At 46.1% G+C, this 55837-nt stretch carries 46 protein-coding genes, 1 tRNA gene and 1 pseudogene; 36 read left to right on the forward strand and 12 right to left on the reverse strand.

Translation table 11 applies throughout. The features are described from left to right. Together BHV83_RS14850 and BHV83_RS14855 are read right to left on the reverse strand one after the other, a co-directional pair. Positions 1-186: pseudogene (locus BHV83_RS14850) on the reverse strand (hypothetical protein); the annotation flags it as partial. Beyond that, on the reverse strand, positions 170-685 hold the full coding sequence (locus tag BHV83_RS14855) for a hypothetical protein (protein ID WP_286757666.1): 516 nt from the start codon (positions 683-685) through the stop codon (positions 170-172). The gene BHV83_RS14855 and the pseudogene BHV83_RS14850, both read right to left, overlap by 17 nt. Positions 686-804: 119 nt before the next feature. On the opposite strand from BHV83_RS14855, the gene BHV83_RS14860 reads away from it, so the two are divergent. Beyond that, entirely contained in the window at positions 805-1281 is a 477-nt protein-coding gene (locus BHV83_RS14860; protein WP_286757667.1) for a hypothetical protein, read from the forward strand. A 61-nt stretch (positions 1282-1342) separates the two neighbouring features. Further along, the gene (locus BHV83_RS14865; protein ID WP_286757668.1) at positions 1343-1726 is read left to right on the forward strand and encodes a hypothetical protein; all 384 of its coding nucleotides are present in this window, start codon (positions 1343-1345) and stop codon (positions 1724-1726) included. A 350-nt stretch (positions 1727-2076) separates the two neighbouring features. Here the strand turns inward: BHV83_RS14865 and BHV83_RS14870 are convergent, their stop codons facing one another. After that, positions 2077-2283, reverse strand: a complete 207-nt coding sequence (locus BHV83_RS14870) for a hypothetical protein (RefSeq protein ID WP_286757669.1) — start codon at positions 2281-2283, stop codon at positions 2077-2079. Between the two features lie 796 nt (positions 2284-3079). On the opposite strand from BHV83_RS14870, the gene hisH reads away from it, so the two are divergent. From hisH to BHV83_RS14910, 8 genes are all read left to right on the forward strand, one after another. After that, positions 3080-3670, forward strand: coding sequence for an imidazole glycerol phosphate synthase subunit HisH (hisH, locus tag BHV83_RS14875; protein WP_122205862.1), 591 nt, complete (start codon positions 3080-3082; stop codon positions 3668-3670). 6 nt (positions 3671-3676) lie between these two features. After that, complete coding sequence (gene hisA / locus BHV83_RS14880; protein ID WP_005640799.1) at positions 3677-4396, forward strand: 1-(5-phosphoribosyl)-5-[(5-phosphoribosylamino)methylideneamino]imidazole-4-carboxamide isomerase; 720 nt, start codon at positions 3677-3679, stop codon at positions 4394-4396. An 18-nt stretch (positions 4397-4414) separates the two neighbouring features. Then, positions 4415-5170 carry an imidazole glycerol phosphate synthase subunit HisF gene (hisF, locus tag BHV83_RS14885; protein ID WP_005640798.1) on the forward strand — a complete coding sequence of 252 codons (756 nt, stop codon included), beginning with the start codon at positions 4415-4417 and terminating at the stop codon, positions 5168-5170. A gap of 155 nt (positions 5171-5325) precedes the next feature. Then, positions 5326-5922: a bifunctional phosphoribosyl-AMP cyclohydrolase/phosphoribosyl-ATP diphosphatase HisIE gene (gene hisIE / locus BHV83_RS14890; RefSeq protein WP_046452381.1), complete on the forward strand. Its 597-nt coding sequence runs from the start codon at positions 5326-5328 to the stop codon at positions 5920-5922. Positions 5923-5927: 5 nt separating this feature from the next. After that, positions 5928-6605 (forward strand): cell division ATP-binding protein FtsE, encoded by a 678-nt coding sequence (locus tag BHV83_RS14895; RefSeq protein ID WP_005640796.1) that lies wholly within the window; start codon positions 5928-5930, stop codon positions 6603-6605. A gap of 64 nt (positions 6606-6669) precedes the next feature. Next, positions 6670-7989 (forward strand): aspartate kinase, encoded by a 1320-nt coding sequence (locus BHV83_RS14900; RefSeq protein ID WP_005640795.1) that lies wholly within the window; start codon positions 6670-6672, stop codon positions 7987-7989. Between the two features lie 176 nt (positions 7990-8165). Next, complete coding sequence (lysA, locus tag BHV83_RS14905) at positions 8166-9326, forward strand: diaminopimelate decarboxylase (RefSeq protein WP_005650907.1); 1161 nt, start codon at positions 8166-8168, stop codon at positions 9324-9326. Positions 9327-9505: 179 nt separating this feature from the next. Then, entirely contained in the window at positions 9506-10684 is a 1179-nt protein-coding gene (locus tag BHV83_RS14910) for a glycosyltransferase (protein WP_005640792.1), read from the forward strand. Between the two features lie 32 nt (positions 10685-10716). Here the strand turns inward: BHV83_RS14910 and BHV83_RS14915 are convergent, their stop codons facing one another. From BHV83_RS14915 to BHV83_RS14945, 7 genes are all read right to left on the reverse strand, one after another. Next, positions 10717-11961, reverse strand: a complete 1245-nt coding sequence (locus BHV83_RS14915) for an ABC transporter permease (RefSeq protein ID WP_005640790.1) — start codon at positions 11959-11961, stop codon at positions 10717-10719. A gap of 65 nt (positions 11962-12026) precedes the next feature. Continuing rightward, positions 12027-13226, reverse strand: a complete 1200-nt coding sequence (locus BHV83_RS14920; protein WP_005646142.1) for a pyridoxal phosphate-dependent aminotransferase — start codon at positions 13224-13226, stop codon at positions 12027-12029. Positions 13227-13349: 123 nt separating this feature from the next. Further along, the gene (locus tag BHV83_RS14925) at positions 13350-14249 is read right to left on the reverse strand and encodes a YitT family protein (RefSeq protein ID WP_022322411.1); all 900 of its coding nucleotides are present in this window, start codon (positions 14247-14249) and stop codon (positions 13350-13352) included. Positions 14250-14387: 138 nt separating this feature from the next. Then, positions 14388-14744, reverse strand: a complete 357-nt coding sequence (locus tag BHV83_RS14930) for a hypothetical protein (protein ID WP_005640785.1) — start codon at positions 14742-14744, stop codon at positions 14388-14390. A gap of 310 nt (positions 14745-15054) precedes the next feature. After that, on the reverse strand, positions 15055-15585 hold the full coding sequence (locus BHV83_RS14935; protein ID WP_005640781.1) for a methylated-DNA--[protein]-cysteine S-methyltransferase: 531 nt from the start codon (positions 15583-15585) through the stop codon (positions 15055-15057). 7 nt (positions 15586-15592) lie between these two features. After that, on the reverse strand, positions 15593-16768 hold the full coding sequence (locus BHV83_RS14940; RefSeq protein WP_022322410.1) for an MFS transporter: 1176 nt from the start codon (positions 16766-16768) through the stop codon (positions 15593-15595). Positions 16769-16773: 5 nt separating this feature from the next. Next, positions 16774-18657, reverse strand: a complete 1884-nt coding sequence (locus BHV83_RS14945; protein WP_022322409.1) for an ABC-F family ATP-binding cassette domain-containing protein — start codon at positions 18655-18657, stop codon at positions 16774-16776. Between the two features lie 283 nt (positions 18658-18940). On the opposite strand from BHV83_RS14945, the gene nhaD reads away from it, so the two are divergent. Genes nhaD through BHV83_RS14965 form a run of 4 tightly spaced genes read left to right on the forward strand, consistent with a single transcriptional unit; the run spans position 18941 to position 22014 of the window. Next, positions 18941-20371: a sodium:proton antiporter NhaD gene (gene nhaD, locus BHV83_RS14950; protein ID WP_286757670.1), complete on the forward strand. Its 1431-nt coding sequence runs from the start codon at positions 18941-18943 to the stop codon at positions 20369-20371. Positions 20372-20416: 45 nt separating this feature from the next. Further along, positions 20417-21052, forward strand: a complete 636-nt coding sequence (locus BHV83_RS14955; protein WP_005640770.1) for a DUF8491 family protein — start codon at positions 20417-20419, stop codon at positions 21050-21052. Positions 21053-21064: 12 nt separating this feature from the next. Next, positions 21065-21421 carry an arsenate reductase family protein gene (locus tag BHV83_RS14960; protein ID WP_005640769.1) on the forward strand — a complete coding sequence of 119 codons (357 nt, stop codon included), beginning with the start codon at positions 21065-21067 and terminating at the stop codon, positions 21419-21421. Further along, a complete protein-coding gene (locus BHV83_RS14965) occupies positions 21421-22014 on the forward strand; it encodes a uracil-DNA glycosylase family protein (protein WP_005646132.1) in 594 nt (197 codons plus the stop codon). The genes BHV83_RS14960 and BHV83_RS14965 overlap by 1 nt, the downstream gene beginning before the upstream one ends. Before the next feature lie 34 nt (positions 22015-22048). Here the strand turns inward: BHV83_RS14965 and BHV83_RS14970 are convergent, their stop codons facing one another. Beyond that, complete coding sequence (locus BHV83_RS14970; RefSeq protein ID WP_195489478.1) at positions 22049-23551, reverse strand: glutamine synthetase family protein; 1503 nt, start codon at positions 23549-23551, stop codon at positions 22049-22051. Positions 23552-23726: 175 nt separating this feature from the next. On the opposite strand from BHV83_RS14970, the gene BHV83_RS14975 reads away from it, so the two are divergent. Then, positions 23727-23802, forward strand: a tRNA-Trp gene (locus BHV83_RS14975). 8 nt (positions 23803-23810) lie between these two features. On the opposite strand, the gene BHV83_RS14980 is transcribed toward BHV83_RS14975, so the two are convergent. Then, positions 23811-24146 (reverse strand): helix-turn-helix domain-containing protein, encoded by a 336-nt coding sequence (locus BHV83_RS14980; protein ID WP_005640764.1) that lies wholly within the window; start codon positions 24144-24146, stop codon positions 23811-23813. A 335-nt stretch (positions 24147-24481) separates the two neighbouring features. Between BHV83_RS14980 and BHV83_RS14985 the strand changes: the two genes are divergently transcribed. The 21 genes from BHV83_RS14985 to BHV83_RS15080 all read left to right on the forward strand — a co-directional run bounded on the left by BHV83_RS14985 (position 24482) and on the right by BHV83_RS15080 (position 55653). After that, positions 24482-27565, forward strand: a complete 3084-nt coding sequence (locus BHV83_RS14985; RefSeq protein WP_005650890.1) for a SusC/RagA family TonB-linked outer membrane protein — start codon at positions 24482-24484, stop codon at positions 27563-27565. 12 nt (positions 27566-27577) lie between these two features. Beyond that, positions 27578-29512 carry a RagB/SusD family nutrient uptake outer membrane protein gene (locus BHV83_RS14990; RefSeq protein ID WP_122205863.1) on the forward strand — a complete coding sequence of 645 codons (1935 nt, stop codon included), beginning with the start codon at positions 27578-27580 and terminating at the stop codon, positions 29510-29512. A gap of 445 nt (positions 29513-29957) precedes the next feature. Then, the gene (locus BHV83_RS14995) at positions 29958-30341 is read left to right on the forward strand and encodes an HU family DNA-binding protein (protein ID WP_022322405.1); all 384 of its coding nucleotides are present in this window, start codon (positions 29958-29960) and stop codon (positions 30339-30341) included. Between the two features lie 37 nt (positions 30342-30378). Then, a complete protein-coding gene (locus BHV83_RS15000) occupies positions 30379-32466 on the forward strand; it encodes a BT4734/BF3469 family protein (RefSeq protein ID WP_195565061.1) in 2088 nt (695 codons plus the stop codon). A 274-nt stretch (positions 32467-32740) separates the two neighbouring features. Further along, positions 32741-33907 carry a Gfo/Idh/MocA family protein gene (locus tag BHV83_RS15005; protein ID WP_286757673.1) on the forward strand — a complete coding sequence of 389 codons (1167 nt, stop codon included), beginning with the start codon at positions 32741-32743 and terminating at the stop codon, positions 33905-33907. 32 nt (positions 33908-33939) lie between these two features. Beyond that, on the forward strand, positions 33940-37038 hold the full coding sequence (gene lacZ, locus BHV83_RS15010; protein ID WP_005640749.1) for a beta-galactosidase, LacZ type: 3099 nt from the start codon (positions 33940-33942) through the stop codon (positions 37036-37038). 216 nt (positions 37039-37254) lie between these two features. Beyond that, positions 37255-38835, forward strand: coding sequence for an SUMF1/EgtB/PvdO family nonheme iron enzyme (locus BHV83_RS15015; RefSeq protein WP_046452387.1), 1581 nt, complete (start codon positions 37255-37257; stop codon positions 38833-38835). 35 nt (positions 38836-38870) lie between these two features. Further along, entirely contained in the window at positions 38871-40256 is a 1386-nt protein-coding gene (locus BHV83_RS15020; protein ID WP_005640744.1) for a Gfo/Idh/MocA family oxidoreductase, read from the forward strand. A 3-nt stretch (positions 40257-40259) separates the two neighbouring features. Then, positions 40260-41201 carry a sugar phosphate isomerase/epimerase family protein gene (locus BHV83_RS15025; protein WP_005640742.1) on the forward strand — a complete coding sequence of 314 codons (942 nt, stop codon included), beginning with the start codon at positions 40260-40262 and terminating at the stop codon, positions 41199-41201. A 24-nt stretch (positions 41202-41225) separates the two neighbouring features. Continuing rightward, positions 41226-41915, forward strand: a complete 690-nt coding sequence (locus BHV83_RS15030) for a hypothetical protein (protein ID WP_005640741.1) — start codon at positions 41226-41228, stop codon at positions 41913-41915. Positions 41916-41926: 11 nt separating this feature from the next. Then, a complete protein-coding gene (locus tag BHV83_RS15035) occupies positions 41927-42505 on the forward strand; it encodes a LuxR C-terminal-related transcriptional regulator (RefSeq protein WP_122205885.1) in 579 nt (192 codons plus the stop codon). Between the two features lie 84 nt (positions 42506-42589). Next, on the forward strand, positions 42590-44914 hold the full coding sequence (locus BHV83_RS15040; protein ID WP_122205866.1) for a TonB-dependent receptor: 2325 nt from the start codon (positions 42590-42592) through the stop codon (positions 44912-44914). A 3-nt stretch (positions 44915-44917) separates the two neighbouring features. Further along, positions 44918-46999: a TonB-dependent receptor gene (locus BHV83_RS15045; RefSeq protein WP_122205867.1), complete on the forward strand. Its 2082-nt coding sequence runs from the start codon at positions 44918-44920 to the stop codon at positions 46997-46999. Between the two features lie 245 nt (positions 47000-47244). Continuing rightward, a complete protein-coding gene (locus BHV83_RS15050; RefSeq protein WP_122205868.1) occupies positions 47245-48450 on the forward strand; it encodes an MFS transporter in 1206 nt (401 codons plus the stop codon). Continuing rightward, complete coding sequence (gene hemN / locus BHV83_RS15055) at positions 48447-49814, forward strand: oxygen-independent coproporphyrinogen III oxidase (RefSeq protein WP_286757674.1); 1368 nt, start codon at positions 48447-48449, stop codon at positions 49812-49814. Before BHV83_RS15050 ends, hemN begins: the two co-directional genes overlap by 4 nt. Positions 49815-49818: 4 nt before the next feature. Further along, positions 49819-51195 (forward strand): protoporphyrinogen oxidase, encoded by a 1377-nt coding sequence (gene hemG / locus BHV83_RS15060; protein WP_286757675.1) that lies wholly within the window; start codon positions 49819-49821, stop codon positions 51193-51195. A 32-nt stretch (positions 51196-51227) separates the two neighbouring features. After that, a complete protein-coding gene (locus BHV83_RS15065; protein WP_122115513.1) occupies positions 51228-51617 on the forward strand; it encodes a putative signal transducing protein in 390 nt (129 codons plus the stop codon). A gap of 13 nt (positions 51618-51630) precedes the next feature. Next, the gene (locus BHV83_RS21785; RefSeq protein ID WP_005640727.1) at positions 51631-51813 is read left to right on the forward strand and encodes a hypothetical protein; all 183 of its coding nucleotides are present in this window, start codon (positions 51631-51633) and stop codon (positions 51811-51813) included. 172 nt (positions 51814-51985) lie between these two features. Beyond that, a complete protein-coding gene (locus tag BHV83_RS15070; protein WP_005640725.1) occupies positions 51986-53320 on the forward strand; it encodes an NADP-specific glutamate dehydrogenase in 1335 nt (444 codons plus the stop codon). A 165-nt stretch (positions 53321-53485) separates the two neighbouring features. Then, the gene (locus BHV83_RS15075; protein WP_005646110.1) at positions 53486-54916 is read left to right on the forward strand and encodes a RapZ C-terminal domain-containing protein; all 1431 of its coding nucleotides are present in this window, start codon (positions 53486-53488) and stop codon (positions 54914-54916) included. Further along, positions 54913-55653, forward strand: a complete 741-nt coding sequence (locus BHV83_RS15080; protein WP_122205870.1) for a nucleotidyltransferase family protein — start codon at positions 54913-54915, stop codon at positions 55651-55653. The genes BHV83_RS15075 and BHV83_RS15080 overlap by 4 nt, the downstream gene beginning before the upstream one ends. Positions 55654-55837 lie beyond the last annotated feature (184 nt).

Below are 55837 nucleotides of genomic sequence, written 5' to 3' on the forward strand. Positions count from 1 at the left end.
ACGAGACATCGGTTTCTCCTCCATTAGGATTCCACCCCGTTCCAAAGCCATCGTCCGTGCTTTTTGGGCCGATGGGCTATTACGTTTGAAACTGAGTGCTAACGAAAGGAGCGTTTTCGAAATTCCCAACACCCGGCAAATCTCAGCGCGGGCAGCCATATTGGCCAACTCAATCTTTTTTCTCATGATGCGTGTTGATTAGTTTATTTACGATAGATAATCTCAGTTCCTTATCGTCGATCTTAGCGACATCAGCCAGCAGGTCAACCAAGCGTTCTTGGGTCAGCCGGTTATGTTTCCGCTTCTCCGGTTCCGGCCAAATGGATAGCTGCTGCGCCTTATCCGCCTGTTCGCTCACGAAGATCACCAAGTCTTCCGCCCAGTCGCGGAACAGTTTTGCACGCTCCGACTTGATGAAGAAGCCGAGGCGGATGATGCCACGCTTGGTCCAAAAGGTTGCAATCGACTTATTTCCAAATGCATTTGTTTTTCCAACGCTGGTGATAAAGTGTTTACCTTCGATTAGTTCATTCCTGTGTTCATGTTTGTGACCTCTTAAAGTGTTGACGTTTATTCCATACCCTTTTGCCACTTCTGCTGTGGACATAAGAAACTCATGTTCCTTGTTTGGCTCAACCGTCACTACTAGGTTCTCAGCCACCGTGAATTGTTTTCCTGTATTCATATTGTGTAATATTTGAAAATTGTCTACTTTTATGGCCGTGTAAACCTGTTACACGGTGCAATATTAGTAGTAAATCTTCTAATATCAAAATATTTACGAGTAAATTTTCTAATAAAATTATGGGGATTGTTCAGAGATTGCGGCAATTTATTGAAACAAAAGGGATTAGTAAATATAAATTTTACCAATCAACGAAGTTGTCTAATGGTTCTTTAGACAAGGGGGATAACTTAGGTTCTGATAAATGCGAGAAAATTCTCTATGCTTTTCCTGAGCTTAATCCCGATTGGCTTCTTACCGGTCGAGGTTCTATGCTAAAATCCGAATCTACATCGCCCACGGGCGAGTACGTTTCAGATTCACTTCCACAGCCGATGGAAGAATCTTTATTATATACAATGTACAAAGAAGAAAAGGCTGAAAACAAGGATTTGATAGAGCAAATCGGTGCCCTGAAACAGCAAATAAAGACATTGGAGGAAAAGATAGCGGAGTTACAACTATCCCCTCTTCCAAATGTTGCCTCCGTTGGATCAACCCAGATCCGCAAAAGCGATGCTGTGGACTTGGGGGATGTCCAGTTTGTGGGACAGTAATAATATATGGCAATAATTAAAATTCAAAACATTAAATATCAACAATTAAACTATTTTTATTATGGAATTGATAACATCAATCATTATTATTGTTTTTGCAGTATTGCAAATTATATTATTTTTTAAGGTTTGGGGAATGACAAATGATGTAAAGGATTTGAAAAACAAACTGGAATCAAAAAAAGGGAATGCGAGCAATTGGAGTAAAGATTTTGCTCTCAAAATGACTATCAACCAAAAGGAACAAGCTAAGGAAATTCTTTATAAAGAAATTCTATCCTCAAAAGCGTTTGCAGAATTAATACGTTCTAACACTGCTGCCGAGGCATATAAGCTTAATATGATCGAAAAGATAAATAATGAGTATGATATTTATTTGAGAGCTATCGGGGAGTCTTCTTTTACTATTGATTGTGATAATAGGATTTACAACGTATTTAGGTAAAAAGATATCTCAAAAGCAATCATTTTAGTATATTTAGACAACATCTACTAGGCTAACTATTTAATAGTCAATAAAAAGTATCAATATGGATACACGGTAAACACAAAATAAGGGGTAACGAAAACGGCATTTAACATGCTTTTTTGCAATAATTAACCACTTATGTAGTATCGAAAGAGTTCAAAAAACAAAGCCAGATGTCCCCCTAAGTGTCCCCCTAAGTGTCCCCCTAAGTTGAAATAACGCCATTTTAAGTCACAAAAAGGGCGATGTCTCAATCTGTTAATGATCGGGACACCGCCTAAAATGATTTAAGCCTTTAAAGTATGACTTAAGTACAAGTAAAACAGTTATTTACTACATCTTATCAAATGCGATTGTATAATCATGGCTCGTTTGGTCATTTTACAGCATCCATCGGTCATACCGGCATGCAATAAACTACTTTTGGTAATTCCTATTTCCTCTTCACTGAGCACGTCAAATATCGCCGAAATCGAGCCAAAATAATAATTCTTTTTCTCAAATATCAAATGTACATGTATTACTTTCGTCATAATCATTTTGAATAATTAGAGCTACAAATATACCAAATAGTAAGTATATGGAATAATTTTATTAATATCTATTTTGTGTCACCAACAAAAAAGAGACCGTATAAAGCCTCTTTTATCACACACTGGACTCATGAATATGCTATCCACAAATCAGCCCTTCAATAGGCAGAATCAGCCCAATTCATGTGATCATACATTCTTAATTAACATCGAATTCAAATACCATTTCAAAACCTCCCAAATTCACTCACATATTTAACATAAACATCAACTCAATTAAACCTACTTGTACTTTTCGTATTGAATCATGCTGTTTATTGATTTATCATAACTGTCTGACATCCTTTTATCTACGTGCTATTTTATATTTACTGAACTTTTACTTTTCGTATTGCCCCTTATACTTATTATGTTATTGAAAATAAGTAATGTGAAAAAAATTATCAGACAGGTGGTTAGTGATAGTATGATAGATGGAATAGGCATCCATCATACCTACTATCATTGCTTGTGTCTATTGATATTCAATTGATAAAAGGAAATTAGTGATAGGTATGACAGTTGTTTTTCAAAATATATAAAAGAACAAAGCTGGCCGATGAAGACCATATTTTGCAGTATCCTTACAAGACAAAGTTACTATTTCTGGGCCAACGGGGATTTGAGAAAACCATACAATAAACCAGCCAGTTTATCACAAATAACATCTATTCTGCAACTTTTCATAAAGCAGACATCTATATGTCATGATAATTTGTTAGTTTTGCAGCTCAACATAAAAAAGGAAGCAACAACAATGGATGTCGCCATTATCAAATACAATGCCGGAAATATTTATTCTGTGAGTTACGCACTGAAAAGACTGGGAGTCGAAGCTACAATCACAGCAGACTCGGAACTGTTATGTAAAGCAGACAAAGTAATCTTTCCAGGTGTCGGTGAAGCACATACCACAATGGAGCACTTGAAAGAGCATAACTTAGATACAATTATAAAAGGATTGAAGCAGCCTGTTTTAGGAATTTGCCTCGGCATGCAGTTGATGTGCCGCCATTCGGAAGAAGGAGATGCGAATTGTTTAGGCATTTTCGATACAGAAGTAAAACGTTTCATCCCGCAGCAACACATGGATAAAGTTCCGCACATGGGATGGAACACGATTACGAACGTTAAAGGCGGGCTGTTCAACAAACAATTAGAGAACAAGTTTGTTTATTTCGTACATAGTTATTATGTACCCGTAAACGAATACACCGCCGCGACAACCGAATATATCCTTCCGTTCAGTGCTTCCCTGCATAAAGACAATTTCTATGCGACCCAGTTCCACCCAGAAAAAAGCGGTTCGGTCGGCGAGGTTATATTAAGTAACTTTTTAAAACTATAATGTAATATGATAGAGTTGATTCCGGCAATAGATATGATCGACGGGAAATGCGTACGCCTCACCCAGGGTGATTACAACACCAAGAAAGTGTACAACGAAGATCCTCTGGAAGTAGCCAAGATGTTTGAAGATCATGGCATCAGACGTCTGCATGTGGTAGACCTAGACGGAGCGCGACAAGGGCGGATCATCAACTATCGTATGTTGGAACGGTTGGCGACACGTACTTCGCTGATAATTGATTTTGGAGGCGGACTGAAACAGGAAGGAGACCTGGAAATTGCTTTCGAAAGTGGTGCGCAGATGGTTACGGGCGGAAGCATCGCTGTGAAGAATCCGGAAATATTCACTTCCTGGATCACCAAGTTCGGTCCGGAAAAAATCATCCTCGGAGCAGACGTCAAAGATAAAAAAATCGCGATAAGCGGATGGGAAGAGACGACAGACAAAGAACTGATCCCTTTCATCCATGATTATTACGACAATGGTATCACGAAGACAATCTGTACGGACATCAATCGCGACGGTATGCTGCAAGGACCTGCCATCGAATTATATAAAGAGATACAGGAACAAATACCTCTGCTTTATCTGATAGCCAGTGGAGGTATCAGTTCTATACAAGATATTGAGAAACTGGCTGAAGCGGGTATTCCGGCTGTCATCTTCGGTAAAGCGATTTACGAGGGAAAGATACAGCTGAAAGACTTGATCCGTTTCACCTGATAAAAATAATGATTATATATGCTTGCCAAGAGAATAGTACCCTGTTTGGACATAAAAGATGGAAAAACCGTTAAGGGAATCAATTTCGTAAACTTCCGCGATGCCGGCGACCCGGTCGAACTGGGTGCACAATACAGCCGGGAGGGAGCAGACGAATTGGTATATCTGGATATAACTGCTTCGCACGAAGGGCGTAAGACATTTACGGAACTGGTAAAGAAGGTTGCGGCCAATATCAGCATCCCTTTCACAGTTGGCGGCGGCATCAACGAGCTGAAAGATGTGGACCGCCTGTTGAGTGCCGGAGCCGATAAGGTTTCCATCAACTCGGCAGCCCTGCGCAATCCGAAACTGATCGAAGAGATTGCTAAGAACTTCGGCAGCCAGGTATGTGTGGTCGCCATCGACGCCAATTTCGAAATGGGCGACTGGATATGCTACTTGAACGGCGGACGTATTCCGACGGAAAAACATCTCTTCCAGTGGGCGGCAGAAGCTGAAAGCCTGGGAGCCGGAGAAATCCTGTTTACCAGCATGACACACGACGGCGTGAAAGACGGTTACGCCAATGAGGCGTTAGCTATGCTGGCCGACAACCTGCACATTCCAGTCATCGCATCGGGAGGAGCCGGAAAAATGGAACACTTCCGCGACACATTCGCCCAAGGGAAGGCGGATGCGGCGTTAGCGGCAAGCGTATTCCATTTCGGGGAAATCGGCATTGGAGCTTTGAAACAGTATCTCCACGAAGAAGGGATCAACGTCCGCCTCTGATGGCCACGGCAGAGAGTAACCGTTCCCTATAGAAGGAAACTCTCGTTCCAGGCAAGTGAAACTGTAGTTCCATGCCTATAAAACCAGAAACGAATGCCGAAGAACAAAAAGTTGCATACGGATGAATTAAGAACAATATAATAGTCAGATAAAAAATGAAATTAGATTTTGAAAAAATGGGCGGCCTGATTCCCGCCATCGTTCAGGACTACAACACAAACAAGGTATTGATGTTGGGCTTTATGAACGAAGAAGCTTACGAAGAAACAAAAGCTACCGGTAAAGTGACATTTTTCAGCCGTACGAAAAACCGTATCTGGATGAAAGGTGAAACCAGCGGAAACACTCTGCAGGTAGTCACCATTGCTGCCGATTGCGACAACGACACACTGTTGATCAAGGCTATTCCCGCCGGTCCCGTATGCCACACTGGCGCTGATACTTGTTTCGGCGAAAAGAATGTGGAAGACATCATGTTCCTTAAATATTTGCAGAACTTCATCGAACAGCGCCGCCAGGAAATGCCGGAAGGTTCCTACACCACTACCCTGTTTCAGAAAGGCATCAACCGTATGGCACAGAAGGTAGGCGAAGAAGCCGTCGAAACAGTTATCGAAGCCACTAACGGGACAGACGACCGTCTCGTTTACGAAGCAGCCGACATGCTCTACCACCTGATCGTATTATTGACAAGCAAAGGACTTCGCATCGAAGACCTCGCACGCGAATTAAAAAGCAGACATAAAGGATAATAACAATGGAAGAGACAACCCTGCTCAAACTGGATAAAGTAGATATCTGCCGTGAAGAGAATGTGATCCTTCACAGGGCATCCTTTACACTCCACAATGGAGAATTCGTGTATGTGATCGGAAAAGTCGGTTCTGGCAAGAGCAGCCTGTTGAAATCCTTGTATTGCGAAATTCCCATCAATCAAGGGGACGCATGGTTGTTGGACTATAATCTCTGCAAGATGAGACGGAAAGACATTCCTTACCTGCGCAGGAAATTAGGGATCGTCTTTCAAGATTTCCAGCTTCTTACCGATCGTTCGGTACACAAAAATCTCGAATTCGTCCTAAAAGCGACCGGATGGAAAAAGAAAAGCGAGATAAACGAGCGCATCAACAACGTGCTTTTTCAAGTCGGGATGCAAGATAAAGGGTATAAGATGCCGCACGAGCTTTCGGGTGGCGAGCAACAGCGTATCGTGATCGCCCGCGCATTACTGAACGATCCGGTTTTGATCCTTGCAGACGAACCTACCGGAAACCTGGACCCGGAGACAAGCGGACAAATCGTACAGCTGCTACACGACATTTGCCGCAAGGGAACGGCTGTCATCATGACGACTCACAACTACACACTGGTACATAACTATCCCGCGCGTATAGTAAAATGTGAGAATGCCTGCCTAAGTGATGTTGGAGAATAATTTTTTATGTAACTTTGCACACGCATTTAAAGTGAAGAAGAACAAATTAATATAGTAAAAGAAAATGAAAGTTTTAAAGTTTGGCGGTACTTCTGTGGGATCTGCACAGAGAATGAAAGATGTAGCAAAACTGATTACGGGAGAACGTAACATTGTAGTCTTGTCTGCCATGTCCGGTACGACCAACTCATTGGTTGAAATCTCGGATTACTTGTACAAGAAAAACCCTGACGGAGCAAACGAGGTCATCAATAAACTGGCTCAGAAATATTATGGCCATATCGAAGAACTCTACAGCACTGACGAATATAAGCAGAAAGCCAAAGAACTGATAAAACATCATTTCGACCATATCCGCACGTTTACAAAGGATCTTTTCACGTTGTTCGAAGAAAAAGTTGTCCTGGCCCAAGGCGAACTGATCTCTACCGGTATGATGAACCTCTATCTGAACGAATGCGGCATAAACTCCGTTCTGATTCCGGCACTGGATTATATGCGTACAGACAAGAACGCGGAACCGGATCCTGTGTACATTAAAGAAAAGCTTATCAAGCTATTAGACGGACACAAGGATGCAGACCTCTTCATAACACAAGGCTATATTTGCCGAAATGCTTACGGCGAGATCGACAACTTGCAACGTGGTGGCAGCGACTACAGCGCCTCTCTGATCGGCGCGGCTATCGGTGCAGAAGAAATCCAGATATGGACAGACATAGACGGCATGCACAACAACGATCCGCGTATTGTTGAAAAGACATCGCCAGTCCGCCATCTGCATTTTGAAGAAGCAGCCGAACTAGCTTATTTCGGTGCCAAGATCCTGCATCCGACCTGCATCCTGCCGGCCAAGCTGAACAATATTCCTGTTCGTTTGTTAAACACGATGCAGCCGGAAGCTCCGGGCACCATGATCTCCAACATGACGGAAAAAGGGAAAATCAAAGCTGTCGCCGCAAAAGACAATATCACTTCCATCAAGATCAAGAGTGGCCGTATGTTGTTGGCTACTGGATTCCTACGAAAAGTATTCGAAATATTCGAAAACTACCAGACTCCTATCGACATGGTAACGACTTCCGAAGTAGGTGTTTCCGTTACGATCGACAACCGCAAGCATCTGGAAGAGATCGTGGACGACCTGAAAAAGTATGGAACGGTCACGGTAGACGAAGATATGGTTATCGTTTGTGTGGTAGGTGACTTGGAATGGGATAATGTTGGTTTCGAAGCTCGGATTGTCCAAGCGATGAAGGACGTCCCGGTACGAATGATCTCGTACGGAGGCAGCAACTACAACGTCTCGCTCCTCATTAAAGCCTCCGACAAAACAAGGGCATTGCAAGCATTAAGCGATCATTTATTCAACAATAAAGCATAAACAAAAAGGATGGCGTATCGAATCAATCAATACGCCATCCTTTTTCATAAGAAAATAAAAAAAGAAAGGGCCGTCTTCACAGATGACCCTTTCCAACCAAAACCTTAACTATGAAAAAATTTACGTGCTACAAATATAGATATACTTTTTTAATTACCAAAAGAAATTCGAAAAAAATGATATTAAAAGGTACATTTCCTACAGAAAAGTTCAAATCACTGGCAACTCCGTTCTATTTTTACGATATAACGTTGTTGAAAGAAACACTTAATACGGTAAAAACGGAAGCCGGAAAGTATGGCTATCATGTCCACTATGCAGTCAAGGCAAACGCCAATCCCCGCATCTTGTCTATTATTGCAGAATATGGCTTGGGAGCCGACTGTGTGAGTGGCGGTGAAATACAGGCGGCACTCGATGCAGGTTTCCCTGCCAGAAAAATCGTTTATGCCGGTGTCGGCAAAGCAGACTGGGAGATCAATTTAGGACTGGACAACGATATTTTCTGCTTCAACGTAGAATCGGCTGCCGAACTGGAAATCTTGGAAGAATTGGCTGCCGCCAAAAACAAAGTGGCCTCGATCGCCCTTCGTATCAACCCGGAAGTAGACGCTCATACACATGCCAAGATCACGACTGGTATGAAGGAAAACAAATTCGGTATCAATTTGAGCCAGCTCGGACAGGTGTTAGATTTAGTCTGCCGTCTGGAACATATCAAATTGATCGGCATCCATTGCCATATCGGCTCACAAATTACAGATATGGCTGCTTTCCGTGGCCTGGTAATCCGTGTCAATGAAATTCAGGAAGAGCTGGAGGCGCGTGGAATAAAAGTTGAGAATCTGAACTTCGGTGGCGGTCTCGGTATCGATTATTATCACCCGAATCATTTGCCTATCCCGGCATTCGACAACTATTTTGCCGTGTTCAACAAACTATTGCAACTTCGTCCGGGACAGCAGGTTCATTTCGAGCCGGGACGTTCCATCGTCGCACAATGCGGTTCGCTGATTTCTAAAGTACTATATGTAAAAGTCGGCGAGACAAAGAAATTCTGTATTTTAGATGCCGGCTTCACCGAACTGATCCGCCCGGCCATGTACGATGCATACCACCGCATGGAGAATATCACCAGCGACGAAGAAGTTGAAGTTTATGACGTTGTCGGTCCGATCTGTGAATCGTCCGACGTGTTCGGTAAAGATGTCGAACTGAACCGCGCCCACCGTGGCGACCTGATCGCCCTCCGCTCTGCAGGTGCTTACGGCGAGGTAATGGCCTCACAATATAACTGTCGGAAATTACCGACAGCTCATTACTCGGATACGATGTAAACCCTATTTCAACATTATAGAATGGTCCATGCAAAAATCTTTTCCATACAAGCTTTTGCATGGACCATTATTTTATCAAACCGTCTTTTGAAGTGGTATCCGTGGTCCGGGTGATGTATTTGTTATAAATATCCAAAAATCCTCCGTACATTTGTATCAGCAAAGACAATTTAATATCGATGAGCGAAAATTTACTTACATTCTCCGACCTGGAATTACTCCTAATCGGGATTACTGGCGTGTTGTTTATCATACAAATACTCTATTATCTGATCACATATTCACGCCCTTTACGTGCTGCAACAGCCAAAAGCACGGAACGTGTCACGGCAGACAAGGATGCCCAACCTGTCTCCGTCATTGTCTATGCCCACGGCGAACCGGAAGATTTACGCAATAATCTACCGGTATTGCTGAACCAGGATTATCCGGATTATGAGATTATTGTTGTCAACGACGGTTCCGATGCCAATAGCGAAGACGTTCTGAAACTTTTTTCAAATGAATACAAAAACCTCTATTACACATATGTGCCTGTAGACACTCAATACCTGAGCCATAAAAAACTTGCACTCACTATGGGAATCAAGGCTGCCCGGCATGACATCCTCCTTTTCACCGAAGCGGACTGCCGCCCGATCGGTCCGAAATGGATCAAAGCAATGGCCGGTTCCTACAATCCCGAAACGGACATTATTTTAGGTTTCTGTGCGTATCGGCATACAAAAGGGTTCCTGCACAAGCTCATTGCCTATGATAACCTGACAAATGGGTTGCAAATGATATCTTCAGCCCTCTCCCACCATCCTTTCACGGGAAACGGCCGGAACCTATCCTATCGTAAGAAACTGTTCTTTGCCCACAAAGGTTACGCCAGATCCCTCAACCTTCACGCCGGAGCAGACGATCTGTTCATCAATGAAGTTTCGAATCCCGCCAATACACAGGTACAACTCTCGTCCGATTCCATCATTAAGATGAACAAAGTAGGAGATTCCGAAACCTGGAGAGAGATAAAAACCTCCCATGCCGCCACCAAACGTTTTTACAAAGGAGGTTCCTTAACTTTTTACCGAATGGAAACCATCGGTTATCTGTTCTTCTGGATTGCGGGAATCGCCACTTTCATCGTCGGGCTTTCAGGAAACTGGCTGCTCTCGATATTGGCCGGATTACTCTTATTCCTCCGCTTCACAGTCAAAGCACTCGTTTATAAAAAATCCGCCTTACTCCTGCAACAAAAGCCATTAACCGCCTGGCTTCCTTTGTTGGAAATCGCTCAACCGGTCTATGACATATATATCCACATTTACAGGATGTTCAACGGGAAAAAAGATTTTACAAATAATGTGGCATGAAATAATATGCCAATGTGCTAATTGGCATATTATTATTCAAATCGAATACTTTTTGCCGGATGGATTTTGGTTATCAGGTAGGAAGGCCCAAGCATCATTAACATAGCAGCGGCCAATGTACCGATGTTCAGCAAAACAATGGAAAAGACGGTCAGGTCGATAGGAACCGCATCCAAATAATAAACGGACGGATCAAGCTTTACGACACGGAAATAAGATTGAACAAGACAAAGTACGATCCCGATTACATTGCCCCATATCATCCCTTTGCCAATCAAGAAAAAGGATATATAGAGGAATATCTTGCGGATACTGGTGTTATTTTCACCCAAGGCCTTCAAAATACCGATCATGTTCGTCCGCTCCAAGATAATAATCAACAGTCCCGAAATCATGGTGAAGCCAGCAACAGCAAGGATCAGTATCAGAATCACCACCACATTAATATCCTGCACCTCCAGCCAGTCGAATATCATCGGATTCAGTTCTTTGATGGAGCGGGTATAGTATGTGTTACCATTCCGGTCTTGCTTCTCAGCAATATCAAAATACAAATCTTCAGCAACCCTGTCCAGGTGGTCATAATCATCCACTTGCAATTCCAAACCGCTCACCTCGTCAGGCGCCCAACCATTCAGGCGGCGTATCTGGCGGATATCAGCTATCACAAACAACTTGTCATAATCAACAAAACCCGTCTCATAAATACCCGTTATACGGAATTTACGAGCACGCACTTCGTCCTGCACAAAATAAGTCAAAAAGGAATCTCCAACTTTCAGCCCCAACAGATTAGCCAGATAACGGGAGAGCAACACATCCGTAGACACCTTATCGGTAGGAAGGATAAACAGCTCACCCTCTTTCAGATTATTACGAAAGAAAGTCCAGTCATAGTCCCGGCCTACACCTTTCAGCACGATCCCCTGGAAATCACTGTCGGTTTTCAAGATTCCCGGCTTCGTGGCAAAACCTTCCACATGCGTAATGCCGGGAAAGGTTTTCAGATGCTCCAGGAGCGTATCGCTCACTGCAATTGGAGTCGATTCGTAAGAAGCATTATTATCAAAGTTCGTGATTTGGATATGTGAGCCGAAACCGATCACTTTATTCCGAATTTCCTTCTTAAAACCAATGACTATAGCCACCGAAAGGATCATAACAGCCAGTCCTAAGGCTATTCCAATCATAGCAATACGAACAACAGGAGGAGTAGCCTGCCGGTCCCCCTCTTTGCTGAAATAGATGCGTTTTGCTATAAAATATTCTAGGCTCAAAGCTATTGAGAATTGAGGATTTTGGATTGACTAGTTTTAATTGTCAATTGTTCATTGTAATTCATTTATACTGTTTTTCCCGGATATGCCTCCAGCGCCTTCTGAAGCACCACGAGTGCCTTCGCCAGATCTTCTTTTTTCAGAACATAAGCCATACGGACTTCATTCTTCCCCAACCCCGGAGTCGTATAGAAACCAGAAGCCGGAGCCATCATGACCGTTTGCCCTTCATATTCGAAGTCACTCAAGCACCAAGCACAGAACTTATCAGCATCATCCACCGGCAACTTTGCCACCGTATAGAAAGCTCCCATCGGAATCGGGGAATATACCCCCGGAATACGATTTAAGCCGTCGATCAAACATTTACGCCGTTCGACATATTCATCATACGTCTCACGGGCATATTCTTCGGAAGCATCCAGAGAAGCCTCAGCAGCAATCTGGCCGATCAGAGGCGGACTCAGACGAGCCTGGCAAAACTTCATAACGGCATTGCGGACCTCTGCATTCTTCGTGATCAACGCACCAATACGGATACCACACTCCGAATAGCGCTTGGAAACTGAATCGATCAGTACAACATTTTGCTCAATCCCTTCCAAATGACAAGCCGAGATATAAGGCGAACCAGTATAAATGAACTCACGGTACACCTCATCCGAGAAAAGATAAAGATCATATTTCTTTACAATATCTCGTATCTGGTTCATTTCACGGCGGGAATATAAATACCCGGTCGGATTATTAGGGTTACAGATCAGGATCGCTTTAGTACGCTCATTGATCAGCTCTTCGAACTTCTCCACTTTTGGTAGGGAAAAACCTTCCTCGATCGTTGTCGTCACCGTACGGATCACCGCCCCCGCCGAAATGGCAAAAGCCATATAGTTGGCATATGCAGGCTCTGGCACGATAATCTCATCACCAGGATTCAGACAACTCAGGAAAGCGAACAATACGGCTTCCGAACCACCTGTTGTAATGATAATATCATCCGCCACGAGATTTATATCATACTTCTTATAATATCCTACTAATTTTTCACGATAACTACGATATCCCTGACTAGGGCTGTATTCCAACACCGATCGATCGATCGTCCGGATCGCATCCAATGCCGCTTGCGGGGTAGGCAGGTCAGGCTGACCGATATTCAAGTGATAGACATGAACACCTCTCTGTTTGGCAGCATCAGCCAACGGGGCAAGTTTACGAATTGGGGAAGCCGGCATATCGACTCCTCGTTGTGAAATATTAGGCATTACTATTACGGTTTGTTTTTAGAATGAGACAAAGGTATACATTTTAGTTGAAAGTTGAAAGTTGAGAGTTGAAAGTTGAGAGCGAAAATAACTTTCAACTTTCAACTCTCAACTTTCAACTCTTTACATTCCCGGACGCGGCGAATCCTTACTTGCATGCATAGTCGAGATAAAGGCATTCGGATCGATTTCCTTCACTTCATCTTTCAAACGGGGCAGGTCTTTACGCTCGGCAATGGTAAAGATGATCTCTTTTTCCTTTCCTTCATACATACCGCGACCATGCAAGAAAGTACCTCGCATCCCCATCTTTCCTACAATCAGTTCTTTTACCTCCTGCGTTTTCTGCGATACGATAAACACCGCCCGGTTTGGATTCTCGGTCTGGAACATTTCCACCACCTTTCCGAATACGAAGATAGCAAACCAAGAGTACAGAGGCACCGCCCAATCTTGGAATACAAGTAACCCCAACATCACCACGGTCGAATCTATGACAATAATCATATTGCTTACCTTCAAATTTGAATTTAGGGCGATCACACGGGCCAACACATCCGTACCGGCGCTCGTACTTTGCGCACGGAACACACAAGTCACTCCAAGTCCCAAAATTGCACCACCGTAAAAGCAAGCAATAAAACTGTCATTCTCAACCAATGGCTGATTAGCAAACAGATATGAAAAACTATCTGTAAAAATGGATATCAAGACAAAAGTCACAATTGTTTTCGGCCCTGACGCCAAACCGAGTTTTTTCATGGCCAAAAGCAACAAAGGCACATTAAAACAAAGAGCAGTCGCACCCATCGGCAATCCTTCGGGCATAAAAGAGAAAAGCCCCTGCGTCACGTGGTGCAAAACAATCGATATACCATACACCCCTCCCGGTACGATTTTATAAGGTGCAAGAAATAAGCTGTAACTAAGTGCCTGCAAAAAAGCACCGATAACGATCAAAGTGTAGTCTGCTACATTTTTTTTCAGCGTGGCATTAGAAACCAGATTAAACGGTTGTTCCATGTTTGCGTTGTTGTTCGATTTTTTGTATTGTTCATTATTTGTTAAAACAGCGCAAAGATATATAAAAAAGGAGAGATTGTACACATAAAGCATACAATCTCTCCTGCTATCAAAAATAACCTAGCCCAGATTGAATTATCAGAAATTCAAAGTGCGGTTATTATTATTTGTCACATTCAACAGAACCACATATTTGCGATACTGTTCAGGTGTAAGAACCTTCTTCATCAACTTCAAATTTCCATAAACAGCCTGACGCATCTTTTTGTCACGCATTTTTTCACTTGCCCGGAGACTTTCCCCTTGCATATCCAGAAAATACTCATTGATATTTGCTACTTCATTGGCCTGATAAGAGGACAACTGCAAATAGTTGCTCAATTTTTCAAAGTTAATAGCAAACGGTTCTTTACTCACATTGTTACGGTTCTCGCGTGCAAAACCCATTGTTGCACATAATAAAACGGCTGCAACAGCCATACCTAAACGTCTCATAATACCTAAACATTAAATTGTTAAACCTAAACACAGGGGCCATTTGCCCCTTTTCTTTTTACCTTTTATCTTTTCGTTACTGCAAATATAACAATGTGTTTTATAATATTGTTCTTGAACATATTCAAATATTGTTAACGATTAGCAAATTGGATACTATTTAACAATTAAGAAATCTTTTTGAAGCTCAAATGAAACATTTACTACAAATAAGACACCATACTCCCTATCAAACAACCGAATCGATAGTGCACAGATATTAACATCAGAAATTTCGTCATGACTACTTACAAATCGGACGACCTTTGATTTACAAAGCCAGTCTGGGTTGGGATTCCAATTCAAGCAAGAACTTTTTAGCCGGAAGCCCGCCGCCGTAACCTGTCAACGAACGGTCACTACCGATCACCCGATGGCAAGGAGCGAATATCGATATGGAGTTTGCACCATTGGCATTGGCAACCGCACGGACTGCTTTGGACATACCGATACGCTGGGCCATTTCACCATAAGAAACTGTCTTTCCAAAAGGTATTTCCAGCAATTCGTTCCATACTGTTTTTTGAAAGTCCGTACCAACAAAGAGAAGCGGCACATCAAACTCTTTACGCTTTCCGGCAAAAAACTCGTCGAGTTGCCTTGCTGCTTTCTCAATTACTTCCGATGTACCTACCTCAAATTCGGAACACAGCATCCGTTTCAATCTCCGGTCTACATGATCACGATGTTTTTCTACCTGCCAGTCACATAAACAAAGTTTGTCACCAAACGAACCGAGTAGCAACAGGCCGCAGGGCGATTCGTAACGCTGTACTTTGATAATATTTTTCTCTTTCTTCATAATAAACTTATACTAATAATTTATGCTTCTCATACGATGGCCTCACCCAACGCAGATAAACACCAAGCGAAGCCAGACAACAACCGGCTCCCACTCCATAGGCCACAGCCAATCCGGCACAGGAAGCGATAAAACCGGCCGAAAGCATCCCGATACCGACACCCAAATCAAAAGAGGTCAGATAAGTAGAAGTCGCCGTTCCACGCATATTATGTGGAGCGACATTGACAAAGAGGCATTGGAAAGCCGGAACCCCTACTCCATACCCGATACCGATCATCAAGGCGCAGACAAAGAAAACCCAAGACTGGTGGACAGTTGCAAACACGGTAAACGTCACCAACAAGCAGACCGCAGAACAGACCGATACCCAATGAATCTTCCCATGATCGACCAGCCTACCGGAGACCAGCCGCGACGTCCCCACTCCTACCGCCATATAAATAAAGAAATAGCCAGGATTGGCCACTTCTATTTCCTTTCCGTACAAAACGACAAAAGAAGTAATCATCCCATAAGGAATTGCAACCAGGATATAAGCGAGCGCAGCCGGCAACGCCTTCACCAGGATAAAACGGTCGAGGGAAAAATGCGGCCGCGGAACCTTTTCTCGCTTCGGATAGCGGATCAGGCAGACAGAACCGACCCCGATAAAAGCAGCCATCCAACCAATAAAGACAACCAGATTAAACCCACCTTTCCCATAGATGGCAACAGCTGCCAACGGAGCCAACGACATCGCCAAATTGATTGTCAGACCGTAAAATCCCATTCCTTCACCACGCCGGGAGGAAGGGATCACATCAATCGCAATCGTATTGCCGGCAACCGAAGTCAACCCCATAAAACCACCCTGAACGAAACGGACAGCCATAATAGTCAACATAGTCGTGGCAATCAGATACCCGCCGAACATGAAAGCAAAAACGAAGAAGGCGAAAAGATATAAAGGCTTACGCGAAAAGCAATCCACCAAAAAACCCGAAAAAGGCCGGACACAGAGCAGACCGATTGTATAACTGGACAACGCGATCCCCACATTTGCCGTACTGATCCCCAAAACTTCCACCAGATAGACCGGCATCGTCGGCATCAGCATATAGAAAGAGAAGTTCATCAGGAAATAAGAAATGCAACATTGCACAAAATTCCGATTCCATAATATGGGTTTACAATCTTTCATTTTATTCACGCCAGTTCACTCAATTCCAGCCAGCGCATTGTTTTTTCATCTATTTCTTCTATCACTTTTGCGATACGTTCGGATTTAGCCAACAGTTCGTCATTGCTCAACGTACCGCTGCTCATGGCCGTTTCCAACTCTGCTTTTTCGGCTTCAAGCAGAGGAATCTCGACCTCGAGCGCTTCAAACTCCTTGCGTTCCTTGAAAGTCAGTTTCTTTTTCTGCACCTTTTCAAGACGCGACGTTTTCTCCACAGTGGGGGCCATTCTTGCCTGTCGTGCAGCTTCAGTCTCTTTTTCCAACTGATCCTGCACCTCTTTCCACTCGCGATATTGCGTGTAGTTGCCCGGAAAATCCTTTATATCGGCATTTCCCCGAAACACCAACAGATGATCGACCACCTTATCCATAAAATAGCGGTCGTGCGACACGACGATCGCACATCCTTTGAAGTTCCGCAGATATTCCTCCAACACATTCAGCGTGACGATATCCAGGTCGTTCGTCGGTTCGTCGAGCACAAGAAAGTTCGGGCTACGCATCAAGACCGTGCAGAGATATAAACGGCGTTTTTCTCCCCCACTCAGCTTGTAAACGTAATTATGCTGTTTTTCCGGAGCGAAAAGGAAATAGTTCAGGAACTGTGAAACACCCATCTTCTTCCCGTCACCGAGGTCAACATATTCCGCGATATTCTGGACCACATCGATCACCTTCATCTGCTCGTCGAACTGGAGGCCGTCTTGGCTGTAATAACCGAACCGGACCGTTTCTCCTACGTCAAAACGACCGCTGTCAGGCTCCACTTCCCCCATCAGCATCTTGATGAAAGTAGATTTTCCCGTTCCGTTATTCCCGACAATCCCCATCTTTTCATAACGGGCGAATATATAGTTAAAATCTTCCACGATCTTCAGATCGCCGAAACGTTTCGAAACATGTTCCGCCTCGAAAATCTTCGATCCGATATACGACGCCTTCACATCCAAGTTGACATTACCGGCCTCATGCTGCTGTTTGGCTTTCTTTTCAAGCTCGTAGAAAGCATCGATCCGGTACTTCGCCTTTGTCCCACGCGCCTGCGGCTGACGGCGCATCCAGTCGAGCTCCTTGCGAAGCAAGTTACTGGCCCGGTCCACCTCGGCATTCAACGCGTCCATTCGTTCTTGTCGTTTTTCCAGATAATAGCTGTAATTTCCTTTATACTGATAAATCTGTTTCCGGTCTATCTCGATAATCTCACTACAGACACGATCCAGAAAATAACGGTCGTGCGTCACCATCAAAATACTAATGTTCGCGCGAGAAAGATATCCTTCCAGCCATTCGGTCATTTCCAAGTCCAGGTGGTTGGTTGGCTCGTCAAGGATGATCAATTCGGGATCGGTGATCAACACGTTTGCCAAAGCCACCCTTTTCAACTGCCCGCCGGAAAGCGTTTCCATCTTCTGGTCGAAGTTATGGATTTTCAGCTGTCCCAAAATCTGCTTGGTACGCTGTTCATAATCCCAGGCTTTCAAGTTATCCATCCTAAGCAGGATATCTTCGAGATTGGAATGATCGCCGCTTGCCATCGCCTGCTCATATTCGGCGATCAAACGCACCGTCTCGTTCGGAGAGTAGAAACACGCTTGCAAAACAGTCAGGCCGTCCGGATAATGCGGCATCTGTTCCAGGTAGCCAACCCGCAGATCATTTCGGAACACAACCGCCCCGCTGTCATAATCCTCCTTTCCGGCTATAATATTTAGCAAAGTCGTTTTCCCCGTACCATTCTTAGCTATCAGCCCGACCTTCTGCCCTTGCGCGATTCCGAAAGTGATATCTTCGAATAAAACCAAATCGCCGAAGCTTTTAGTCAACTTATCTATTTGTAAATAACTTATCATATATTCATATCTGCTTTAAATGCAGGACAAAGATACAAAAAGATCAAGCACGATGGATGGGATTATTTCGTATATTCATGCCGAAACAGTTGCCTGCTGACAATTGTCGGCAAACAACAACTACGGCGGAAAAATCCAATTATCAGAAGGGAAAACCAGATTATCCGGCAGACGATTCAACAATATATGCCAAGCTGTTTTAAACAATCCTCTTAACAAATATGTTCCCTTTTATAATAAATTATTATTTTTGCCGCTTTAGATAAATTTTAACAGATACACTATGTTGACAACAATGATCATCGTGTTCCTGATAGGATATTTACTTATCGCTCTGGAACATCCGCTAAAAATCAATAAAGCGGGAACAGCACTCCTGACTGGAACAATCCTTTGGGTTTTATATACATTGGGGGCCCCTCAATTTATTCCGACCGCTTCAGCCGAAGAATTTAAACTTTTTTTAGACGCATTCCCATTCATAAAGGATCTGCCCTATGCAGACCAGTGCATCCGTTTCGTCATCGACCATCAGATACTGGATAGTATCGGTGAGATCGCAGAGACTTTGATCTTCCTGATCGGGGCGATGATCACCGTAGAACTCGTCGATTCTCACGAAGGGTTTATGTTCATCACCAACCGCATCACCACCAACAGCAAGCGGAAGTTATTGTTCGTCATTGCTACGATCACCTTTTTCATGTCGGCAGTCCTGGACAACCTGACTACTTCCATCGTCATGGTCATGCTGATCCGGAAATTAATCGGCAATTATAAAGAGCGTTGGATTTTCGGTAGCATCATCGTGATTGCCGCCAACAGTGGCGGGGCCTGGTCACCCATCGGCGACGTGACAACGATCATGTTGTGGGTAAGAGGAAATATCTCGACTTCGGCAACGATCCCGCATCTATTTTTACCGAGCCTCGTATCGGCATTAGTCCCGGTATTGATCATATCCCGCTATTTGCACGGCAAAGTTACGCCTCCCAACGCTTTTGAGGAAAACCGTGACAACCTTCTATTAAAAGTATTGAAAGCGAACGAAAAACTAGCGATCCTCTGCATCGGCGTGTTCTGTCTGCTGTTCGTCCCGGTGTTTAAAACGATCACGCACCTGCCCCCTTTCATGGGGATTTTGATGGGAGTCGGTATCCTGTGGATATTCACTGAATTGATGTACCGGAAAACTCCGATCAACGAGGACCTGAAACTCCGTTTATCGAAAGTAGTGAGCCGTATAGACGGAGCTACTCTGATGTTCTTCCTCGGTATCTTACTGGCTGTGGACGCACTGCGTTGCAGTGGTGTTTTAGGCAGTTTTTCCCTCTGGTTGGACGATACGATCGGCAATGTATATGCCGTCAACCTGATTATCGGAACGCTCTCCGCCATCGTCGATAACGTTCCGCTCGTCGCCGGTGCTATCGGAATGTACCCCGTTGCCTCGGATGCGATGGTCGCTACGGCTGCTGATCCGGCTTATATAGCCAATTTCGTACAAGACGGCGTGTTCTGGCAATTCCTAGCCTATTGTGCCGGCGTGGGTGGCAGCATGCTGATCATCGGTTCTGCTGCCGGAGTTGTCGTTATGGGACTGGAAGGGATCAATTTCATCTGGTATCTAAAAAGAATCTCGTTGCTCGCACTGGCCGGCTATCTGTCGGGAGCCGCTGTTTACATCCTACAAAATGTACTATTAGGCATATAAAAAGATTCTTATTATATTTGTCGGCAATAAATATAAATATACACAATGAATTTCATTTCCAAACTATTCAAGAAGAAAGAAGAAGAAACAGAAGTCGTATCGAAAGGCTCCGTAGAGGAGTTCGTTACGCTGATCCGCGTGTATTACCAGGCGGTAATGGCTGTGCAGTTAGGTATCACCAACCTCAATATATTGAACGATATGGCGTTGTTCAAACGGATGCTTAAGATCCCGACTCAGAACAACAAGTTGGGCATAGCCGAGAAATCCCGTTCCCGCAAAATCCTAATGCAGGAATACGGGCTGAACGAAAACTTCTTCAAGGAAATCGATGCCTCCATCAAAAAGAACTGCAAGACGCAGAACGACATCAAATCCTATTTCATCATGTATCAGGGATTCAACAACGACCTGTTCTCCCTGCTCGACAACCTGATGCAATGGAAATTCCGCTTCTCCATGCTAGTGAAGAAACTGTTATATTCGCAGACACAAAAGACCATCCATGAGATTGTAACCCGTTCGGAATGGAAAGATGTCAGTGTTCAGAAAGTCGCCTGGAGAATACGGAAATACAAAGAAACGCTCGGCTATTCGGAAGAATGGATGACCGACTTCGTGTACAATGTCGTGCTGATGGCCAAAGAAGATGCCAAAAGACAGAAGAAAGAAGACAAATAACACCGTGACTATATGAGCTACCTGTTCTTAGAATACCCGAAATGCAACACCTGCCGAAATGCAAAAAAATGGCTGGATGAGCATAAAATAACGTACGAGGATCGTCATATCATCGATCGCAATCCTTCTGTCGAAGAACTGACAGAATGGATCAAACGCAGCAAGCTTCCTTTGAAAAACTTTTTCAACACCAGCGGACTGGTTTATAAGGAGATGAAATTGAAGGACAAGCTGCCTGCGATGAGCGAAGCGGAACAGATCGCTTTGCTGGCTTCGGACGGCAAATTGATCAAGCGCCCTTTGCTGATCAGTGAAAATCAAGTTTTGGTCGGTTTCAAAGCGGACGAATGGAACAACCTGGTAAAATAATGAAAACGCCAGCCACTCAGCCGATAGAGCAACATCCGTTAGGGTTCTTCCTCCCGGAAAACACGAAATTATTGATGCTGGGCAGTTTCCCACCTCCGCGTGCACGCTGGTCGATGAATTTCTACTATCCGAATATCCAAAACGACATGTGGCGGATACTCGGACTGGTTTTCTATAACGATAAAGAATATTTCTTAGAAACCAAAAAAGCTTTCAGTGAAGAGAAAGCAAAAGCCTTCTGCCGGGAAAAAGGGATCGGAATCGGTGATACGGCTATGGAAATCATCCGTTTAAAGAATAATGCTTCCGACAACTTCCTGCAAGTGGTCACACCGTTGAACCCGGTTGAGGTTCTGGCCAAAATACCAGAATGCGAAGCAATCGTCGTAACAGGTCAAAAGGCAATGGACACGCTTATCGCCACGCTGCCTCCGGTTGAAGAACCCAAAGTCGGCTCCTACTCCCGTTTCACCCTGTCGAGCCGCATTTTCCATCTCTACCGCATGCCTTCTTCCTCCCGGGCTTACCCCAAGCCGTTAGAGGAAAAGGCCGCAGTATATAAACAGATGTTCGAGGATTTAAAGATGATATAAATCAGTCACTTTCGGCTTGATCCTAAAGTAACCATCATCCGCAATGAAAATACCGGTTTACCAGTTCAAGCATTCCTTCCGGATCATTTTTCAGGTCTTCACGTAATGTCGTGTCGTCATAACTTTCCAGTTTTTTTATGATACCGTCAATCATGCTCGGACTAAAGACATTATGCTGTTCGAATACCCTCCTCTGCTGTTGCAGGCGTTTGGCAGAGGCGGCACAGCTATCCGGCAATTGGTCCAATGTTTCCAAACGAGCCTTGTTTTCTTCCTGATGAATATTCACGTTCACATAAGTCTTTTCTGCAATATCCAACGCATCCGGGATCTCAAACCCGTAGCGGCAAGCGACCGCCAATCCCGCCAACAACTGATATAAATCGGCCGATCCGTCCGGCGAACGCATTTCGACCGTCTGCTTCTGCGTCGTGTCATAATGACTATCTGCCTCCAACGGGTTTGCCAGCGAACACATATCCTTCTTGGCAGCCCACCCCAACGGAACACGCACTAAAACAGAGCGGTTACGGTCGCCCCAGCAAATATTCGTCGGAGCCTCCTGGTGAGGAACCAGACGGAAATAAGAAGTCGGATTCGTATTGCCGAAAGCCGTAATGGACGGAGCTAACTTCATCATGCCGGCAATTGCCTTACGAGCCGTTTCCGACAAAACGCCATCCTGCAACATCTGATTCTTGCCATCCTTCATAATACGCATATGTATATGCAAGCCGGAACCCGCTTTTCCAGCCGTAATCTTCGGAGCAAACGTAATGTTCAACCCGTACTCGTATGCCAAATTACGGATCACCCATTTGGCGATCATCAACTGGTCGGCGGCATCTTCCACCCGCGTAGGCAGGAATTCAATCTCATTCTGTTCATATATTTTACCATTCAAGGTAAAATTACCAACTTCCGAATGCCCGTATTTTATCTGTCCTCCCGCTTGTGCAATATATTGCATACATTGCGTACGGAACTGGTTGAACTTCGCATAAGGCCCCGATTCATGATATCCGCGTTGATCAGTTGCCGGGAACAAATCTTCCTCATCCGCAATCACATAATACTCCAGCTCTCCCATCGCCTCGAACTGCATACCTGTCACATCCGAAAACGCCTTGCTTGCCTTGTGCAGCGTATATTCAGGCGAGCTTTCCAACGGTTCGCCATCCTTATTAAAGAACGAGCACAGCATGCTCAACGTCGGCAATTCGGAAAAAGGATCGATAAACGCCGTACGGAAACGCGGAATCACATACAAGTCGCTGCTACCCGCCTCGATAAACGAAAACAGGCTGGAACCGTCCACACGCTCCCCGCAGGTCAGGATTGCATCCAGATATGCAGCATTGTTAATAACAAAATTCAATGTTTTCAAGCGCCCGTCACCTGCAGGATACATAAAGTTCACCATCCGGATATTCTTCTCCTTAATGTACGATACGATATCCGCCTTTGTAAATTCGGCAGATGGCTTCTGAAGGAACTCAACCAAAAGGTTGGCATTCATGTCTAATTCGTCTTTCATGTCTTTGTCGATTGTTTGTATAATTATATACCCGATTAACAACTCTATTACACCAAAGATAGGAAAGAAATTCCGGGAATCACCAAAGAATCGAGAAAATAAGTGGTTTCATCAACTATTTTTCGTACATATAGTTGGAATTATAGAATATTCTCTTACCTTTGCACTCGCAAACACGGAAGTAGCTCAGTTGGTAGAGCACTGGTCTCCAAAACCAGGTGTCGGGAGTTCGAGCCTCTCCTTCCGTGCCAAAAGGAAATCATTTCGATTTCAACAATTCCGCAATCTGTTCCCCAAACACAATATTCAATATCTGATCTTTTTTATCGCTGTCCAATTTTATTTGCAGAACAGCTTCGGTCGATGTTCCATTCCCTTTCGCCATAACATATTTATCGGGAAATGTAATAACATCTATTACAGACATCTGCAAAGCATTTGCAATTTGCAATAGCGTATTATATTTCAATTCGCGTTCACCCGACATGATCAAGCTAAATCCAGCCTGCTTCATACCAATCTGCATAGCAAGATATTCCTGCGAATAGCCTCTATTTCTTCGAATTGTATCTATATTCTCCAATATACTGTTCATACTTTCAAATTAACAATTGTCTAAGAAGAAAATAAGCATACATCGTAATATTTTATTGCGATTATTTTTACATATATAACATTTTGCAATATCTTTGCTGCTGATACAATTTAAAACTATTAACGAGGATTGTGTTTACAAAACTCATTCTTAAATCAATCAAGAGAGTTGTTAACCTATAAAGATATAATCAAATGTGTAAATTTTTATCTAAAATATATGTTCCACCTAATACATGTTGCCTATGATCTATCATCTCTAAATTCCGTTTTTTTAGCTGGATAGCAATATCCATATTAGTTTTTTAACCTTATATTCATTTAATATCCAAACACATGGAAAGATATTCTTTAAACCATTTATTCAGGATGCTCGGCTGTTTTATGCTTTGCATCATGTTTACAGCAACGGCATTCGCACAACAAAAGACTATAAAAGGAACTGTTGTGGATGCGACCGGTGAGCCCTTAATCGGTGTCAACGTATCAGTAAAAGGGACAACAATCGGTATAATCACCGATATTGACGGCAATTACACATTGGAAGTTCCCTCCAAATCAACTATCGTCTTTTCTTACATCGGCTATCAAACTCAAGAGGTTGCAGTAAGTAACCAATCAACGATCAATGTAACTTTAAAAGAAGACACTCAAAAACTGGAAGAAGTCGTAGTAGTCGGCTACGGCACACAAAAGAAAGTGACTGTAACCGGTTCTGTTGCCAGTGTATCCGGCGAAGAACTGAAAGCCTCACCGACAACCAACCTTACCAACGGCATGGTAGGCCGTATGCCAGGTGTTATCGGTTTTCAGACAGCTGATGAACCGGGTGGTGGCGGTACCACAATTCGTATACGTGGTACAAATTCTTTAGGCAGTAATGACCCATTGGTTGTAATCGATGGTGTGCCCGACCGTGATGGTGGTATGAACCGATTGAACCCGACTGAAATTGAATCAATCTCCGTATTGAAAGACGCATCTGCCGCCATCTATGGTGCACGTGCAGCGAACGGTGTAATTTTAATTACAACAAAACGCGGAAAAGAAGGTAAACCAGTTGTTTCATTTAACGCAAGTGCAGGTTTCTCACAACCAACCCGTTTACCCAAAATGACTAATTCATACGAATATGCAACCATGTTGAACGAAGTTCTTCCGGGTTCTTTCTCTGACGAACAACTCGAAGGTTTCCGCACACACGCTAATCCGTGGAAATATCCAGATACTGACTGGTTTGATGAAATCGTAAAAGGCGCCTCTCCGCTATATCGTGCAGACATCGGCGTATCTGGTGGTACAGAAAAAGTAAAATATTACGCAAACTTCGGAGCTAATGGTGAAGACGGTTTGTACAGAAATTCCGCCAATCGATACGATCAGTACAGTCTGCGTACGAACTTGGATGTCAAGACCAGTAAGTATGTTGATTTCCAATTAGGTGTAACAGCCCGCTTGGAGGACACTAAATATCCGGCTAAAGGAGCAGGTGATATTTTTGGTGCAGCCCGTCGTTCTCGTCCCGACCAGGTAGCATGGTGGCCTTCAGGCGAACCGGGACCTGCAGTTGAACGCGGTGACAACCCGGCTGTAACCAGCACTGACTTGGCAGGTTTCGACCACTATAAGAACCAGTACATCCAAAACAATTTGTCAGTCAATATAAAAGTACCTTGGATCGAAGGTCTAACTTTACGCGGAAACGGTTCTTACGACATCCACTTCCAAAACCGCCGTTTGATGAAAAAACCGGTGTACTTGTACACATGGGATGGAACAACTGAAGGGAGCGAAGGATTGAGTGCATCCAAACAATGGTTGGACACTCCACAATTGGAACGTAAACACAGTGAGCAAATCGGTTGGATGCTAAACGGATTAATCGACTACAATCGTACATTCGGACAACACACTATAGGTGTTACTTTCGGTATGGAAGGACAGAAAAAGCAATACGAAGAAACATGGGCATTCCGTCAAGGTTTCATCTCCGATTCCAAACCGGAATTGAGTTTAGGGGGTGAAGAAGGACAGTCTGCAAGAGGTTATTCTTGGAAAGAAACCCGATTGAACTATTTCGGACGTGCTTCTTATAACTACTTGGAACGCTACTTATTCGAATTTGTTTGGCGTGTAGATGGTTCTTACCGTTTCCCGAAAGAGAGCCGCTATGGATTCTTCCCCGGCGTTTCTTTAGCTTGGCGTGCTTCTGAAGAAAATTGGTGGAAAGATAATATCCGCTTTATCGATTACTTCAAACTGCGTGGTTCAGTTTCTCAGACAGGTAACGATGCATTGGTAGATGGAGATGGCAACTATGACCACTCCATCCAATATCTGACTACTTACGCATTCAACAATGCCGGTACTGTATTCGGTGGCCAGGAAAACAAACGTCTCTATCCGAGCCGTACTCCCAACCCGAATATCACTTGGGAAGTAGGTACAACTTACAATGTCGGCTTGGACTTCAAATTCTTGCAGAATCGCCTGAGTTGGGAAACAGACGTTTTCTATCACAAACGAACCAACATGCTGATCTCCCGTAATGCTTCTCTGCCTGAAATCACCGGTATCACATTACCTCGTGAAAACCTGGGAGAAATGAAGAATAGAGGCTTCGAATCATTGGTCAGCTGGCAGGATAAGATCGGAGAAGTCGAATACGGAGCATCTCTGAACATGACGTATGCACGCAACGAAATCACTTTTTGGGATGAAGTACAAAATGTGCCCGAATACCAATTCTCTACCGGTAGACCGGTAGGTAGCCGCAATATGTTACTCTATGTCGCAGACGGTATTTTCCACACACAAGCAGAAATTGATGAAGCACGCGCAAAAGGGTTATTATATTCAGACAACACCGTTCCGGGTGACATTCGTTTTAAAGATATGAATGGTGACGGTAAAATAGATGGTTTGGATCGTATCCGTCCGGAAAAGAACCAGGAACCTCGTTTTGTTGCCGGTCTGACCCTGACAGCCAAGTGGAAAGGCTTCGATTTGATGATGTTATGGCAGGGAGCAACCGGGGCTGAAGTGTATATCGAAACATGGTCAGGCTTAGTTGGTAACTTCTTGAAGAGCGACTACGACAAACGTTGGACACCGGAAAATCCGTATTCGGAAGGACCGCGTACATGGGACCGTGAAAACCAGTATTGGATCAACAACGACAATACCTATTTCATGAGAAATGCCAACTACCTGCGTCTGAAAAATATTGAATTGGGTTACACATTCAATTTCGAAGGATTGAAAAAAGCGGGTATTTCCAATTTGCGTCTTTACACCAACGGAACCAACTTGATTACCATCGACGGTGTCAAAGATGCAGACCCAGAACAGCGTGACGCCAGTTTAGGAGGCTATCCTTTGAGAAAAATCATCAACTTCGGAGTTCAAGCAACATTTTAAAAGATAATTATTATGAAAACAAAATTGAAATATATCTGCCTTTCGGCAGCAGCGGGACTGACACTTTCACTTAGTTCTTGTTCCGACTTCATGGACCTCACACCTGAAGACCAGTATGACGAAGCAACAGTCTGGTCAGATGCAGATTTAGCAAAAACGGTTGTCAACGATGTCTATTCGTACGTATGCGACATAGCACAAGAAGTAAATCCAGACGCCTGGACAGATGATGCTTTCTTTACGCACGTATACGGATGCCGTGATATCAACGAAGCGACCGTCTCACCGAGCAACTTGGGCGCTTACGACCGTGACGACTGCCCGTTCAAATGGAGCAAGCAATACAAAGGGATCTATCGTGCCAATCTGGTTTTGGCAAATATCGACAACGTTCCTGAAAAGACCGGTGTAGACTTGAATATATTGAAAGGAGAAACTTATTTCCTTCGGGCATATATCTACACTGAGTTGCTCCGTGGTTTCGGTGGCGTACCCATCGTAGACAAAGTGTATAGCATTGAAGAAGCTTCGGCCTTAAATTTACCACGTGCCAATGTTGCGGATGTAATGGATTTTATTCTGAAAGACATCGAACAAGCTACCAACCTATTACCTGAACAACAAACCGGTGTCAATTTAGGTCGTGCTACCAAAGGAGCAGCTAAAGCATTAAAAGCACGTCTGTTACTGCATGTAGCCAGCCCATTGTTTGCTGATCGTACCGTCAATAAATTAGAGTGTAACCAATATACAGGTGACCGTCAAGCATTATATCAACAAGCATTAGATGCCGCTAAAGATGTTATCAATGACAGCAATTACTCTTTGATTGACTGTAATGCCGGTACCATCAAGGAAATTGCAGAAAAATTCCATAACATCATTATCACGAACAACGAAGAGACTATCTGGTCGAAACAGTATGTAAACAAAGATTTGAATGCCGACAACTGGGTTCGTAACCGTGTAGCCCTATTGCATGGGCCGAACGGTTATCACAACTGGGCCGGAACAGCTCCGACACATGACTTGGTGATGGCTTTCGAAACAGAAGAAGGTAAAATCCCGAATACGCTATTGAAACCGGGTGAATCAACCACCGAAAATCCGTATATGAACCGTGAACCACGTTTCTATGCAACTATCGGTTATGATGGTGCAGAGTGGGGACGCCCCAGAGCTTCCGATGGAGCCGTGTTCGATGCGACTCCACTGGGTAACCTGCAATTCGGTTATTATGAATTAAGTGAAGGCGGCAATAACGTCAATGCCATATATTCAGTTGATGACGATAACAATCCCATCAAGCAGGAAAAATTCAATGGTATGGTCGGCGTTGATACCCGTATGGGACAGATCGAAAACTGGAATGGTACTTACACCGGCTATTTGGAAAAGAAATTGATCGACGGTTCTGTAGCAGCCAACGAACACAACTTCCAAACTTGTCCGATGCCTTACATCCGCTTAGCCGAAATGTATTTGATTGCAGCCGAAGCCTGTATCGAATTAAACAAATTGGATGAAGCAGTCATTTATATAGACGCTATCCGTGGACGTATCGGTCGGCCGGATACCAAAGCCACATTGGCTGTTCGCGGACAAACATTCAACCAAAGTGATCTGCGTGAATTCCTGCGCCATGAACGTCGTGTCGAATTAACTTATGAACATTCACGTTATTATGACATACGTCGCTGGATGATTGCACCGGAAATCGGAAACAAGAAATTAACCGGTGTATCAATTGTCGGCCGTTTAAAACCGGGCAAGACAGCATCTTTACCGTATGTTCATGACGAAGAAGTCTATAATTACACCTGGACAGTTCTCAATCTGAACTATATTGAGAAACGCAAATGGGACAACAAGATGTATTTCGCCCCTATCAAGTTAGAAGAAACATTACGTAATCCGGCGATCATACAGAATCCGTATTACGAATAATACCTGTTTCCAAACAAATCAGAATAGGGAGGAAGTTTTTTACTTCCTCCCTATTTTTTCTTGTGCATATTTTGTAATATCACTCTATCACTTTTTCATGATATCATATTAATTATCAACCGATAAAGAAGTGATACATGCCCTTTTTTATGTATCACTTCCCTATCACCATCCATCACTTGTCTCGTCCTGAAATAGGTTGACTGTGTATTAAAACAAGTCTCATTTATTTTTAAAAAAACCATTGATTTTCTTGCATTTCCTCTATATTTTTATTATCTTTGTAAGGACTTAAAGTCATATACATCCGGATGTTTCCAACCCCTACACCCCCATGTACAGACCGCCGTCACCCGGGTGTTCAGAAATGTAAATCCGGGTGTAAAGAAAGTTAATTAGGCACTTCTCTCAGTTTTATTCATTGGTTTTATCAAAAATACAGCTTATGTCACACGCTTATGTAGTACGTCCCAAAGTGGACAAAAGCGGAGAAACAGAAAAAATCCGCTATTATGGTGTCCCGGTAACATCCGGGCAAGTATCGACCGAACAACTGGCTACATGTATCTCTACCCGGTGCACGCTTTCAAGAGGCGAAATACTGGCGGCCATAATCGAAATCGGACGCGAAATCCAGTTCCAACTGGATATGGGGTACACCATAAACCTTCACGGCATAGGAACATTGTTCCTCTCGGCCGGAAGTGAAGGATATGAAAACCCAAAAGACTGCACGCCTCATCGCGTGAAAGCTAAACGGCTATGCATCAAGGCTGATCCGGAAATGAAGAAGTTCATGAAAAGACTCAAGTTTGAAAGGTGGAAATGATTTGCAAGTAGAAATTCATGATAAAAAACAATCAAAGATGAAGGTAACGTTATATCGATATGAAAAGGAGACGCTCGTCATGCGTTCCGTCGAAATGGAAAAACTGCAGGCTGCCCTACGAACAGAGAATCTCAACAAACCGGTCAGCACCACACGCGACAAAGCCATGTTTGCACTGCCCGGCACGCAAAACAGCTACATACAGAAACTTCCGGTGGTCGTTTTCGGAGGGACTTTCCGCAAGACAGGCGAACCCGCCCCTCCCATGCGCGACTATTCGGGATTGGTGCTGCTCGAAGTAAACCATCTTTCCGACTTGCAAGAAGCGGTACAAATCCGGCAACAAGCCGCCATGATGCCGCAAACGCTACTGGCATTCGTCGGCTTTAGCGGGAAAAGCGTGAAAATAGTGATCCCGTTCACACTGCCGGACGGGACGCTTCCACGCTCACCCGAACAGGTCAAACGATTCCACTCGCAAGCCTACTTGACGGCAGTTAAATACTACCAGCCACAATTAGGACGTAACATCACACTGAAAGAACCGGTCCTACAGCACGGATGCCGCATGAGCTACGACCCGCAGCCGGTATACAACCCCGATGCCGTCGCCATCCGGATCGAGCAACCGATGCGGATGGCGGATTCGGAAGAGATCCGTATCGTCCCGGAAGAACCATCCGAACCACTTCAAAGGCTAATGCCCGGTATGTCACGCAACTATCGGATCGCTACACTGTTCAGCATAGCGATGGTAGACGCCATCCGAAAATCAGGACAGATAAAAGACGGGGATCTCAAGCCGGTCTTTACCCTATTAGCCGATAATTGCCTGAAAGCCGGTATCCCAGAAGAGGATGCCGTACAATGCACACTGCTTTACAACGATCTGAGATCCAAAGAGATGGAAATCCGCATGACTTTCCGATCCGTCTACACACTGAAAGAAGCGCTCGCCGGAAAAACATTCATGCCTGAAATCATGTCGCTGACTTTGCAATTAGAAGAATTCATGCTGCGCCGTTACGAAATCAGAAACAACAAGATGAGTGGCGAAGTGGAATACCGGGACAAATCGCTCCTACGTTTCACATTCAGCCCTTTCACCCGCGAAGTCCGCAACTCCATCTGTACGGAAGCGCACAAAGAAGGGTTGAACGTCTGGGATAAAGACATCGAACGATATGTTTACTCGGACAACATACCCACTTTTTTCCCGATAGAAGAATATCTCGGACATCTGCCCAAATGGGATGGCAAAGATCATATCCGGAAGCTTGCCAAACGCGTACCTTGCAACAATATCCGATGGGCAGACCACTTCCACAGATGGTTCCTCAGTATGGTAGCGCACTGGTTAGGGTTGGACCGGGAACATGGCAACAGCACTACTCCCCTACTGGTCGGCGACCAGGGATGCGGCAAATCGACTTATTGCCTGAACATCCTGCCTCCCGAACTGCGGCAGTTCTACACAGACAGCATCGATTTCAGCAAGCGCCGGGATACGGAGTTGGCTTTGCACCGCTATGCCCTGGTAAACATAGACGAGTTCGATTCCGTCAAGGATACGCACCAAAGCTACCTGAAGCATATCCTGCAAAAAGCGAATGTCAGTACACGGCTGCCCTATCAGACGGCCAACAGGAATTTAAGACGTTACGCCACATTCATCGCGACAAGCAACAACTTCAATATCCTGACCGACCCGACCGGTAGCCGGCGTTTCATTTGCATCGAAGTCACAGACACCATCGATTATATACAACCGATCGACTACGAGCAGCTGTATGCACAGGCGATGGAAGCATTGGCTAACGGCGAACGCTACTGGTTCACACACGAGGAAGAAGCCGAAATAGTCGCCAACAACCGGCAGTTCCAGCAAATACCGCCCGAAGAACAACTGTTCCTGCAATATTTCCGACTCCCGAAAAAGAATGAGGTAGGCGAATTTCTTCTGTCGATAGAGATTTTAGGGCGGATCAAGCAGAAACAACGTGATTTCAGCTACACAAAAACCGTCATTTCCAACTTCGGACGTCTTTTGAAGCGAAACGGCATTCCTTCGAAAAGAAGCAACAGAGGCACTATATATCAGGTAGTTGAGCTAAGCAAGTCCTAAAAAGACTTTTAACTTATAAAAAAGCGGTGACATATGAGTGATATAAGCGTGATAGATATTTCAAGCACCAATTGCATATCATCATACTAATATACAGTCAGTTAAAAATAAAAAGTGATACAGTGATATTGATTTTCGGAATCAAGTTTTTTTTGTATATGATATATACACTTCGCATAACAAATTATTTATTGCAAAACACATTGCACTTATTACAACATTTTGTAACTTTGGGCAATATCTCAATTCACCGAATTGCTAATTTAATAATATCATGAAGAACAGAAAATTAAGAATGGGAATGGTTGGAGGAGGTAGTGACGCCTTCATCGGGGTGATCCACCGTCGCGCAGCCTTTATGGACAATCAGATCGAATTAGTTTGCGGATGTTTCAGCGTAGACCCTGAGATATCCAAAAGCTCCGGTTTATCGTACTTTTTGCCGGAAGACCGGATTTACAGCACTTACCAAGAAATGTTCGAACACGAAATGACCTTACCGGAAGGAGAAAGGATGGATTTTGTCACGATCGTGACTCCCAACCGTTGGCATTTCGAACCAGCTATGATGGCTCTTGAAAGAGGGTTCCATGTGGTCGTGGATAAACCGATGACGTTCTCACTCGAAGAGGCCAAACAACTACAGAAAAAAGTGGAAGAGACCGGATTAGTGCTGGCTCTGACACATGTATACTCGGCCTATCCGGCAGTAAAAGAGGCGAAAGCCCGTATCGCGAAAGGCGAACTCGGAAAATTGCGCCGCGTCTATGTAGAATATACGCAAGGATGGCTTTCCGAACGTATCGAATTGCTAGGTGGCAACAATGCCGGATGGCGCACGGACCCGAAACGTTCCGGCAAAGCCGGTTGCATAGGGGATATCGGAACACATGCCTGGCATTTGAGCGAATATATTACCGGACTGAAAGTCAAAGAACTATGTGCCGACCTGAAGGCATTCGTTCCCGGACGTCCGATCGATGACGACGGGGCGGCATTCCTTCGCTACGAAAACGATGTGACAGGCGTCTTGACCGCAACACAGATTGGAACAGGCGAAGCCAATAATATCCGCATCCGTATTTATGGTGAAAAAGGCGGACTGGAATGGCGCCAGATGGAGCCGAACACGCTGACATTGAGATGGAGAGATCGTCCGACTGAAATATTGGATATCGGCAACAACGGCTACCTGACCCCCGAAGCCCTGTGGAATACCCGAACTCCGGCAGGACACCCGGAAGGTTTTATCGAAGCTTTTGCCAATATCTACCGCAATTTCTCACTTACCGTCAGAGCTATCAAAAACGGAGAAACACCCAGTGGAGACTGCTTGGATTTCCCGACCGTATACGATGGCGTAAGAGGTATGCAATTCATTGAAACAATGGTGGAAGCCGGATATAACGATAATGTAAAATGGCAAAAATGGATTGATTGAAATCCTGAAAAACCGTAAATAAATAACATCTTATGAAACTAAACGTACTTGCTTGCTGCCTGTCCCTGCTCGGGACGGCAGCTTTCGCTCAAAAAAACGAGTGGAGAGATCCTAACGTAAACGAGATCAACAGAGCTCCCATGCACACCAACTATTTCGCATACGAAGACGAAAACAGTGCATTGAAAGGATGTAAGGAATCATCCGGGAATTTTATGACCTTGAACGGTAACTGGAAATTCTTCTGGGTAAAAAATGCAGATATGCGCCCGACAGATTTTTATCAGGTGAACTTCAACGACAAGGGATGGGATAATCTGAAAGTACCCGGCTTGTGGGAACTGAACGGTTATGGCGACCCGATCTATGTGAATGTCGGGTATCCTTGGAGAAGCCAGTTCAAGAACAACCCGCCTGAAGTTCCTACGGAAAACAACCACGTAGGTTCTTACCGTAAAGAGATCATGGTTCCGGCAGACTGGAAAGGGAAAGAGATATTCGCTCATTTCGGTTCTGTCACATCAAACATGTATCTTTGGGTGAACGGACAATTCGTCGGCTACAGTGAAGACAGCAAACTTGAAGCCGAATTCAATCTGACCAAATACCTGAAACCAGGGAAAAACCTGATCGCATTCCAGGTGTTCCGCTGGTGCGACGGGACTTATCTGGAAGACCAGGATTTCCTCCGCCTCTCCGGAGTAGGCCGCGACTGCTACCTCTATGCCCGCACTCCGAAATACATTCAGGACATCCGCGTGACTCCGGATTTGGATGCACAATATAAAGACGGTACTTTAAATGTTTCCCTGAACCTGAAAGGCAGCGGGACAGTCGACCTGAAACTGTTAGATAAGGCCGGCAAAGAAGTCGCTACTTCGTCGGTCAAAGGTTCGGGCAAAGTTTCCACCGACATGGCAATAAGCAATCCTGAGAAATGGACTGCCGAAACTCCGGTTCTCTACACACTGATCGCCACTTTGAAAAACGGCAGCAACACGACTGAGGTTATTCCGGTGAAAGTCGGTTTCCGCAAGATCGAATTGAAAAACGCCCAGATATTGGTAAACGGACAACCAGTCTTGTTCAAGGGAGCCGACCGGCACGAAATGGATCCGGACGGAGGTTACGTCGTATCGCCGGAGCGCATGATCCAGGACATCAAGGTCATGAAGGAATACAATATCAATGCCGTACGTACTTGTCATTATCCAGACAACAATTTATGGTATGACCTCTGCGACAAATATGGTATTTATGTCGTTGCTGAAGCAAATGTAGAATCGCACGGTATGGGATACGGTGACAAGACGTTGGCTAAAAACCCGCTGTTCGCCAAAGCACATATGGAACGCAACCAGCGCAACGTCCAGCGTGGTTATAATCACCCGTCCATCATTTTCTGGTCATTAGGCAACGAGGCCGGCATGGGCCCAAACTTCGAAGCTTGTTATACCTGGATCAAGAACGAAGACAAATCACGTGCCGTACAATACGAACAGGCACGGACAAGCGAATTCACCGATATCTATTGCCCGATGTACCGTGACTATAAAGGTAGTGAAGAATATTGCAAGGGAGACATCGACAAACCGCTTATCCAATGCGAATATGCGCACGCGATGGGCAACTCTCAAGGGGGATTCAAAGAATATTGGGATCTGATCCGCAAATATCCGAAATACCAAGGTGGCTTTATCTGGGATTTCGTTGATCAGTCTTTGCGTTGGAAAACAAAAGACGGCGTTCCTTTCTATGCTTATGGCGGCGACTGGAATAAATATGACGCTTCCGACAACAACTTTATGGACAACGGCTTGATAAGCCCGGACCGCAAACCGAATCCGCATATGCACGAAGTCGGGCATATCTACCAGTCCATCTGGGTGACTCCATCCGACTTGGCTAACGGTGTCGTAAACGTATACAACGAAAACTTCTTCCGTAACCTGGACGGTTACTATGCAGAATGGGAATTGCTGGCTAACGGCGAAGTGGTTCAGACAGGCATGGTCAAAGACCTGGAAGTAGCTCCGCAACAGACCAAGTCCATAAAACTGAATTATAGCACAGAGGGCATTTGCAAATGCAAAGAACTCTTGCTGAATGTGGCCTTTAAGTTGAAAAAAGCGGAAACATTGCTGCCTGCCGGTTATACGGTAGCCAAAAACCAGTTGACGATCCGCCCGTACAATGCTCCGAAACTGGATTTGCAGAATGTACACCAAGTGAACATTGAGACTGTCATTCCGACCATTAAAGATAATGACATCAATTATCTGATCGTCGAAGGAGAGAATTTCCGCATGGACTTCGATAAGCATGACGGTTTCTTGTGCAGATACGATGTAAATGGCATGACGATGCTGAAAGAAGACGGAAAACTGACTCCGAACTTCTGGCGTGCTCCGACCGACAACGATATGGGAGCCAACCTGCAAAACAAATATGCCGCCTGGAAAGAACCGGGATTGAAACTGGTTTCTCTGACAAACAAAATCGAAAACGACATGGCTACTGTCAATGCCGAATACACGATGGATGCAGTAAAAGCCAAATTGTATCTGACTTATACGATCAACAACGAAGGCGCAGTGAAAGTCACACAGAAAATGGTAGCCGACAAATCGGCTGAAGTTTCCGATATGTTCCGCTTCGGCATGCAGATGCAGATGCCTAAATGCTTGGATCAGATCAACTATTACGGCAGAGGTCCGATCGAGAACTATTCCGACCGTAACAACGTCACCGACCTGGGTAATTACAGACAGACTGTAGACGAACAGTTCTACTCTTATATCCGCCCGCAGGAAACAGGAACCAAAACGGATATCCGTTGGTGGAAACAGACCAACAAAGGCGGTAACGGACTCATGTTCATTTCGGAAGCTCCGTTCTCGGCTTCAGCCTTGAATTATTCGATCGAATCACTTGACGACGGAGTACAGAAAGACCAGAGACACTCCGAACTTGTACCTCAGGCAAACTACACCAATATGTGTATTGACAAGGTACAAATGGGATTGGGTTGCGTCAACAGCTGGGGAGCGCTTCCACTGGAACAATACCGTATCCATTACGGAGATTATGAATTCTCTTTCATCATGAAACCGATTCAATCTAATTTATAAACAGCAATAAATGAAGGGAGCTGTCCCCGCATTTCCATTCAAGAAGCGGGGACAAGTTCCTATTTTTACAAAAATTGGTAAAAAAGCATAATCACTATGCATATTTCGTTAAATAGTGGGTGCAAACTTTTATTTTATGTAGAAAAAGACTACTTTTATTGCCGATTTTTAAATCTAATTCAGGACTAATTGTAAAATCGTTTACCATAAAAACAAATGGCTACTAACAACAATTCTAATCGCTATCCTTCCGAAAAAGGGAGATTTTTCAAAGGAAAAACCTTCATTCTTTTGGTCGGATTACTTCTCGGGGCAGGCATTATGGTTGCCGTATATAAAACATCCGTTTATTTTTCTTCCGATGAATCCTGTATGATGTGCCATGTTCATCCTCATGCGGAAGACAGCTGGAAGCTCTCCAAACACGTAAATAACGGAAGCGGCGTTAAAACACATTGCGTGGCTTGTCACCTTCCGCCTCAAAGCGACACCTGGAATCATTATACGGCTAAAGCCAAATTGGGATTGAAAGACGTATGGTCCTTCATGACAAAAGACAGTGCGGATTTCGACTGGAACACCAAGTCGGAACTGGAACATGCCGTCAAATATATTCCGAACGAATCCTGCAAGGAATGCCATCAAAACTTGTTCCCGGAAGGGATTAACCAGGACGGCATTACCGCTCACCTTTATTATGACGAAAACGAAAAGAAACTGGATTTACAGTGTATCAGCTGCCACCTCGACGCCGGACACTATAATCCGGATTATAAACACGGCAAATTAACAGGTATTCCCGGAGCCGCCACGGCTACTGTTGATACCAGCCTTTATTTCAAGACGGCGACACCTGTCACATCTTTTACCGATTATACGGAACAAATTCCGGGTACGGCCGTTGCATTCAAAATGGTCGCCATTCCGGGCGGTACATTCAAAATGGGTAGCACCGATAAAGAACCGTTCCATAAGGCAGATGAAGCTCCGGTTCGAAACGTTACGGTCAGTCCGTTCTTTATGGCTGAAGTAGAAGTGACGTGGGATCAGTATTGGGCATTCTACGGACAAACCATGAGTGAAGGACGTACTCCGCCCGAAACCGTATATGCAAATAACAGCAATCCGGATGTCGATGCCATTTCCGGCCCGACTCCTCCGTTCGGATTCCCCGACCAGGGATGGGGCGCAGGTGACCGTCCGGCTATCACGATGACACACTATGCTGCAGAAACATTCTGCCAGTGGCTGTCCAAACAAACAGGGAAAAAATACCGCCTGCCGACCGAGGCAGAATGGGAATATGCAGCCCGTGGAGGAACGGAAACTCCTTATTTCTTCACCGGGAACCCGAAAGATTTTTCAGACCAGGGATTCTGGCGTAAGTTCTTCGATGCAAAAACAGACAGCATCAGTTCATTCGTGATTTACGCGAAGAACAGCAAAAACAGAACTCAAGAGCCGGGCGAAGTGAAAGCGAACCCGTTCGGTTTGAAGAATATGTTGGGTAATGTAATGGAATATTGTGCCGACAAATATGATCCGAAGGCTTACAGCAAAGGGGGCGATAACGTGACCAACCCGTTAATCACAGAAGGAGAAGAATGGGTTGTACGCGGCGGTAACTACACTTCCGATGCGGCAGACGTTCGTTCTGCAGCCCGCGATTATACAAAGCATGATGCCTGGTTGAAGACTGATCCGCAACAACCGAAGAGTATCTGGTGGTATTCGGATATCCGCGGTATCGGTTTCCGTGTGGTTTGCGAACCGGACCCGGCAATTGGAGCGAAATAACAGATGTTTAATTGATACCTAAAAATTACTATATCATGAAGAAAGAAAACAGTATTAGCAGAAGATCGTTTTTAAAAAGTACAGCTATGGCCGGAGCACTGGGTGCAATCGGTACAGGTAGTGCAAGTGTATTAACCTCATGTGCAGGCGGCGGCGAAAGTGCAGCTGCAAACAAACCTCTGAAAGAACCTGGAACTTATTATATTCCGGAATTGCCAGATAAGGCTACTGACGGAAAAGAACTGAAAGCCGGTGTTATCGGTTGTGGTGGACGCGGTTCCGGTGCAGCAGAAAACTTCTTGGATGCTGCAAACGGCGTGACAGTCGTTGCCGTTGCCGATACATTCAAAGAACGTGTAGACGCTTTGGCCGACAAGCTGAAAGAAAAAGGATGTAATATTCCTGAAGACAAACGTTTCGTTGGTCTGGATGCATACAAACAATTGATCGATAGCGGTGTCGATGTTGTCATTATTGCAACTCCTCCCGTATTCCGTCCGGTACATTTCCAATATGCGGTTGAAAAAGGCAAACATTGTTTCCTGGAAAAACCGATTTGTGTCGACCCGGTAGGCTATCGTACGATTATGGCAACCGCCAAACAGGCTCAGGCAAAGAATCTATGTGTCGTAACAGGTACACAGCGTCATCACCAGCGCAACTATGTCGAATCTTACAAGAAGATCATGGAAGGTGCTATCGGTGAAATTACGGGTGGTGTAGTTTACTGGAATCAGAGCATGTTGTGGTTCCGCGAACGTCAGAAAGACTGGAACGATTGCGAATACATGATCAAGGACTGGGTAAACTGGAAATGGTTATCCGGAGACCATATCGTGGAACAGCATGTGCACAACATCGATGTATTCACATGGTTCAGCGGCTTGAAACCGGTTAAAGCTGTCGGTTTCGGTTCTCGCCAACGCCGTATCACGGGCGACCAGTATGATAACTTCAGCATCGATTTCACAATGGAAAACGGCATCCACTTGCATAGTATGTGCCGCCAGATTGATGGTTGTGCCACTAACGTCAGCGAATTTATCCAAGGAACAAAAGGTTCTTGGAACAGTGCTGAAATGGAAATCAAGGACAATGCAGGTAACGTCATCTGGAAATACGATGGTGAAGCAGAAAAGAACGCACATACACAGACAAATCCATATGTATTGGAACATGTAAACTGGGTAAACTGCATCCGTGGCGGCAAACCTATCGAACAGGCTTCAGAAACAGCTGTTGCCAACATGGCTGCTATCATGGGACGTGAATCAGCATACACCGGTGCAGAAACGACATGGGATGCAATGACTGCTTCTCCTCTGGATTATACTCCGAAAGACCTGAACTTAGGCAAGATGGATATGAGTGGATTTACAGTTCCGGTTCCAGGAAAACCTCGTGATGAAAAGAAAAAATAAAATATGGCACTGAACAGAAGAAACTTTTTAAGAGCAACTCTGGCAGGCGCGGCTGTTGCAGCCGGTAGTTCAGCTTTTGCTGCCTGTGGCGGCAAGGCTGCTTCTACAGAAGGTTGTCCGGCAGAAAAGGGATCATGTCCAAACAGCAAAGCCGAGTTGAAGATATCCTTTCAGGAAGGGATTGCACCGGGAGCTAATCTCAACGAGAAATTTGACTTGATGGAAAAGTTAGGTGTCGTTGGTTTCGAACCGGGCGGACGTGGCCTGAAAGATCGTGTAAAAGAGATCAAGGAAGCACTAAACGGACGCAACATCAAAGTGAGCGCCATCTGTGCTGGTTTCCAGGGGTTCATCCTCTCGACAGATCCGGCTATCCGCAAACAGTGCATGGATACGATGAAAGAGATCATTGCTCCTGCTGGCGAACTGGGTTCTACGGGTGTGATCATCGTCCCGGCTTTCAACGGTCAAAAACCGGCTATGCCTCATACGCAGGAAACGCGGGATTTCTTATGCGAACAATTCAATGAAATGGGTAACTTCGCAAAAGAGCACGGGACTACAGTTATCTTTGAACCGCTCAACAGGAAAGAAGCATTCTATCTTCGTCAGGTAGCGGATGCAGCTTCCATCTGCCGCGACATCAACAATCCGGGTGTACGCTGTATGGGTGACTTCTGGCACATGACTTGGGAAGAGACTTCCGACATGGGAGCTTTCCTTTCTGCAGGCGAATATCTGCAACACGTGCACGTTGCCAGCCGTAAACGCCGCAGCATGCCGGGTGAAGACGGAGAAGCAGATAACTACGTTAACGGCTTCAAAGGTCTGAAGATGTTGGATTACGACAAATATGTAAGTTTCGAATGCGGATGCCAGGGAGACCGGAACGTTTTGGTCCCTGCCGCAGTGGAACTATTACGAAAACAATGGGAAGAAGCATAAAATATGCCATTAGTATATCCTAATATGCAAATGAGTGAGGTGGTGGAAGAGCACCCCTCACTCATTCCTGTCATTAACCGTTTTGGAATCCGCCTGGGCTTAGGCGACAAATCGGTAAAGGCGATTTGTGAAGAATACCGGCTGGATACCGACTTCCTCTTGACGGTAATCAACACGTTTCTCAACGAGGAATACTTCCCGGAAAAGAAGCTACAAACTTTCCATACTTCACAGATTATCGATTATCTGACCAAAACCAACCAGTATTACCAACGCTACCAAATCCCGAATATAGAAAGGCATCTCGGTTCATTCATATCGATGAGTACGCCGGGAAACAACACGCTCAACCTGATCGGGAAGTTTTTCTCATCCTTCAAAGAAGAGCTGACCTCACGGATCGAAAAGGACGACCGGGTCTGGTTCCCCTATTGCCTGTCATTAAGCGAAAAACTGAAAGATTATCCATCTTCCGGGCAGGTCGAAGCATTGCACCTCGGAACGGAACAGCGATTGGAAGATCCGATAGAGGCCTTGTTGGCGGATCTGAAAAGCATCATGGTCAAGCATCTTTCCGGCGACTATAACGAGAACTTATGCTACGCCGTCATATTTGCCATCAGCAGTTTGGAAAAAGATATCAAACAACACAACCGCATCCGCTACCGGATATTGACACCGATGGTTTCGGCTATGGAAAAGTTGTGTATTTAACAAACAGCCGGATGCATCGCAACAAGCAAATAGCAATCATATTACCCGACACGCTACAAAGCATCGGCCTGCAAAGCATGCTGATCGACTATTTTCCACCGGTAGAGATCAGCCACTACCCTACGTTCGAGGCATTTTCGACTTCCGGCAACGATACGTTCGACTACTACTTTACAAATGCCGCTTTATTTGTCCTTTATGCAGACTTTTTCCTTCCCCGCCGGAGCAAGACGATGGTCCTGATCGACGGGACTGAAGGCGAAGGGGGACTATCGGCAACCAGCCATATCACGATCAAGGCCTCGCAGGAAGTCATCATCGAGCAGTTGGAACAACTTTTTACCGGAGAAAACAACAGTATTTCCAGCGACAACAACAAGGAACTGTCCACCCGCGAAACGGACGTCCTCCAATTAATCGTCAAAGGCAGCACCAACAAAGAAATTGCAGACAAGCTGAACATCAGCCTGAACACAGTCCTCAGCCATCGCAAGAACATCACGACCAAGCTCGGCATCAAAACAGTATCGGGACTTACCTTCTATGCCATCATGAACGGCATTATTTCAGGCGACGACATCGAACTTTAAAATCACTACATGTAGTGATTGATTCCCATTCATCTTTACCGTTCCTTTGCAACCGTAAAATACTAATAGTTTACAATTAATACGATGAATCAACGCTATCTGTATATCCTTGTCGCAGGCGCGCTTACGTGTTTGCAACCGATTAAAGCCGAACGGGTGAATGAAAATGTGAACGACACGATCAAGACCTATAATATAGGTGAGGTGATCGTCACTTCTTCCACAAAGGAGACGAACGATCTCCGCACGCTTCCGGGAGCCGTTTCCATCCTCTCGCCCCAAGCGATAGCAACCAGGCAGATAGATGCTCTCAAGGATATCAGCGCTTTCGTCCCCAACCTTTATATGCCGGACTACGGTTCGAAAATGACTTCGGCCATTTATATACGCGGAATCGGAGCGCGGAGCAGTGGACAATCCATCGGATTATATGTCGACAATGTCCCCTATCTGGATAAAAGCGCTTTCGATTTCGAGCTGAACGATATCCAACGCATCGAAGTTTTACGGGGACCGCAGGGAACCCTCTACGGACGTAACGCAATGGGGGGTATCGTCAATATCTACACCCTCTCCCCCTTCGATTACCAAGGGACAAAAGTCACGATGTCGATGGGCAATTACGGGGCGGCAAAAGCCAAAGTGTCCCAATACAGCAAGATCGGAGAAAACATCGGGATCTCGTTAAACGGGTATTACGACCGTAACGACGGCTTTTTCATCAACGAATATAACGGCACAAAGGCCGATAAGGAGGAATCGGCAGGCGGCCGATTCAAATTAGAGGGGTATATTACGGACCATCTGAAGGCGCAATATACATTCAACTATGACTATGTAACGCAAAAAGCCTTCCCCTACGGGCAGTACGACCCGCAGACCGGGACTGTGCAGCCGATCCGCATCAACGATCCGAGTTCCTACTGGCGCCGCACGCTGAACAACAGCCTGTATCTGGAATGGAAAACAGACCGTTTCGTCCTCTCTTCCACCACGGCCTACCAATATCTGAAAGACGACATGAAGATGGACCAGGACTATACGGAACAGTCTGTTTTTACCCTTCACCAAAAGCAGAAACAATATGCCTGGAGCGAAGAACTGGCAATCAAATCCAATACAAAAAGCAATTACCAATGGAGCTTCGGCGCCTACGGTTTTTATAACAGCCTGAACACGGACGGCCCTGTGATCTTCAAGAAAGACGGGCTGACGGGCATTCTGCAAAAAGCATTCGACGACATACTGGCGAATAACCCAAAAGCACCGAAGCTTACTGTCCAGGGGGACGAACTGAACCAGATTTATTTCCCCGGAAACTTCGACACACCGACCTACGGCTTCGCGGCTTTCCACCAATCGACCTACAATAACCTCTTTGTCGAAGGGCTTTCCATCACCGCCGGTATCCGCCTGGATTACGAGAAAGCGAACCTGGACTATCATTCAGCAGTAGACAGCATGAAGATCGGTGTGGAAATGGGCCCGATGAAAATGACGCTACCAGTCACGACGACTATGGACGGCAACATCTCACAGGATTTCCTGCAAGTATTGCCGAAGGTTTCGCTCCGTTACCAGTGCACACCCGAAACATTCACGTATCTCTCGGTCGCCAAAGGATACAAGACAGGAGGTTATAACGTGCAGATGTTCGGCGACCTGGTCCAGGCACAAGCCAAATACGACCTGATGTCGAAGTTCGCACCCGATAAGGCCGAACAGCCGGGCGAAGTGAAAGACATCGCTTCCTACAAACCGGAACACAGCTGGAACTACGAAGCAGGCATCCGCAGCGAACTGGTCCGGGGCAGGCTGAGTGCGGAACTGACCTTCTTCTACATGGACATCCGCGACCTCCAACTCACCAGCTTTGCCGAGAACGGCAGCGGGCGCATGATCACCAACGGAGGAAAGGCGAACAGCTACGGCGTGGAACTGAGCCTGCGCAGCCGTATCACGGACGGACTCACCGCAGACCTCAACTACGGTTTTACCCGTGCCACTTTCCGCGATTACATCTTCACGGACAAGGACGAGAACAGCCAGATCGTGAAAACGGACTGCAAGGATAATTTCATTCCTTACACGCCGCGCCACACCGTCAGCCTGGGATTGCAATACACGAGACTACTCCACCGGAAAATGGTCGACCAGTTTACCGCATCCGCCCAGTTCACCGGGGCAGGCAAGATTTTCTGGACGGAGAAGAACGACATCAGCCAGCCGTTCTACGGCCTCGTCAATGCCAAAGTGGGCGTCCGCAAGGGAATCGTCAACCTCAACCTGTGGAGCCGTAACATCACGAACACGGACTACCAGGCGTTCTATTTCGAATCGTTCAACCAGTCGTTCATCCAGAAAGGCAAACCGTTCCAGATCGGCGGCGAAATCACCGTTACATTTTAAGACATGAAACTATTATACTGCCTCCCGATGCTGCTCTGCCTCGCCTATACGGCAAGAGGGGAAGAGATAGAAAAAGATACGGCGAAGATCCGCAATGTCGAACTGAACGAAGTGGTCGTGCAGTCGTTCAAGCAACAGCGCGATCTCCGGCTGGAACCCCTGTCGGCATCGGCCGTGACGGGGACGGCGATCCAGAACCGGAACATCACGGGGATCAAAGAGTTCAGTTCCTTTATCCCGAACCTCTTTATGCCGGACTACGGATCGAAACTGACCTCGCCGGTCTATATCCGCGGGATCGGATCGAAAATCAACGCTCCCTCAGTCGGGCTTTATGTGGACGGTATCCCCTATTTCGAAAAATCGGCTTTCGATTTCGATTTCAACGAGGTGGACAGGATCGAAGTGCTGCGCGGTCCGCAAGGGACGCTCTACGGCCGTAACACGATGGGCGGCATCATCAACGTCTATACGAAATCGCCTTTGAAATACGAGGGGACAAATGTCTGGCTTTCCAACGGCAGCTACGGTTACCGCAATTATGCCCTCTCTCATTATAAAAAGATCGGAGAAAAGTTCGGATATGCCATCTCCGGTGATTACCGGAACAGCGACGGCTACTTCACCAACCTGTTTACAGACAAGAAAGCGGACGACATGAAGTCCGGCTCCGCCCGCATCCGCCTGGAATGGAAGCCTCAGAAGAACCTTTCTTTCGGGCTAATGAGTTCGTTCGACCGTTCAGTCCAGGGCGGCTATCCCTACGCCGTCTGCGATTCGGTCACGCATAAACCGGGCGAAGTCGACTACAACGATTACAGTTTCTACAAACGGACGCTTTCGACGACCGGCTTCTCGGCAGATTACCAGGGGACGGGCTACAGCATCAACAGCCGGACCGCCTTCCAATATCTCTCGGACCATCAAGGCATCGACCAGGATTTCTCTCCCCGAAGCATCTATTTCGCGCGTCAGGATATGAAGCAGAAAATGTTTTCCGAAGAGCTGAACATCAAATCGACGACTCCCGGACGTTACAAATGGCTGTTCGGCGCCTTCGGTTTCTGGCAGGGGATCGACAACACCGTGACACTCGATTATTTCACCAAAGACTATGCGACACTCAAGCTGTACGACACGCCGGCCTATGGTGTCGCCTTCTACCACCAATCCACAATCGACGACCTGCTGACGCGCGGCCTGTCACTGACTTTCGGTATCCGCTACGATTATGAGCATACCTCCAACGATTTCCTTTTCTACAAAGAAACGGACGGCGGCAGCGAACAGATGGACGCCTTCGACAGCCGGCTCAAGTTCAGCCAGGTCACGCCGAAGATCGCCCTGCAATATATGTTTCCCTCCACCGGCATGCTCTATGCCACCGTGACGAAGGGATATAAGACAGGCGGCTTCAACACCTCTTTCGACCGTGAGGAAGACCGCACGTTCCGCCCCGAAACCAGTTGGAACTACGAGTTGGGAGCCAAACACCCGTTCCTCGACAACCGCCTGAACGCCGAGTTCTGCTTTTTCTGGATCGACTGGAAGAACCAACAGATTTACCAAATGCTCGCCACCCAGAACGGGCAATTCCTGCGCAACGCCGGGCGCAGCGAGAGCAAAGGCGTCGAGGTCAGTCTGCAAGGGAATCCGGTCAACGGGCTGATGGTGCAGGTGAACTACGGCTTCACGCATGCCACCTTCAAAGATTACAAGGACGAACGGCGAGGCATTGACTACAGCGGGAATTTCCTGCCGATGGTCCCGCGCCACACTTTCGCTGTCGGAGCCGATTATACGATCCCGAACCCTTGCCGTCACATCGACCGCTTCACGGTCAGCGCGAACTACACCGGGACGGGACGCATCCTGTGGAAAGAAGACAACAAGGTTTCGCAACCTTATTACGGACTGTTGAATGCAAAAGTATCTGCCACAAAAGATTTTATTACCTTTGCGATCTGGGCGAAAAATATGACCGGTGCAGACTATTCGGCTTTCTATTTCGAGACAGGCGGAAAGGGCCTGGCACAAAAAGGAAGGCCGTTCACGATCGGCGGGAATATACAATTGAGTTTTTAAAAGTCTCGGCAGAAGTTCGGGCGACACTTTAAAAGTTCTTAAAGTCCCCGACCGAACTTCGGACGACACTTTGAAAACTCTTAAAGTCCCGGCCGAAGTTCGGATGACACTTTGAAAACTCCCAAAGTCCCGGCAGAAGTTCGGACGACACTTTGAAAACTCCAAAAGTCCCGGCAGAAGTTCGGACGACACTTTGAAAACTCTTAAAGCCTCGTCCGGAAGCCGGATGATTATATAACGATATTATGATACAGAAAGATAAAACATACAACCTCGCGACCTTCTTCTGCCTCTACATTGCGCAGACGATCCCGATGAGCTTCTTTTCCACCGTCATCCCCGTCATGATGCGGCAGGAGGACTTTTCACTCTCGGCCATCGGGCTTCTCCAGCTGATCAAGCTGCCCTGGATCCTGAAATTCCTCTGGTCGCCGATGGTAGACCGCCATGCCGTGACGACGGGCGACTATAAACGGTGGATTTTTTCTTCCGAACTGATCTACGCCGGCCTGATCTTCGCCGTCGCTTTCCTTGATTTCCATACGGACTTCTATACGATCGTCGCTTTGATCATCATATCCTTCGTCGCTTCCGCCACGCAGGATATCGCGACCGACGCGTTGGCGGTACTCGCTTTCAGCCGGAAAGATAAAAGCCTTGCAAACAGCATGCAGTCGATGGGAAGTTTCGGAGGTTCGATGATCGGGGGCGGTGTCTTGCTCCTGCTCTTCAAGCAAATCGGCTGGAACGGTCTGCTGCCTTGCGTCGCGCTGTTCGTCATCGCCGCCCTTCTGCCACTCTTTTTCAACAAAGGCATCCGCATCCAGCCGAAGGAAGCGCACGAACGGGCCAAAAAGGCAGACGTGATCTATTTCTTCGCCCGCCGGAGCATCTGGAAACAGATCGGTTTCCTCTTTCTTTACTATTCCGGCCTGATCGGTACGCTCGCCATGCTGAAACCCTGGCTGGTCGACCTGGGCTACGACATGAAGGAGATCGGGGTGATGAGCGGAGTGGCGGGGACATTCGTCGGGTTCCTCTCCTCGTTTGCCGGAGGGATGATCGTACGGCGGATCGGCCGTTTCCGCGCGCGCATCCTGTTCGCGGTGTTTGTCTTGATGGCGACACTTTACTTCCTCGGACTCTCCTACGTGCATCCGACGACGCCCATGCTCTACGGCGGGATTTTCCTTCTGTGGGGCAGCTACGGGATGGCGACGATCGTGGTCTATACGACAGCAATGGACAGTGTACGCCCCGGGCGCGAAGGGACGGATTTCACGATCCAGACGGTCATCACGCATCTCAGCGGCATGTTGATGGCCATCCTGAGTGGAAGAATTGCAGATCATACGGGTTATCACGGACTCTTCTTCTTCGAGGCAAGCATCGCCCTGATATCCCTCATTTATATAGTAACGGTTTTCAGAAAAGATAAAAATACGATATGAAACAAGAACTTTTAGATAAATACAATGTGCCGGTTCCCCGGTACACCAGCTATCCGCCGGCAAACTATTTTCATGACGGGTTCACAAGCCGGGATTATGCGGATGCCATCCGTGAATCCAACCACCAGCAGCCGGAATCGGTTTCCTTCTATTTTCATATTCCTTTCTGCCAACGTCTCTGCCATTATTGCGGATGCAATTCCTACGCCGCTCCCAAGCCTGAAATCATAGATCGATATGTAGCCGCATTACATAAAGAGATCGACCTGATACTGCCTTTACTCGACAAGAAACGTAAAGTCTCGCAGATCCATTACGGCGGAGGAACCCCGACATTTCTTCCGGCTCTTGAGCTGAAAGAGTTGAACGCACATGTTTCAGATACGTTCGAATTGATTGAAAATCCGGAAAAAGCAATCGAATGTCATCCTGGCTGGATGACAGGGCAGGATTGGGAGAAACTGGCAACCGCGGGATTCAACCGGTTTAGCATCGGCATCCAAGACTTCAACAAACAAGTCCTGCAAACCGTACACAGACAAGTCCCGCTGCTGCAACCGGAAGAAATCGTAACGATCCTGCGCTCATGCGGAGTACGCATCAACATGGATTTCCTCTACGGCTTGCCCCACCAGACGGAAGCGAGTTTTGCCGAAACGATCGAAAAAGCCGTTTCCCTGAAACCGGACCGGCTCGTCACCTTTTCGTATGCGCATGTGCCCTGGGCTTTCCCCCGGCAGAAGGTATTGGAAAAAACCGGACTGCCTTCGGGCGACGAGAAGAGCCGGATGTTCGAAGCGGCCCGCAAAATCTTATGCGAAGCGGACTACCAGCCGATCGGGCTGGATCATTTCGTCCGCAAAGACGACGAGTTATACACAGCTTTGCTGAACGGACAACTACATCGCAATTTCCAGGGATATTGCACGCGCCGCACAACCGGTCAGGTCTATGCTTTCGGCGTGACAGGGATCAGCCAGCTCGGAACGGCTTACGCCCAGAACACAAAAGACATCATGGAGTATATCGAGAAAGTCGAAGCCGGCATCTTGCCTGTCGCCAAAGGATATCTCCTAAGCCGGGAGGAACAGATCACACGGGAGGCAATCGAAATGTTGATGTGCAACTACCGGATCGACTGGAACGAACTGTCGGAACAGCTTTCCGTCCCCGCCCGCTCCATCAAGCAGGCAACCGCCTATGACGAAGCCTGTCTACGCGAATTTGCAGAGGACGGATTGGTCGAGTTTGACGAAAATCAAATCAGGATGACACCTGAAGGCAGGCTTTTCGTCCGAAACGTAGCGGCTTCGCTGGACAAGCTGATGCTCGGAACAAATAAATCATTTTCTAAACCGGTATGACGCAATGGAACCCCAACAGACAGATATTTTGATTATCGGCGCCGGACTGACCGGATTGACAACCGGCTTCTGGTTGACCCGCGCCGGAAAAGACATTCATATTCTCGAAAAGGAAGATCGCGTCGGAGGACAAATCCATACGTTCCGCGAAAAGGATTTTGTCTACGAAAGCGGCCCCAATACAGGTGTAGTCTCCTATCCCGAAGTCGCCGAACTATTCGAAGCCCTCTCCCCAGCCTGTGCACTGGAGACTGCCCGCGAAGAATCCAAGCGCCGGCTGATCTGGAAAGGGAACCGGTTCCGGGCTCTCCCGTCCGGACTGTTCAGTGCGGTCACGACTCCTCTGTTCACGCTTGGCGACAAGTTCCGTATCCTCGGAGAGCCGTTTCGGGCAAAAGGCAATAACCCGGATGAATCTGTCGGCGAGTTAGCTGCCCGCCGCCTGGGTAAATCGTTCCTGCACTATGCGGTAGACCCGTTTCTGTCCGGTGTCTACGCCGGCGATCCGATGAAGCTCGTCACTCGTTATGCGCTCCCAAAGCTCTACAACCTGGAACAGCAATACGGAAGCTTCATCCGCGGAACCATCGCGAAAGCCAAGCAGCCGAAAACAGATCGCGACCGTCTCGCCAGCAAGAAAGTATTTTCAGCCGCCGGAGGATTGGACAAACTGACCGGTGCGATGGCCGAAGCGATCGGTCCGGCCCGCATCACACTTTCGGCCGCCGACGTCACGGTCCGTCCTTGTGCAGACAAATGGATGGTTACCTATTCGACAGCCGACGGCGAACAGACCATTATTGCGGAACGGATAATCACAACCACCGGTGCTTATACATTGCCCGCCCTGTTGCCTTTCGTCCCGAAAGAAAAGATGGAGCGGATCAGTAACCTGCATTATGCACCGGTCGTACAGGCCAGCGTCGGGTTCCGCGACACCGGTGCATTACGCTTCGATGCGTTTGGAGGTCTGGTTCCTTCCTGTGAGAAAAAAGACGTACTCGGAATCCTTTTCCCCTCCGCTTGTTTTACCGGACGGGCTCCGGAAGAGGGTGCTCTCTTCTCGTTCTTTATCGGAGGCGTAAAGCATGCCGACTTGACGACCTGGCCGGAAGAGGAGCTGAAAGCGCTCATCAGGCACGAGCTCCACACCATGCTGAAATTCCCGGAAGAGACAGAACCCGATATGATCCGTATCTTCCGTCACGAACATGCCATTCCGCAATATGAACAGAGCAGCGGCTCCCGTTTCGAAACGATCGACGAACTGCAAGCGCGTTACCCCGGCCTCACGCTGGCCGGAAACATCAAAGGCGGCATCGGCATGGCCGACCGTATCCGCCAGGCTACAGAAATTGCGGATAAATTAATAAACGGGTAAATCATCATTTACATTATACAACACACATTAATATGGAAGATAAAATAGTCGAAATAGCCCGTTTCTATGAACCGGAAGCAGCACAGATGATCGAATCCCTCCTGAAATCGGAAGGGGTCAACTGTTACCTGAGAAACGAATATACGAGCCGGATCCAATACCCGGCCAATGTGGGCGGCATCCGCATCGAACTGCTTGAAAGCGAAGTTCCCCGTGCAAAGGAGATTCTGGAAGCAAACGGATACGAATTTCCGAAAGAAGACGAAGAGGACGAGCAGCTCCAAGCCGTTTCCGGTTGGGTACGCCACGTTCCGTTCCTCCGACATCTGCCCCTCGAAAAACAGATCATCGTTCTTTTTATCCTTATAGCCGTATTCCTGGCCTTGGTCATTTACTTCGGCTCGCTTGTTTCATCCAACTAAACAATTGTAAACTATGGCACGCAGAAAGATTACAAATAGTCAAGCCGTATGTATCACTCTTTTGTGGGGTATCCTTTGCTACATGATGCTTGCATACAGCGAAAAGATAACCTTCGACATCGTTTTTGCCTTGGTTGCGTCAGCTATCATTGTGTTCGTCCCTATCTATAAGAGCAGAAGGCGAAGAGACGAGTGACATTTAGTTACTTTTACCCGATTAAAATACCGAAATGATATTTTTAATGCATTTTTTCTTTCAAATATTTGTTTGTGTAAAATTTTAGCTTACCTTTGCGAGGTCATAAAAAAACGGCTACCGGTTAACAAATTGACATTATAAATATAACATTCTAAATAAAATCAGTCTTATGAAGGCAAGTGAAGTTTTAGACAACTTAAAGAGAAGATTTCCGAATGAACCGGAATATCATCAGGCAGTTTCAGAAGTATTAGGAACAATCGAAGAGGTTTACAACGAACATCCCGAATTCGAAAAGAGCAACCTGATCGAACGTCTTTGTATTCCCGATCGTATTTTCTCCTTCCGCGTAACCTGGATGGATGATAAGGGACAGATCCAAACCAACATGGGATACCGTATCCAGCATAACAATGCGATCGGCCCGTACAAAGGTGGTATCCGTTTTCACGCTTCTGTAAACCAGTCGATCCTTAAGTTCCTGGCTTTCGAACAGACTTTCAAGAACTCGCTGACAACCCTGCCGATGGGTGGTGGCAAAGGAGGTTCCGACTTCAGCCCGCGCGGTAAGTCAAACGCTGAAATCATGCGTTTCTGCCAGGCTTTCGTATTGGAATTATGGCGTCATATCGGCCCGGACACGGATGTTCCCGCAGGTGATATAGGTGTTGGCGGACGCGAAGTCGGCTATATGTACGGAATGTATAAAAAACTGGCTCAGGAAAACACGGGAACATTCACCGGTAAAGGACGCGAATTCGGCGGTTCACTGATCCGTCCCGAAGCTACCGGTTACGGAAATGTTTACTTCCTGCTGGAAATGCTGAATACAAGGGGAATCGACATCAAGGGAAAGACCGTTTGCGTTTCAGGTTCAGGTAACGTAGCCCAATATACCGTTGAAAAGCTGATCAGCCTCGGCGCTAAAGTCGTGACGATGTCCGACTCGGACGGTTACATCTACGATCCGGACGGTATCGACCGCGCTAAGCTGGATTACATCATGGAACTGAAGAACCTCTATCGTGGCCGTATCCGTGAATATGCAGAACAATATGGTTGCAAGTATGTGGCAGGTGCTCGTCCTTGGGGAGAAAAATGCGACATTGCAATGCCGAGTGCGACTCAGAACGAACTGAACGGAGAAGATGCCAAGACATTGCTCGCCAACGGTTGTATCGCCGTATCGGAAGGAGCCAACATGCCTTCTACTCCTGAAGCTATCGACGCATTCCTGGAAGCTAAGATCCTGTACGCTCCGGGTAAGGCAGCCAATGCCGGCGGTGTATCTGTTTCCGGTCTGGAAATGACGCAGAACGCTCAGAAACTGAGCTGGAGCAGTGAAGAGGTTGATGCCAAACTGAAAAGCATCATGCAGAATATCCACGAACAATGCGTAAAATACGGCAAACAAGCCGACGGCTACACAAACTACGTGAAAGGTGCAAATGTTGCGGGCTTCATGAAGGTAGCCAAAGCGATGATGGCACAAGGCATTCTTTAATCAATTGACAATTAAAAAGAGAGACAATTAGAGATTAATGGTCATAAAGAAGGCGGGCGTTCCGGTAAAACGGTACGTCCGCCTCTCTTATTTCCCAACAAAATTGTCAATTCTCAATTGCCAATTGTCAATTGTTTGCTACTTTAGTGCCGAAAATAGAAAAACATGATTACTGAAGAATTAAAACAACTTTACCAGACACATACCGGTTCACCGGCAACTGATATAACCGAACTATCCTCTTCCGGCTCTAACCGCCGGTATTTCAGATTGTCAGGTCCCGTTTCCCTGATCGGAGTTAGCGGAACTTCCATAGAGGAAAACAATGCCTTTATTTATATGGCCGCGCATTTCCGGGAAAAGGGATTGCCCGTTCCCCAGGTTTATTGCTGGTCGGTTGATAAATCGTTCTATCTTCAGGAAGACCTGGGCGACACCTTGCTCTTTCAAGCAATTGAGAAAGGACGGAAAAGTTGTTTCTTCGACGAGACGGAAAAGTCTTTGCTACACAAGACGATCACACTTCTGCCGACTCTGCAGTTTAAAGGTGCGGAGGGGTTCGACTTCAGCCAATGCTATCCTCTACCCGAATTCAATAGGCGTTCGATCCTTTGGGACCTGAACTATTTCAAATACTGTTTCTTGAAAGCTACCGGAATGGAATTCCAGGAAAACCTTTTGGAAGATGATTTCCAGAAAATGAGCGATGTCCTTCTGCAAGACTATACACCGACATTCATGTACCGGGATTTCCAGTCGCGCAACGTGATGGTAAAAAATGGCGAACCCTGGTTCATTGATTTCCAAGGAGGACGCAAAGGCCCGATCTACTATGATGTCGCCTCTTTCCTCTGGCAGGCGAAAGCCAAATATCCCGCTGAGTTGAGACAGGAATTGATAGCCGACTATCTGCAAGCACTACGCGGGTATATGGACATAGACGAAAAGCATTTCTTCCGGCAATTACGCCATTTTGTTCTTTTCAGGACTTTACAGGTCTTGGGAGCCTACGGTTTCCGGGGATATTTCGAAAAGAAACCGCATTTTATCCAAAGTGTCCCCTTCGCTATCGACAACCTCCGGCAACTTTTGAAAGAAGATTATCCGGAGTATCCCTATTTATGTACCGTACTACGGGAGCTGACAAACCTGTCTCAGTTCTATGACGACATCCAGAAGCATACGCTCAAAGTCAAGATCGTCAGTTTTGCCTATAAAAAAGGAATTCCCAACGATCCGAGTGGCAATGGCGGCGGATTTGTCTTTGACTGCCGCGCCATCAATAACCCTGGTAAATACGAACGTTACAATCATTTTACCGGATTGGACGAACCGGTGATCCGTTTCCTCGAAGAAGACGGAGAGATCACTCGTTTCCTAGATCATGCTTATGAAATTGTGGATGCTTCTGTCAAACGTTACATGGACCGAGGATTTACCAATCTGATGATCTGTTTCGGTTGCACGGGGGGCCAGCACCGTTCGGTCTACTCCGCCCAGCATATGGCGGAACATATTCATTCTAAGTTCGGTGTCCGGGTAGACCTCGTACACAGGGAACAAAACATTGAACAACTCTTTAACGCAATATTATGAAAGCTATGATTTTCGCTGCCGGTTTGGGAACACGCCTCAAACCGCTGACCGACAGTACTCCAAAAGCATTACTTCCTATCAATGGGAAACCTATGCTCGAACATGTAATCCTCAAATTGAAAGATGTCGGCTTTCACCAGATAGCCATCAACGTTCATCATTTGGGAGACCAGATCATCAACTTCCTGGCAGCCAACAATAATTTCGGTATCCAGATCCATATCTCCGACGAGCGGGATTATCTGCTCGATACCGGTGGGGGAATCAAACACGCCGCCGCCTTTTTACAAGGCAATGAGCCGTTTCTGATACACAATGTCGACATCCTGTCCGACATCGACCTCCGTGCGCTTTACAATCATCATATAGAGACAAATCCGTTGGCGACATTATTGGTCAGCAAACGCAACACCTCCCGCTATCTGCTTTTCAATAAGGAAAATAAGCTATGTGGTTGGCGCAACCGCGAGACGGGCGAAGTAAAGTCGTTCTACCCCGATTTCGATCCGAACCAATATAACGAATATGCCTTCAGCGGGATACATGTACTGTCTCCTAAAATATTCGACTGGATGGAAGAATGGACCGGCAAGTTTTCGATCATCAACTTCTACCTCTCCATCTGCGCCAAGGCCAACATCCACGCCTACGCTGACGAAGACCTTCATCTGATAGATGTCGGCAAACCAGAAACATTGCAGGTGGCCGAAAAATGGATGAAAACACTTATTGTATAATATCGTTTATTTAACAAAGATATGCTCCTTTCGTAAATCGCTTCGCAATCCGGCTTTTTATCTTTCTAAAAGAACTTCCTGCCGCAAGGTGCACAGTTTTTCCAACAAAGACGGTTTTCATTGGCCCGACGACCGTCTTCATATATAAAGATCTCGGCACCTCACGGCAACGAGGACGGTCTCC

Source organism: Parabacteroides sp. merdae-related_45_40 (assembly GCF_001915675.1).

Bases quoted from the DNA above. Each gene is read 5' to 3' on its own strand.
- BHV83_RS14855 (WP_286757666.1), bottom strand. From the start codon at position 685: ATGAATACAGGAAAACAATTCACGGTGGCTGAGAACCTAGTAGTGACG.
- BHV83_RS14860 (WP_286757667.1), top strand. From the start codon at position 805: ATGGGGATTGTTCAGAGATTGCGGCAATTTATTGAAACAAAAGGGATT.
- BHV83_RS14865 (WP_286757668.1), top strand. From the start codon at position 1,343: ATGGAATTGATAACATCAATCATTATTATTGTTTTTGCAGTATTGCAA.
- BHV83_RS14870 (WP_286757669.1), bottom strand. From the start codon at position 2,283: ATGACGAAAGTAATACATGTACATTTGATATTTGAGAAAAAGAATTAT.
- hisH (WP_122205862.1), top strand. From the start codon at position 3,080: ATGGATGTCGCCATTATCAAATACAATGCCGGAAATATTTATTCTGTG.
- hisA (WP_005640799.1), top strand. From the start codon at position 3,677: ATGATAGAGTTGATTCCGGCAATAGATATGATCGACGGGAAATGCGTA.
- hisF (WP_005640798.1), top strand. From the start codon at position 4,415: ATGCTTGCCAAGAGAATAGTACCCTGTTTGGACATAAAAGATGGAAAA.
- hisIE (WP_046452381.1), top strand. From the start codon at position 5,326: ATGAAATTAGATTTTGAAAAAATGGGCGGCCTGATTCCCGCCATCGTT.
- BHV83_RS14895 (WP_005640796.1), top strand. From the start codon at position 5,928: ATGGAAGAGACAACCCTGCTCAAACTGGATAAAGTAGATATCTGCCGT.
- BHV83_RS14900 (WP_005640795.1), top strand. From the start codon at position 6,670: ATGAAAGTTTTAAAGTTTGGCGGTACTTCTGTGGGATCTGCACAGAGA.
- lysA (WP_005650907.1), top strand. From the start codon at position 8,166: ATGATATTAAAAGGTACATTTCCTACAGAAAAGTTCAAATCACTGGCA.
- BHV83_RS14910 (WP_005640792.1), top strand. From the start codon at position 9,506: ATGAGCGAAAATTTACTTACATTCTCCGACCTGGAATTACTCCTAATC.
- BHV83_RS14920 (WP_005646142.1), bottom strand. From the start codon at position 13,226: ATGCCTAATATTTCACAACGAGGAGTCGATATGCCGGCTTCCCCAATT.
- BHV83_RS14925 (WP_022322411.1), bottom strand. From the start codon at position 14,249: ATGGAACAACCGTTTAATCTGGTTTCTAATGCCACGCTGAAAAAAAAT.
- BHV83_RS14930 (WP_005640785.1), bottom strand. From the start codon at position 14,744: ATGAGACGTTTAGGTATGGCTGTTGCAGCCGTTTTATTATGTGCAACA.
- BHV83_RS14935 (WP_005640781.1), bottom strand. From the start codon at position 15,585: ATGAAGAAAGAGAAAAATATTATCAAAGTACAGCGTTACGAATCGCCC.
- BHV83_RS14940 (WP_022322410.1), bottom strand. From the start codon at position 16,768: ATGAAAGATTGTAAACCCATATTATGGAATCGGAATTTTGTGCAATGT.
- BHV83_RS14945 (WP_022322409.1), bottom strand. From the start codon at position 18,657: ATGATAAGTTATTTACAAATAGATAAGTTGACTAAAAGCTTCGGCGAT.
- nhaD (WP_286757670.1), top strand. From the start codon at position 18,941: ATGTTGACAACAATGATCATCGTGTTCCTGATAGGATATTTACTTATC.
- BHV83_RS14955 (WP_005640770.1), top strand. From the start codon at position 20,417: ATGAATTTCATTTCCAAACTATTCAAGAAGAAAGAAGAAGAAACAGAA.
- BHV83_RS14960 (WP_005640769.1), top strand. From the start codon at position 21,065: ATGAGCTACCTGTTCTTAGAATACCCGAAATGCAACACCTGCCGAAAT.
- BHV83_RS14965 (WP_005646132.1), top strand. From the start codon at position 21,421: ATGAAAACGCCAGCCACTCAGCCGATAGAGCAACATCCGTTAGGGTTC.
- BHV83_RS14970 (WP_195489478.1), bottom strand. From the start codon at position 23,551: ATGAAAGACGAATTAGACATGAATGCCAACCTTTTGGTTGAGTTCCTT.
- BHV83_RS14980 (WP_005640764.1), bottom strand. From the start codon at position 24,146: ATGAACAGTATATTGGAGAATATAGATACAATTCGAAGAAATAGAGGC.
- BHV83_RS14985 (WP_005650890.1), top strand. From the start codon at position 24,482: ATGGAAAGATATTCTTTAAACCATTTATTCAGGATGCTCGGCTGTTTT.
- BHV83_RS14990 (WP_122205863.1), top strand. From the start codon at position 27,578: ATGAAAACAAAATTGAAATATATCTGCCTTTCGGCAGCAGCGGGACTG.
- BHV83_RS14995 (WP_022322405.1), top strand. From the start codon at position 29,958: ATGTCACACGCTTATGTAGTACGTCCCAAAGTGGACAAAAGCGGAGAA.
- BHV83_RS15000 (WP_195565061.1), top strand. From the start codon at position 30,379: ATGAAGGTAACGTTATATCGATATGAAAAGGAGACGCTCGTCATGCGT.
- BHV83_RS15005 (WP_286757673.1), top strand. From the start codon at position 32,741: ATGAAGAACAGAAAATTAAGAATGGGAATGGTTGGAGGAGGTAGTGAC.
- lacZ (WP_005640749.1), top strand. From the start codon at position 33,940: ATGAAACTAAACGTACTTGCTTGCTGCCTGTCCCTGCTCGGGACGGCA.
- BHV83_RS15015 (WP_046452387.1), top strand. From the start codon at position 37,255: ATGGCTACTAACAACAATTCTAATCGCTATCCTTCCGAAAAAGGGAGA.
- BHV83_RS15020 (WP_005640744.1), top strand. From the start codon at position 38,871: ATGAAGAAAGAAAACAGTATTAGCAGAAGATCGTTTTTAAAAAGTACA.
- BHV83_RS15025 (WP_005640742.1), top strand. From the start codon at position 40,260: ATGGCACTGAACAGAAGAAACTTTTTAAGAGCAACTCTGGCAGGCGCG.
- BHV83_RS15030 (WP_005640741.1), top strand. From the start codon at position 41,226: ATGCAAATGAGTGAGGTGGTGGAAGAGCACCCCTCACTCATTCCTGTC.
- BHV83_RS15035 (WP_122205885.1), top strand. From the start codon at position 41,927: ATGCATCGCAACAAGCAAATAGCAATCATATTACCCGACACGCTACAA.
- BHV83_RS15040 (WP_122205866.1), top strand. From the start codon at position 42,590: ATGAATCAACGCTATCTGTATATCCTTGTCGCAGGCGCGCTTACGTGT.
- BHV83_RS15045 (WP_122205867.1), top strand. From the start codon at position 44,918: ATGAAACTATTATACTGCCTCCCGATGCTGCTCTGCCTCGCCTATACG.
- BHV83_RS15050 (WP_122205868.1), top strand. From the start codon at position 47,245: ATGATACAGAAAGATAAAACATACAACCTCGCGACCTTCTTCTGCCTC.
- hemN (WP_286757674.1), top strand. From the start codon at position 48,447: ATGAAACAAGAACTTTTAGATAAATACAATGTGCCGGTTCCCCGGTAC.
- hemG (WP_286757675.1), top strand. From the start codon at position 49,819: ATGGAACCCCAACAGACAGATATTTTGATTATCGGCGCCGGACTGACC.
- BHV83_RS15065 (WP_122115513.1), top strand. From the start codon at position 51,228: ATGGAAGATAAAATAGTCGAAATAGCCCGTTTCTATGAACCGGAAGCA.
- BHV83_RS21785 (WP_005640727.1), top strand. From the start codon at position 51,631: ATGGCACGCAGAAAGATTACAAATAGTCAAGCCGTATGTATCACTCTT.
- BHV83_RS15070 (WP_005640725.1), top strand. From the start codon at position 51,986: ATGAAGGCAAGTGAAGTTTTAGACAACTTAAAGAGAAGATTTCCGAAT.
- BHV83_RS15075 (WP_005646110.1), top strand. From the start codon at position 53,486: ATGATTACTGAAGAATTAAAACAACTTTACCAGACACATACCGGTTCA.
- BHV83_RS15080 (WP_122205870.1), top strand. From the start codon at position 54,913: ATGAAAGCTATGATTTTCGCTGCCGGTTTGGGAACACGCCTCAAACCG.